55 protein-coding genes, 1 pseudogene and 1 riboswitch (2 of these 57 running past the window's edge) are annotated in these 57,671 nt (G+C 39.0%); of the genes and pseudogenes, 18 read left to right on the top strand and 38 right to left on the bottom strand.

Annotated features, from left to right (window positions below; genetic code table 11):
- From gltB to thpR, 4 genes are all read right to left on the bottom strand, one after another.
- On the bottom strand, window positions 1–1,178 hold the start of the coding sequence (gene gltB, locus QE450_RS02370; protein ID WP_273615259.1) for a glutamate synthase large subunit. 3,424 nt of this gene lie to the left of the window's left edge; the window shows 1,178 of its 4,602 coding nt (coding positions 1–1,178); it begins with the start codon at window positions 1,176–1,178; its stop codon lies beyond the left edge, outside the window.
- A gap of 589 nt (window positions 1,179–1,767) precedes the next feature.
- Window positions 1,768–2,454 carry a metal-dependent hydrolase gene (locus QE450_RS02365; protein ID WP_307296555.1) on the bottom strand — a complete coding sequence of 229 codons (687 nt, stop codon included), beginning with the start codon at window positions 2,452–2,454 and terminating at the stop codon, window positions 1,768–1,770.
- A gap of 133 nt (window positions 2,455–2,587) precedes the next feature.
- On the bottom strand, window positions 2,588–3,415 hold the full coding sequence (locus QE450_RS02360; protein WP_307296553.1) for a cell wall hydrolase: 828 nt from the start codon (window positions 3,413–3,415) through the stop codon (window positions 2,588–2,590).
- Between the two features lie 275 nt (window positions 3,416–3,690).
- A complete protein-coding gene (gene thpR / locus QE450_RS02355) occupies window positions 3,691–4,263 on the bottom strand; it encodes an RNA 2',3'-cyclic phosphodiesterase (RefSeq protein WP_307296552.1) in 573 nt (190 codons plus the stop codon).
- Between the two features lie 203 nt (window positions 4,264–4,466).
- On the opposite strand from thpR, the gene QE450_RS02350 reads away from it, so the two are divergent.
- Window positions 4,467–5,420, top strand: a complete 954-nt coding sequence (locus QE450_RS02350) for a D-2-hydroxyacid dehydrogenase (RefSeq protein ID WP_307296549.1) — start codon at window positions 4,467–4,469, stop codon at window positions 5,418–5,420.
- Between the two features lie 142 nt (window positions 5,421–5,562).
- Here the strand turns inward: QE450_RS02350 and QE450_RS02345 are convergent, their stop codons facing one another.
- From QE450_RS02345 to QE450_RS02325, 5 genes are all read right to left on the bottom strand, one after another.
- Window positions 5,563–6,510 (bottom strand): MsnO8 family LLM class oxidoreductase, encoded by a 948-nt coding sequence (locus QE450_RS02345; protein WP_307296545.1) that lies wholly within the window; start codon window positions 6,508–6,510, stop codon window positions 5,563–5,565.
- Between the two features lie 62 nt (window positions 6,511–6,572).
- Window positions 6,573–7,985, bottom strand: a complete 1,413-nt coding sequence (locus tag QE450_RS02340) for a deoxyguanosinetriphosphate triphosphohydrolase family protein (RefSeq protein WP_307296542.1) — start codon at window positions 7,983–7,985, stop codon at window positions 6,573–6,575.
- Between the two features lie 280 nt (window positions 7,986–8,265).
- The gene (locus QE450_RS02335) at window positions 8,266–9,159 is read right to left on the bottom strand and encodes an ABC transporter permease (protein WP_273615252.1); all 894 of its coding nucleotides are present in this window, start codon (window positions 9,157–9,159) and stop codon (window positions 8,266–8,268) included.
- 11 nt (window positions 9,160–9,170) lie between these two features.
- Window positions 9,171–10,175, bottom strand: a complete 1,005-nt coding sequence (locus QE450_RS02330; RefSeq protein WP_273615251.1) for an ABC transporter permease — start codon at window positions 10,173–10,175, stop codon at window positions 9,171–9,173.
- A 20-nt stretch (window positions 10,176–10,195) separates the two neighbouring features.
- Window positions 10,196–11,815 (bottom strand): ABC transporter substrate-binding protein, encoded by a 1,620-nt coding sequence (locus tag QE450_RS02325; protein ID WP_273616251.1) that lies wholly within the window; start codon window positions 11,813–11,815, stop codon window positions 10,196–10,198.
- 484 nt (window positions 11,816–12,299) lie between these two features.
- Here QE450_RS02325 and QE450_RS02320 point away from each other — a divergent pair.
- Window positions 12,300–14,211 (top strand): annotated as a pseudogene (locus tag QE450_RS02320) (5'-nucleotidase C-terminal domain-containing protein).
- A gap of 371 nt (window positions 14,212–14,582) precedes the next feature.
- On the opposite strand, the gene QE450_RS02315 reads toward QE450_RS02320, so the two are convergent.
- The 18 genes from QE450_RS02315 to QE450_RS02230 form a co-directional block, all read right to left on the bottom strand.
- Complete coding sequence (locus QE450_RS02315; protein WP_273615249.1) at window positions 14,583–14,858, bottom strand: holin; 276 nt, start codon at window positions 14,856–14,858, stop codon at window positions 14,583–14,585.
- Window positions 14,859–14,963: 105 nt separating this feature from the next.
- Window positions 14,964–15,929, bottom strand: a complete 966-nt coding sequence (locus QE450_RS02310) for a glycoside hydrolase family 25 protein (RefSeq protein WP_307296538.1) — start codon at window positions 15,927–15,929, stop codon at window positions 14,964–14,966.
- A 103-nt stretch (window positions 15,930–16,032) separates the two neighbouring features.
- Complete coding sequence (locus tag QE450_RS02305) at window positions 16,033–16,404, bottom strand: hypothetical protein (RefSeq protein ID WP_307296537.1); 372 nt, start codon at window positions 16,402–16,404, stop codon at window positions 16,033–16,035.
- 49 nt (window positions 16,405–16,453) lie between these two features.
- On the bottom strand, window positions 16,454–17,656 hold the full coding sequence (locus QE450_RS23615; protein WP_307296535.1) for a tail fiber protein: 1,203 nt from the start codon (window positions 17,654–17,656) through the stop codon (window positions 16,454–16,456).
- Window positions 17,656–18,243, bottom strand: a complete 588-nt coding sequence (locus QE450_RS02295) for a YmfQ family protein (RefSeq protein WP_307296532.1) — start codon at window positions 18,241–18,243, stop codon at window positions 17,656–17,658. Before QE450_RS02295 ends, QE450_RS23615 begins: the two co-directional genes overlap by 1 nt.
- On the bottom strand, window positions 18,236–19,375 hold the full coding sequence (locus tag QE450_RS02290; RefSeq protein ID WP_307296529.1) for a baseplate J/gp47 family protein: 1,140 nt from the start codon (window positions 19,373–19,375) through the stop codon (window positions 18,236–18,238). Before QE450_RS02290 ends, QE450_RS02295 begins: the two co-directional genes overlap by 8 nt.
- A 1-nt stretch (window position 19,376) precedes the next feature.
- Window positions 19,377–19,835, bottom strand: a complete 459-nt coding sequence (locus tag QE450_RS02285) for a DUF2634 domain-containing protein (protein ID WP_307296527.1) — start codon at window positions 19,833–19,835, stop codon at window positions 19,377–19,379.
- Entirely contained in the window at window positions 19,828–20,199 is a 372-nt protein-coding gene (locus QE450_RS02280; protein ID WP_307302559.1) for a hypothetical protein, read from the bottom strand. Before QE450_RS02280 ends, QE450_RS02285 begins: the two co-directional genes overlap by 8 nt.
- A 31-nt stretch (window positions 20,200–20,230) precedes the next feature.
- Window positions 20,231–21,214, bottom strand: coding sequence for an XkdQ/YqbQ family protein (locus QE450_RS02275; protein ID WP_307296525.1), 984 nt, complete (start codon window positions 21,212–21,214; stop codon window positions 20,231–20,233).
- Window positions 21,211–21,855, bottom strand: a complete 645-nt coding sequence (locus QE450_RS02270; RefSeq protein ID WP_273615242.1) for a LysM peptidoglycan-binding domain-containing protein — start codon at window positions 21,853–21,855, stop codon at window positions 21,211–21,213. The genes QE450_RS02275 and QE450_RS02270 overlap by 4 nt, the downstream gene beginning before the upstream one ends.
- Window positions 21,856–21,893: 38 nt before the next feature.
- Entirely contained in the window at window positions 21,894–23,804 is a 1,911-nt protein-coding gene (locus QE450_RS02265; protein WP_307296522.1) for a hypothetical protein, read from the bottom strand.
- 204 nt (window positions 23,805–24,008) lie between these two features.
- Window positions 24,009–24,443, bottom strand: a complete 435-nt coding sequence (locus QE450_RS02260; RefSeq protein WP_273615240.1) for a phage tail assembly chaperone — start codon at window positions 24,441–24,443, stop codon at window positions 24,009–24,011.
- 266 nt (window positions 24,444–24,709) lie between these two features.
- On the bottom strand, window positions 24,710–25,117 hold the full coding sequence (locus tag QE450_RS02255) for a phage tail tube protein (protein ID WP_273615239.1): 408 nt from the start codon (window positions 25,115–25,117) through the stop codon (window positions 24,710–24,712).
- Between the two features lie 94 nt (window positions 25,118–25,211).
- Window positions 25,212–26,690 (bottom strand): phage tail sheath family protein, encoded by a 1,479-nt coding sequence (locus QE450_RS02250; RefSeq protein WP_273615238.1) that lies wholly within the window; start codon window positions 26,688–26,690, stop codon window positions 25,212–25,214.
- Window position 26,691: 1 nt separating this feature from the next.
- A complete protein-coding gene (locus QE450_RS02245; RefSeq protein WP_307296516.1) occupies window positions 26,692–26,946 on the bottom strand; it encodes a YqzN/YkzM domain-containing protein in 255 nt (84 codons plus the stop codon).
- 69 nt (window positions 26,947–27,015) lie between these two features.
- On the bottom strand, window positions 27,016–27,924 hold the full coding sequence (locus QE450_RS02240; RefSeq protein ID WP_307296513.1) for a hypothetical protein: 909 nt from the start codon (window positions 27,922–27,924) through the stop codon (window positions 27,016–27,018).
- 516 nt (window positions 27,925–28,440) lie between these two features.
- Window positions 28,441–28,593 carry a hypothetical protein gene (locus tag QE450_RS02235; RefSeq protein WP_307296511.1) on the bottom strand — a complete coding sequence of 51 codons (153 nt, stop codon included), beginning with the start codon at window positions 28,591–28,593 and terminating at the stop codon, window positions 28,441–28,443.
- Window positions 28,594–28,721: 128 nt separating this feature from the next.
- Window positions 28,722–29,228: an ArpU family phage packaging/lysis transcriptional regulator gene (locus QE450_RS02230; protein WP_273615234.1), complete on the bottom strand. Its 507-nt coding sequence runs from the start codon at window positions 29,226–29,228 to the stop codon at window positions 28,722–28,724.
- 418 nt (window positions 29,229–29,646) lie between these two features.
- Here QE450_RS02230 and QE450_RS02225 point away from each other — a divergent pair, with 418 nt between their 5' ends.
- Complete coding sequence (locus QE450_RS02225; protein WP_307296507.1) at window positions 29,647–30,084, top strand: helix-turn-helix domain-containing protein; 438 nt, start codon at window positions 29,647–29,649, stop codon at window positions 30,082–30,084.
- Window positions 30,085–30,250: 166 nt separating this feature from the next.
- Entirely contained in the window at window positions 30,251–30,664 is a 414-nt protein-coding gene (locus QE450_RS02220) for an ImmA/IrrE family metallo-endopeptidase (RefSeq protein ID WP_307296504.1), read from the top strand.
- Between the two features lie 103 nt (window positions 30,665–30,767).
- On the opposite strand, the gene QE450_RS02215 is transcribed toward QE450_RS02220, so the two are convergent.
- Both QE450_RS02215 and QE450_RS02210 read right to left on the bottom strand, forming a co-directional pair.
- Window positions 30,768–32,195 (bottom strand): alpha-L-fucosidase, encoded by a 1,428-nt coding sequence (locus tag QE450_RS02215; RefSeq protein WP_273615233.1) that lies wholly within the window; start codon window positions 32,193–32,195, stop codon window positions 30,768–30,770.
- A 113-nt stretch (window positions 32,196–32,308) separates the two neighbouring features.
- Window positions 32,309–33,022 carry a metal-dependent hydrolase gene (locus tag QE450_RS02210; RefSeq protein WP_204825288.1) on the bottom strand — a complete coding sequence of 238 codons (714 nt, stop codon included), beginning with the start codon at window positions 33,020–33,022 and terminating at the stop codon, window positions 32,309–32,311.
- A 337-nt stretch (window positions 33,023–33,359) separates the two neighbouring features.
- On the opposite strand from QE450_RS02210, the gene QE450_RS02205 reads away from it, so the two are divergent.
- Window positions 33,360–34,292: a M23 family metallopeptidase gene (locus tag QE450_RS02205; RefSeq protein ID WP_307296500.1), complete on the top strand. Its 933-nt coding sequence runs from the start codon at window positions 33,360–33,362 to the stop codon at window positions 34,290–34,292.
- A gap of 136 nt (window positions 34,293–34,428) precedes the next feature.
- Here QE450_RS02205 and QE450_RS02200 read toward each other — a convergent pair whose 3' ends face one another.
- Complete coding sequence (locus QE450_RS02200) at window positions 34,429–35,277, bottom strand: EcsC family protein (protein WP_307296498.1); 849 nt, start codon at window positions 35,275–35,277, stop codon at window positions 34,429–34,431.
- 253 nt (window positions 35,278–35,530) lie between these two features.
- Window positions 35,531–35,698 carry a hypothetical protein gene (locus QE450_RS02195; RefSeq protein ID WP_273615229.1) on the bottom strand — a complete coding sequence of 56 codons (168 nt, stop codon included), beginning with the start codon at window positions 35,696–35,698 and terminating at the stop codon, window positions 35,531–35,533.
- Window positions 35,699–35,945: 247 nt separating this feature from the next.
- Between QE450_RS02195 and QE450_RS02190 the strand changes: the two genes are divergently transcribed.
- Window positions 35,946–36,359 carry a hypothetical protein gene (locus QE450_RS02190; RefSeq protein WP_273615228.1) on the top strand — a complete coding sequence of 138 codons (414 nt, stop codon included), beginning with the start codon at window positions 35,946–35,948 and terminating at the stop codon, window positions 36,357–36,359.
- Between the two features lie 93 nt (window positions 36,360–36,452).
- A complete protein-coding gene (locus QE450_RS02185) occupies window positions 36,453–37,130 on the top strand; it encodes an AIM24 family protein (RefSeq protein ID WP_273616249.1) in 678 nt (225 codons plus the stop codon).
- Between the two features lie 71 nt (window positions 37,131–37,201).
- Here QE450_RS02185 and QE450_RS02180 read toward each other — a convergent pair whose 3' ends face one another.
- From QE450_RS02180 to fosB, 4 genes are all read right to left on the bottom strand, one after another.
- Window positions 37,202–37,801, bottom strand: a complete 600-nt coding sequence (locus QE450_RS02180) for a hypothetical protein (RefSeq protein WP_307296495.1) — start codon at window positions 37,799–37,801, stop codon at window positions 37,202–37,204.
- A 263-nt stretch (window positions 37,802–38,064) separates the two neighbouring features.
- Window positions 38,065–38,361 (bottom strand): hypothetical protein, encoded by a 297-nt coding sequence (locus QE450_RS02175; protein WP_273615226.1) that lies wholly within the window; start codon window positions 38,359–38,361, stop codon window positions 38,065–38,067.
- A 39-nt stretch (window positions 38,362–38,400) separates the two neighbouring features.
- Window positions 38,401–38,658, bottom strand: coding sequence for a hypothetical protein (locus QE450_RS02170; protein ID WP_307296492.1), 258 nt, complete (start codon window positions 38,656–38,658; stop codon window positions 38,401–38,403).
- A gap of 69 nt (window positions 38,659–38,727) precedes the next feature.
- Complete coding sequence (fosB, locus tag QE450_RS02165; protein WP_373462035.1) at window positions 38,728–39,123, bottom strand: metallothiol transferase FosB; 396 nt, start codon at window positions 39,121–39,123, stop codon at window positions 38,728–38,730.
- A 462-nt stretch (window positions 39,124–39,585) separates the two neighbouring features.
- A riboswitch (PreQ1 riboswitch) is annotated at window positions 39,586–39,629 on the top strand.
- 228 nt (window positions 39,630–39,857) lie between these two features.
- Between fosB and queC the strand changes: the two genes are divergently transcribed.
- The 8 genes from queC to QE450_RS02125 all read left to right on the top strand — a co-directional run bounded on the left by queC (window position 39,858) and on the right by QE450_RS02125 (window position 48,652).
- Window positions 39,858–40,541: a 7-cyano-7-deazaguanine synthase QueC gene (queC, locus tag QE450_RS02160; protein ID WP_307296490.1), complete on the top strand. Its 684-nt coding sequence runs from the start codon at window positions 39,858–39,860 to the stop codon at window positions 40,539–40,541.
- Window positions 40,538–41,026: a 6-carboxytetrahydropterin synthase QueD gene (gene queD / locus QE450_RS02155; RefSeq protein WP_204825297.1), complete on the top strand. Its 489-nt coding sequence runs from the start codon at window positions 40,538–40,540 to the stop codon at window positions 41,024–41,026. Before queC ends, queD begins: the two co-directional genes overlap by 4 nt.
- Before the next feature lie 158 nt (window positions 41,027–41,184).
- Entirely contained in the window at window positions 41,185–41,916 is a 732-nt protein-coding gene (gene queE / locus QE450_RS02150) for a 7-carboxy-7-deazaguanine synthase QueE (RefSeq protein ID WP_301261962.1), read from the top strand.
- A gap of 87 nt (window positions 41,917–42,003) precedes the next feature.
- On the top strand, window positions 42,004–42,501 hold the full coding sequence (gene queF / locus QE450_RS02145) for a preQ(1) synthase (RefSeq protein ID WP_307296487.1): 498 nt from the start codon (window positions 42,004–42,006) through the stop codon (window positions 42,499–42,501).
- Between the two features lie 682 nt (window positions 42,502–43,183).
- A complete protein-coding gene (gene alsS, locus QE450_RS02140) occupies window positions 43,184–44,902 on the top strand; it encodes an acetolactate synthase AlsS (RefSeq protein ID WP_301261682.1) in 1,719 nt (572 codons plus the stop codon).
- An 83-nt stretch (window positions 44,903–44,985) separates the two neighbouring features.
- Window positions 44,986–45,702: an acetolactate decarboxylase gene (gene budA, locus QE450_RS02135; RefSeq protein WP_274170696.1), complete on the top strand. Its 717-nt coding sequence runs from the start codon at window positions 44,986–44,988 to the stop codon at window positions 45,700–45,702.
- A 343-nt stretch (window positions 45,703–46,045) separates the two neighbouring features.
- Window positions 46,046–47,008: a S8 family peptidase gene (locus QE450_RS02130; protein WP_307296484.1), complete on the top strand. Its 963-nt coding sequence runs from the start codon at window positions 46,046–46,048 to the stop codon at window positions 47,006–47,008.
- Window positions 47,009–47,395: 387 nt separating this feature from the next.
- Window positions 47,396–48,652 carry an MFS transporter gene (locus QE450_RS02125; protein WP_273615218.1) on the top strand — a complete coding sequence of 419 codons (1,257 nt, stop codon included), beginning with the start codon at window positions 47,396–47,398 and terminating at the stop codon, window positions 48,650–48,652.
- Between the two features lie 93 nt (window positions 48,653–48,745).
- Here QE450_RS02125 and QE450_RS02120 read toward each other — a convergent pair whose 3' ends face one another.
- Window positions 48,746–50,326 (bottom strand): TolC family protein, encoded by a 1,581-nt coding sequence (locus tag QE450_RS02120; RefSeq protein WP_307296479.1) that lies wholly within the window; start codon window positions 50,324–50,326, stop codon window positions 48,746–48,748.
- A 733-nt stretch (window positions 50,327–51,059) separates the two neighbouring features.
- Between QE450_RS02120 and QE450_RS02115 the strand changes: the two genes are divergently transcribed.
- The 3 genes from QE450_RS02115 (at window position 51,060) to QE450_RS02105 (ending at window position 56,660) form a co-directional block, all read left to right on the top strand.
- Window positions 51,060–52,538 carry an efflux RND transporter periplasmic adaptor subunit gene (locus QE450_RS02115; protein WP_273615215.1) on the top strand — a complete coding sequence of 493 codons (1,479 nt, stop codon included), beginning with the start codon at window positions 51,060–51,062 and terminating at the stop codon, window positions 52,536–52,538.
- Window positions 52,535–55,660: an efflux RND transporter permease subunit gene (locus QE450_RS02110; RefSeq protein WP_204825307.1), complete on the top strand. Its 3,126-nt coding sequence runs from the start codon at window positions 52,535–52,537 to the stop codon at window positions 55,658–55,660. The genes QE450_RS02115 and QE450_RS02110 overlap by 4 nt, the downstream gene beginning before the upstream one ends.
- Before the next feature lie 112 nt (window positions 55,661–55,772).
- Window positions 55,773–56,660, top strand: coding sequence for a TetR/AcrR family transcriptional regulator (locus QE450_RS02105; RefSeq protein WP_307296474.1), 888 nt, complete (start codon window positions 55,773–55,775; stop codon window positions 56,658–56,660).
- A gap of 75 nt (window positions 56,661–56,735) precedes the next feature.
- On the opposite strand, the gene QE450_RS02100 is transcribed toward QE450_RS02105, so the two are convergent.
- Entirely contained in the window at window positions 56,736–57,125 is a 390-nt protein-coding gene (locus QE450_RS02100; RefSeq protein WP_204825309.1) for a DivIVA domain-containing protein, read from the bottom strand.
- Between the two features lie 157 nt (window positions 57,126–57,282).
- A protein-coding gene (locus QE450_RS02095; protein WP_307296471.1) for an ABC transporter substrate-binding protein crosses the window boundary here: on the bottom strand, window positions 57,283–57,671 show its 3' end. Its footprint extends 1,186 nt past the window's final position; 389 of the gene's 1,575 nt are visible here — the last part of the coding sequence; the start codon falls outside the window, past its right edge; it ends in the stop codon at window positions 57,283–57,285.

Below are 57,671 nucleotides of genomic sequence, written 5' to 3'. Positions count from 1 at the left end.
GACAAAATAATACGGTCGTCTTTAGTAACATAATAACGTGCTGGACGTAGACCGTTACGGTCAAGTGTCGCTCCGATCTGAATTCCATCGGTAAATGCCATTGCTGCTGGGCCATCCCATGGTTCCATTAGACAACTATGATATTCATAAAATGCTTTTTTCTTCGCATCCATGCTGTCGTGGTTACTCCATGGTTCAGGAACCATCATCATAGCAACATGTGGCAATGAACGTCCATTCAAATACAAGAACTCTAACGTATTATCAAACATCGCTGTATCAGATCCATCTGGATTGATAACCGGACGAATTTTGTCAATATCATCACCGAATACTTCACTCTCAAAGAGCGATTGACGAGCATGCATCCAGTTTACATTTCCACGCATCGTGTTGATCTCACCGTTGTGAATCATAAAACGATAAGGGTGAGCACGATCCCAACTTGGAAATGTATTGGTACTAAAGCGAGAGTGAACCAATGCCATTACAGATTCAAACTCTTCATTGCGTAGATCCAAATAAAACTCGCCTACTTGAATCGTGGTTAACATTCCTTTGTAGACCACTTTGCGACAAGACAAACTTGGGATATAGAATGTTTCTCCACCCGGTTCACTTGCAAAGCGAATATGACGTTCTGCTAAGCGGCGAATCACATATAATTTACGTTCAAACGATAATTCATCTTGAGACTGTAACTCTGAGCTACGTCCAATAAAAAATTGGCGAACGACTGGCTTCGCATCTTTTGCCGATTTGCCAAGTGTACTGTCATCTGTAGGCACAGTACGTACACCAAGAAGAACTTGTCCTTCTTGCGCAATAATGTCTTTCAGCATGTCTTCATGACGGTTACGTAGTTCTTCATCACGGGAGAGGAACACCATCGCTACACCATACTGACCTTTTTCAGGCAATTCAAAATCAAGTGCTTTTGCTTCTTTAACAAAAAAACGATGAGGAATCTGCACCATAATACCGGCTCCGTCACCGGAATTTGGCTCGCTACCCTGACCGCCACGATGCTCCATATTTTCAAGCATTGTCAGCGCCTGGCTAACGATCTGGTGACTCGGTGTTCCTTTGATGTGTGCAGTAAAACCCATACCACAAGCATCTTTTTCAAATTGAGGATCATAAAGCCCCTGTTTTGGAGGCAAACCAGTAATGTTCATAATACGCAACCTTTCTATTATGAAGTGAGATGTCAAGAGAACAGCCAGTGGACGGCACTACGAGGACGACAGTGAATATCGCAATTTCAGAGATAGGGTATAACAAAACAGGCTGCTCTTCCAATCATCACGACCTGTATACGTAAATTGACGATACAGATGGTTGGAAGCAGCCTATCTGAATATGATATTAGAAATGAATAGTAGAAGTATAATTATCCGAATCTCTGTTAGTAGAGATTATACGTAGCATAAGCATGTTTGCTTTTACCCTGGATTAGTTATCTCATTTTAACACTGACCTGACATCGTGGCAATTCAAAATTTTTATAGTTCTGATAAAATATTATTTTGCGTCAAAGCATTAGTGCAATAACGTATCGCATTAGCTTTTTAACAATATAGTGTATTATTATACATTAAAATTAATAATTAATACATACTTTTTATCTATTATTTTATCGTTATTTTTGCAAACAAATAAAGCCTACCCTTTTATAGTAAAGGTAGGCTTTTGATTTGGATACTGCTTTATACTATTTATCTAAAGATTCATTCTTTTATTACAAAGTGAATCTGCTGGCACGAATTAGATCTCTACACTTTCAACGATCGCTAATGGCAAACCTTTCATGCCTTCACGCTCTAGCTCTTTTGCAAACGCATTAGCATCTTGTTCGATTGGCGGGAATGTATTGTAATGAATCGGAATCACTTGATCCGCTTTGATCCATTTCGCTGCGATCAATGCATCTTCTGGGCCCATCGTAAAGAAATCTCCGATTGGCAAAGCAGCTACATCAATCGTATTCAATTCACCGATTAATTTCATATCTCCAAACAGCGCAGTGTCTCCTGCATGATATAGCGTTTTACCACCCATCGTTAACAGAATACCGGCAGGCTCTCCAAGATAAATATTTTGACCATTTTCTTCAATCGATGAAGAATGGAATGCTAGCGTGTATTTTACTTTGAACCCGTCGAATTGTTTGCTACCGCCAAGGTTCATTCCTACTGTATTTTCAACACCTTTGCTTGCTGTGTATTGAGCCAATTCTACGACTGCAATCACAGGGCAATTGTTGTTATTAGCAATTTCGACTGTATCTCCAAAATGATCGCCATGACCATGAGTTAAAATAATAGCGTCTACTTTAATATCTTTTGGAGCAACATTTACATGTGGGTTTCCTGATAGAAAAGGGTCAATAATAACTGCTTTTCCATCTTGTTCAACCAGTAAGCAAGACTGACCATAATATGTGATTTTCATAAATAAATGCACCTCCGAAATAAATTAATATACCCGCATTGATTTTATCATTCTCGCCAATGAAAGTATAATTCCTCTACTTCTTATAAACTAGAAAACAGCAAACTAAAACAAACCAGCTTATTTCATGGTTTTATTTAAAGAAAGTATGATGTCCAATTTGTACTACTTTGGTACGGGTACGTTCAATCGTATCATCGGTCGCCAAAGACAATGATACAAAATAATACGTATTATCAGGCACTTCTTTATGACCGGATAGAGCTGCACTTACTGCTTGAACAGACTCAGCATTAGGTTTCACACGATCAAATCTACCGTTGTTTACAGGCGAAAACTGGTATCTTTGATAAATAACATCTTTGATAGTTTTGGGAAAATTAGCTGACCGTAGCCGGTTTAAGACAACGTTGGCAACTGCCACTTTGCCTTCGTACGGTTCGCCTTCAGCTTCTGCCATAACGATACGTTCTAACAGTAGCCGATCTTTACTAGACATTGCGTAGGTCCAGGTTGCTTCGGATTTCTCCTTCTGGTTAAGTAGCTCGGTCCGAGTAAAGTATAAGTGGGTTGGAGTTGAATTATTAATAGACGAACTTGCCGTTACAATGCCAGACGATGCTTTCGCTTTGGCTGAACGTGCGTTCGCTGCTTTCAATTTTGCTTGTTTCGCCAATTTTTTAGCTTTAAGAGCTTTGGTCTGTGCTGCTGTTGTTTCTGCTTTGACTTGCTTAATCACTTTTTTGGTATGTGTATTATTCCAGGTGACAAAGCTTAGACTTGTCCTTGCTTCAAGCGGAGATGCAGACGCCACTACAGGCTTAGTTCCCCATATCGGCAATTGAGTAAAAGATTCTTCTTTGGTTGTACGGTTATCCATCCAGAAAGGCATAGACATTACAAATATAAAAAGCACGCCTAGCAAAGGCGTAATCCATTGGTTGCGTTTAATAAACTCCATTTTTTTCCTCCAATATTGTTAGCTTACTCCATCCTCTATGTAACCTATCCGATTTCAATTGAATACACCAACATTCAAATTTTGAATCATTTTTTCAATTTATGATTCAGTCGAATATACGATTACAAGCCGAAGTTACTAATCTAATTTGAATTTTCTTATTCCCGAAAATTCGATTTCCATCCCGCCTTCAATTACAAAATTGCAGCAGAACGTATAGTAGTATAGTTACTTATCTTTTGTCAAATTGACAAAAAGCCAATATTAGGCATAGGTCACTCTTTCACTAAAGGAAATGTAGCAATATTCTCATATGAGGGTTGATGTCCTATTCGTATTTTGCACAATACAATCTCTGTGACTTGCCATCCTATAGGTGGCAACTGAAAGGTATGATCCAGCTCTGAAAAAGGAATTTCACCTTTATATTTGCGAGCTATTGTAATATGCGGTCGATATGGACGATCATCCATTACATATCCCAACTCTGTACAAGCTTGTCCAATCTGCTGCTGAAGAATATGCAATGATTGAAGATCACCTTCAGGATGTACCCACCACACTCTGGGTGCTTCGATCAGACCAAATGTATCTAATGATCCAATCTGTAATGCAAATGATTGGGTCTGTGCTGCTATTTGAGCAATAGCTTGTTGTAATGGGGGAATCTCTTCTACCCATACATCACCTAGAAACTGAATTGTGATATGTAAATCCTGTGCATGTGTCCATTTGCGAAAATTATATTTCTCATGTAATGAAGCACTCCAATCACTTAAAGATTCTGCTGCTTCTTGTCCGATCCGCAAAGCAACAAACATTCGCTCTTGTCCTGCTTGTGTACCCATGATCCATATAACCTCCTTCATACTAAAATCACTTTTAACGAACACACGTTCTATCATTACTTCCACTTAGTATACACCAAATGATATAAATCTGCAAAACACTACATTCCTTTACTGCTTCTAATTTGGTGTGCGGGTTATTATTTGATATCATTTAAAACAGAAATAAACATTCAAGCTTTACTACTCAAGGAGGGAATCACATGTCTACCATTGTCTTTCTACAAGAACTAGATGAAGCTCAAAAACAACAGATTCAAAAGGCAGCGCCCCATTATGAGTTGAAAGCTGTTCCTGCCAAACAAGCAGATGCTTCCCTTTTTCAAGATGCCGAAATTATTGTAGGATGGTCTAAAAAGCTGGCTGATTATATTCTTGCCGAAGACTGTCCGGTTAAATGGGTTCAAACCTGGTCAGCAGGTGTGGATAATATGCCTTTAGACAAGTTGAGTCATAAGCAAGTTCAATTGACCAGCGCTAACGGTGTACATACCGTTCCAATTTCAGAACAAATTTTTGGATATATGTTGTCATTCTCTCGTAACTTTCATCAAGCGATTCGCAATCAGAGTCAACAGACATGGGATACGAGTGGAACATTTACCGAACTTAAAGGAAAATCGATTGCTATTGTAGGTGTTGGTAATATTGGACAAGAAACGGCAAGACTTGCTCAAGCATTCGGTATGCATACAATCGGTGTTCGTCGTTCAGGTAAAGCAACAGAACATATCGAACAGATGTATACGATGGATCAATTAGACGATGCTTTGGCTGAAGCAGATTATGTCGTGAATATTTTGCCACTAACAGATGAGACGAAGCAGTTATTTAATCAAGAACGTTTTGCAGCGATGAAGAAAAATGCTATTTTTATAAATGTGGGACGTGGTTCTACAGTGGACACCGATGCATTGGTTCATGCTTTGGAAGATCACGTAATTGCTGGAGCAGGGCTTGATGTGTTTGACCCGGAACCTTTACCTGAAGATCATCCATTATGGAAAATGGATCAAGTGATTATTACCCCTCATATTGCAGGTAGTAATGAACATTATACAGAACGTGTATTAGATATTTTCCTAACCAATTTGAAAGCTTATCAGAACGATCAGACTCTTCCTATCAATCTAGTTGATTATGGTAAAAAATATTAATTAAAACAATAAAAAGACTCGTTCCCAATAAAAGGACGAGTCTTTTTTTGTAATGAAAAAGTATGATTTATTCAATAGTTCGTTTATTTATTCAATCGCATTTATCTTTGAATATAATTTATACGTTTTATTTTTTAGCATTTTATAACAACGAAACAGAAGATACCGATTGATTGGCTTCTGCAATTTTTTGATACACATGGATACGTTGATCGTACGTTTGCAATGGACAAATGAGTAGTAGTTCGTCCGCCTTATATTGAGTTTGCAATTGTTGTAACTGCTCTATAATATTTTCGGTGCTTGCTATAATCGGAGCTGGAATTTCGTCAGTACTTCCGCCCGGCGCTTGAGAATGACTTTTCCAATGCTCATATAACTGCTCCGCTTCTGTTTGCGTATCTGCGCAAATAACAGAGATTGCCATCATGACTTTAGGATGAGACTGTAACGATGTAGCTTGATATTGTTCAAGATAATGTTGGATGGCTTTCTGACCATCATTATCACTCATAAAGTAACCAAATACATATCCTGTTCCATATTCAGCGGCTAGACCTGCGCTCTTAATATTGGTGCCAAGTAACCAGCATTCCGGCTCTTGTGCAGGAATCGGTCTAGCAAAAACTTCTCCGCCTTCAATCTCATATTTATTTTGCAACAAATGAGTAAGGTCTTGCATCAACGTAGGCATCTGAGCAACATGTTCTAAATAATTGCCACTAAGTGCAATCGAAGCATGAGCAGATCCACCGGGTGCACGTCCTATACCAAGATCAATTCTGCCTGGATATAGCGCTGATAACATCCGAAACGTTTCTGCGATTTTGAGTGCACTATAATGAGGCAATAATACACCGCCAGAACCTAGACGAATGGTTGAGGTATGCGCTCCGATATAAGTGATTAATATTTCAGGTGCTGTACAAGCAAGTCCTGCCATATCGTGATGCTCTGATAACCAGAATCGCTCATATCCTTGTTCTTCTGCCATTTGTGCTAATCGTACAGATTGTTGTAATGCTTCTTCAACCGATACGCTTTCTAATACAGGTGACATATCCAGAATGCCAAGGGGTAATGCTTTCATGGTTTCACCTCTTCTATGATGTTTCTTCTATAATATAGTTTTTTGTAAGAACATAAATAATATTAATCGAGATCGTAAATAGACCCGACTTTGAGACCGTATAATTCATTATATATTTTCTCGGCAAATGCGTCGGTCATTCCAGCAATATAATCAATGACCATTCGCTCCCATGTCCATACAGGATTCGGGCTTAATTGATCACGTTCAAATCGTTGCAACCAATCCGAAGGAATAATAGACACAGATGATTCTTGATCGAGAAAAGCATCCCATAAGCGGCGAATAATCCACTCACTGCGTTTTTGCAATCGCTGCACGCGTAGATCACGAATCATCGTCACCCATGCAAAACTTTTGAGTACACTTACAGTTCGTAACAAATCTTCGTCTTCCGCTTGATCATTGATAAAAGTGACCTTTTTCCAATCACCATCATCAATCACACCCAGATGACTGACAAAATGACTCACCCAGTACGCTTTGACCTCGCGGCGAGTACGAGAGTAATCATGATCACAAACAGGCAACTTTTCACGCCAAATACGCAAGTATGCTGTTAAGACTTCATCTACTTTAGCTGCTATACTTTCACGACTCCATCCTAACCAGAAACGATCTTCAAGGGTCATAATTTTTTCAATAATTAATTTATGGGTATATGGATCATGCATAAAATGTTCATGAACTTCTATTTTACCTGCTTTGATCCCATCTTCTAAATCGTGAGCCGAATAAGCGATATCATCACACAAGTCCATCAATTGAGCTTCCAGTGTAATTTTACGATCTGGAATTTGCCACTGCTGACGAATCTGGTTAATATATTTCCACTCCCGATGGTACAGTCCTTTTTTATTAACGATTCCGGTATAAGGATATTTGTTAATACCGAGTAGAACAGCATCGCACAGATTGAGTCCATCCAAATTTTCACGTTTTTCCAAAAACATAATCAATCGAAAATTATGCGCATTGCCTTCAAAGTGTTCATATTTTTCTCGCATTTGTTGACGCACAGCTTCACGTTCAGCAGAAGTTACTTTTTTACCTTTTAATGCTTTTTGCGTTTTCTCGGTAATTAAATTCTCCAATATACTTTCCAGTACTTCTTCTCCCTTATGTCCAAACGGCGGATGCCCGAAATCATGAGCAATGGAAGCACATTCTACTACTTCAGGATGAATAATCAGCCCGGGATTACTAGCAGATGATTCATCAATTTCAGGATAACGACTGAGTAGACTTTTGGCTGCTTGTCTGGCGATCTGTGCCACTTCCAAAGAATGAGTCAATCGTGTACGGTAATAATCACCGGTTCCTGCTCCAAATACCTGTGATTTTCCTTGTAAACGACGAAACGTTGGAGAATGAATCAATCGCGAATAATCGCGTTCGTAAGCTTCGCGGGAAGCTTCATGTTTGTCCTCTGTGTATTGACGGTGTTCACGCATTGATTTTAAATTATTTTCCATATGGTTTCTCCTATATCTCTATATCTATTGGCTATACATGGTTGGAGTGATTATACACATTTTTGCACACTTCGCAAAGTAACGCATTTTCACAAATACATGCCTAACTAGATGGTAAACTATTTATACCCATTTTACACTGAAAAATATACGTTACAAAATGACTGTATATATAGAAGAAAAAATTTAGAATTCTTCTATTGGATATCAAAAAAGAAGATATACGAGCCTACAATCGGTTCGCATATCTTCTTTTCATTTGGTCATAATCATTTCTAGCTTAGCGCTTCATCCGCGGATCAAATGTATCTCGTAATCCATCGCCCATCAGATTGAATCCAAGCGACGTCAACAAAATCGATACTCCGGGAAAAATAACTGTCCATGGAGCGGTCTGAATAAACTGACGTGAATCAGATAACATCTTACCCCATTCAGGTTCAGGTGGTTGAGCACCCATTCCTAGAAAGCCTAGTCCTGCGGCTTCTATAATCGCTGTTGCTACTCCGAGTGTTCCTTGTACAATAATCGGCGTAAGACTGTTCGGCAAAATATGTCTAAACAGAATCCGTACATCTCGAACACCTGTTGCACGAGCAGCTGTAATAAATTCTTCTTGCCGTAGCGAAAGGACACGTGATCGCACCAATCGACCATAGGTTGGAATATTGACGATTGCAATCGCATACAGCGCATTTTGCAGAGAAGGCCCTAATATCGCTACAATCGCAATCGCTAACAGGATAGCTGGAAACGCTAGCAATATATCGAATACACGCGAGATTAACATATCTACCCAGCGACCATAAAATCCTGCCAGTATGCCTAAAAATGTACCGATAATAATAGAACCGATCACAGATACAAAGCCGACCCACAACGATATACGTGCTCCATATAATGTACGGGTCAAAATATCTCTACCAAGATCATCTGTGCCAAACCAGTGTTCAGCAGATGGCGCTTGCAGACGTTCTGATAATACTTGTGCTTTGTAATCATAAGGCGAAATCAGTGGTGCGAGTAAAGCCAGTATAATGAAAAATACGACAATTGCTAATCCGACCACAGCTGTTTTGTTACGCATAAATGAACGTATGCCATCACGCCACGGCCCAGACTTTACATGTTTGACGTTGCCACCTGATCCGGTATTCAGGGTTGCTTGTGTCATCAGATCACCTCTTACTTGTACTGGATACGTGGATCAAATAAAGCGTACAGCAGATCCACCAGCAGATTAATAACAACAAAAATGATAGCAATAATTAATATGCCTGATTGGATTACCGGATAATCACGATTGCTAATTGCTTCATAAATATATCTGCCTACACCTGGCCAAGCAAAAATCGTCTCGGTCAGTACAGCTCCACCTAGAAGTGCACCTGTTTGTAGACCAATAACAGTCAAGACTGGAATAAACGCATTTTTTAGTCCATGTCGATAGACTACATAAAATTGAGATAACCCTTTGGCTTTGGCTGTACGAATATAATCAGACTGCATGACTTCAAGCATACTGGAACGTGTCATTCTTGCGATAACAGCCATCGGAATTGTTCCTAGTGCTACAGAAGGCAAAATAAGATGTTTGATTACTGTCCATAACTGTGCTGTTTGCCCTGAAATAATCGCATCGATTACATAAAATCCAGTTACCGTTTCTAATGGTTCGCGTACATTCACACGCCCGATCGAAGGTAACCAATGCAATTTATTGGCAAAGATCCATTGCTCCATTAATCCTAACCAGAAAATAGGCATAGATACGCCAACCAACGCAATAATCATACAGATATAATCAAACCACGAATTGTGTCTCCATGCACTGATAATCCCTGCATTGACACCAATCACTATTGCAAATAGCATACTGGCTACAGTGAGTTCCATCGTTGCCGCCAGGTAAGGACCTATTTCTTGCGAAATAGGCTCCTTTGTGCGGATCGAACTTCCTAGATCACCTGTTAGCAAATCTCCTAAATAAGCAAAATATTGTTCTAACCACGGACGATCTAATCCTAACTGTTCACGCAAAGCTTGCTTTGACTGTTCTGTTGCTTTTTCCCCTAGAATCGTATCTGCCGGATCACCTGGAATCGCATGGATAATCGAAAATACAATAATAGTCATACCTAGCAATACGGGAATGAGTACAATCAGGCGTTTAAAAATGTAAGAGCCCATGCTGATCACCTACCATGCTTTTATTGTTCGATGTATACATTGGTGTATGCTTCTGAGCCGGTTGGTGAAGGTACATACCCTTTCAATTCAGCTTTGGCTGCAAGTAATGGCGTAGAATGTACCAATGGAACCCATGGCGCATCTTTTTTCACAATCACTTGAGCTTGTTCATACAATTTACTACGCTCTGCTTGATCGGTTTCTTGTTGAGCTTTGACAATTAGATCATGGAATTCTTCACTATCGTATTGACTATAGTTGTTGCCACCAATAGAATCTTTATCAAGTAATGGATAGAAGAAATTGTCAGGATCACCATTATCACCCGTCCAACCAATAATAAATAGATCGTCTTTTGTACCGTTTTTCAAATCTTCCAAATAAGTTGCCCACTCTGGAGATTCAATTTTTACTTTCACACCAATTTGTTCAAAGCTAGCTTGAATCACTTCAGCTACTTTACGTCCATCTGGCATGTAAGGACGTGGTACAGGCATAGCATAGAACGTTAATTCTTGATCAAGTCCATTCGGGTAACCTGCATCAGCTAGCAATTGCTTAGCTTTCGCTAAATCATACGGATAATCTTCAACCGATTTGTTATATCCCCATAAGGTTGGTGGAATTGGATTGACTGCTGGTTCTGCTTGTCCTGCGAAAAACGCATCAATCAGACCTTTTTTATCAACAGCATAATTTAGGGCTACACGTACTTTAGGATCATCAAATGGTTTTTTGGTTGTATTGAAACCGAGATAAGCGACGTTGAATGGTGGACGGTTGATTTTTTGTAGTGCTGGATTAGCTTCTAATGTAGCCAAATCATCTGGACTTAAATCTTCCATCATATCTATTTCGCCGTTTTGAAGGGCATTGTAACGAGCAGTGTTATCGGGAATAGAGCGGATAATGACTTGATCCATTTTTGGCAATCCTTCTTGCCAGTAGTTAGGATTTTTGTCGAGTGTGATCGAATCGCTACGTTTCCATTCTTTAAATACAAATGGACCTGTACCGACTGGATTGGATTTGAAGTTTGCTTTTTCATCTTCGATTGCTTTTGGACTAGCAATACCGAAGCAAGTCATCGCTAGATTTTGTAGAAATGGAGCTTGTGGTTTATTTAATTTGAAAACAACCGTTGTTGGATCAGTTGCAGTTACACTTGCAATCACGCGATCTTCTTCCGGTCCAAACATGGAATCATAATAATCGAAAGAGTCACCTTCAAATTTGTATTTACTTTTGGTATCGCCCCAGCGGTTGAAGTTAAATACAACTGCATCAGCGTTAAAATCAGTACCATCATGGAATTTGACACCTTCACGTAATTTGAAAGTATACGTTAATGCATCATCTGAAATCGTCCAACTTTCTGCGAGTGATGGCATAACTTCAGTTGTTCCTTCTTTGTAATCTAACAGTGTATCAAAAACCTGTTGTGCAATTTTGAGCGATTCCCCATCAGTAACGATTGCTGGATCGAGTGCGGCTGAATCTCCACCCCGTCCTACTATTAATGTTCCGCCTCCAGTAGCAGCGGTCTCCTCTGTTCCATTTGCTTCTGGTGCTGTTGTAGCTGATTTGTTTCCGGTACAACCTGCCAACAATAAAACAGACGTAAGCATCAACGTAAACATCAACAATAATCCCTTTTTCACAAGCAACAAACTCCCTTCTGAATTAGAAAATCATGGATACGTACTCAATCCTTTTTATCCAGCATATTCTCTTGTATATGTATTTTGAGAATGTTGGCTAAAATTGGAATTGACCACAGGTTGAACTTAATTTACATCATTGTTACTTGTTTGGCAATGTTTTTTCACATAAAACGTTTATTTGTTATAAAAGGCTACATCAAACGACAGTAATATTGAATTATTGCGTTTATATTATATTAAAATCCTTTTATATGCTGTTAAATTGACTTCTTATTATCAACATACTTTGATTTTAAAAATGAATGATATCAATGATTGTTCTAAGATAATGTATATAATGTCATATTAACTAACTTTTCTTAATATTTTTTACAAATAGTTTGCTCAAATCTAGTGACACCGTTAACAATTAACTGATAGAATAAGGAGAATACCAAATAAAAGGGGGCATTTCATTTCTATGTTTACAAAGAAAACGTTTTTATCATTTGCCGCGTCAGCATTGCTGACTCTAAGCTTTTCAAGTGTTCTATCTGCGGCTGCACCTTCCACATTAACGATAGAAGGTATTAATCAGCAGGCTCAACAAGATGCTGGTACTGGAACACATATCACTCTCTTACATACGAATGACGTTCATGCTCATGCTACAGAAGCTACGCCTTATATGGGCTATGCCAAACTTTCTGGAATCGCTAATTTGTATCGTGAAGCGAATCCGAATACGTTGTTGTTAGACGCTGGAGATCAGATTCATGGTACTTCTTTTGCTACATTGGTTAAAGGCGAAAGCGTCATCCAAACGATGAATCTAATGGGTTATGCAGCGATGGAACCCGGTAACCATGAATTTGATTATGGGTATGATCGCTTGCTAGAACTTTCCAAAATGGCTAATTTCCCGATTATTTCTTCTAACATTGTCGAAAAAAACGGAAAGGCTCCTTTTGAACCTTATATTATTCGTGAAGTAGATGGAGTCAAAATCGGTATTTTCGGATTGGAAACGCCTGAGACTGCATACAAAACAAATCCTAAAAATGTAACGAATATTGAATTTACCGATCCTGCGGTAGCTGCTAAAAAAATGGTTGCTGAATTGCAAGGTAAAGTGGATGTCATTGTTGCTCTAGGGCATTTGGGTCTGGATCAATCCAGCACAGATACAAGCTTGAAAGTGGTTAAAGAAGTTCCAGGCATCGATGTATTTATTGATGGTCACAGTCATACATTGCTTGAAAATGGACAGACTGAAAATGGAACACTGATCGCTAGTACAGGCGAATATGGTGAACATATGGGCGTTATCGATCTATGGGTAGACGGCGGTAAAGTAACGAAGAAACAAGCTTATGTATTAGACGAAAAAGCAGCAGCAAATGTTACTCCAGATCCGAAAGTTGCTGCACTGGTTGATTCTATTCAAGAATCGCAAAAATCGATCCTTGAAGAAACGGTTGCTGAATCTTCTGTCAAATTAGACGGTGAGCGTACTCAAGTTCGTGCAGGTGAAACGAATCTTGGGGATCTGTTAACAGATGCTATGCGCAAAACAGCAGGTACAGATGTAGCGATTACGAACGGCGGAGGTATTCGTGCTTCAATCGCTGCGGGTAAAGTAACCAAAGGTGATGTAATCACTGTTCTTCCTTTCGGTAATCTAATCGTTTCGATCAATGTAACAGGTGCTGAACTGTTAGCGGCATTGAACAACGGTGCTAGTGATTTCCCGAACGAAAAAGGAGCATTTACTCAAGTATCTGGAATCACGTACAAAATCGATACCGCTAAAGAAAAAGGCAAACGTGTCCACTCCGTAACAGTAGGTGGCAAACCACTTGATTTAAAAGCAACCTATAGGTCTTGCAACAAATGACTTTATGGCTGTTGGTGGCGACGAATATACAATGTTCAAAGGTAAAGCGCAAACGGGTATTTATGGTTCATTAGATGAAGCATTGATTGAATATATGCAGTCTCTGGGCAAAGTTAATATCAAAACAGATGGACGGATTGCAGAAGCAGCTACTCCTGCTTCAAGTACAGGTGAAGCGACTACACCTGCGACTCCAGTGAAGCCGGTTCCTGCCAAACCATCTACAACTAAGCCTGCAACACCAGCTAAACCTGTTCCTGCTAAGCCTTCTACAACCAAACCCGCTAAGCCTGCTAAACCAACACCTGCCAAACCGGTTCCAGCAGCAAGCGATGTATATGTAGTTAAAGCCGGGGATACACTGTATTCAATCGCTGTAGATCATGGTACAACATGGAAAGTACTACGCGATCTGAATGATCTTACGAATGCACACTGGATTTATCCAGGTCAAAAAATCAAACTACCTGCTATGACTGCAACAGCAGCATCTTAAGCTAAGCTCTTGGTAAAGATGCTATAAGAGCAATCAGGTATATGTAAAATAAAGAAGTTATACCATCCTGCATAATGGTAACTTTCAATGTAAAAAGTAAAAGGATCTGGATTCTTCCAGATCCTTTTTTTGTTGTCTACCGAGAATTTATTGGTTATCTATTTGAAAAATGAACAATAGTACATATAGCGGCAGTATTCAAGAATGAATCGAATGTTTTCAATCGTACTATTCTCTAAATAGCTCTAGATAATCCCTTTTTAGCATAGATTAGATAGGTATTACTAACTTACCCATATAGTGATATACAAATGATCGTTTTCCTATGCGTACACACATTTCTCAGATCATACAATCTGCATTGTTCACTATTACATACTTTTACTGGTGCCTGCTTTTGGATTAAAAGCTAATTCAAATAATCCTGTTGCAGACAACCCAGCAAGTCCACCTGCCCACAGACGAGGAACTAATCCCAATTCTGTAAATGGATAAGCTGCTGCTCCAATGCCTACACCAATAATAATCCCAATCACTGGAATCCAATTTTTCGGTGTAGCGACTGCGGTTTTGAGTGCTTGTACAAGTGCTAATACGATCAGCGACAAGGTAGAAGCAAATGCTAATACATTATTTAATTCTTCCATATCCTAACTCCTCTCTATTTCTCAAAAGTTTATTGGTATCTCTGTTATTTTGTTTATTTGTTATAGATATTTATTAGTAGATCTATTCGTATTATGAAGATGGTATTAAATGAGACCTTTACGATGTAATACAGTTAACAAACGATAAAAGTCGTAACTGCCACCTTCTGCATCTTGAATTAGACCAGTAGCTAATGCGCTATCCACCGCTTCTTTGGCCCAATTAGGAATATCCATTTTTTGAGTTTGCTCGATCCGTTGGATACGTGTATCTACTTTGGTAATACTGGTTTTGAGTAGATCACGACTGTCTGTTAATGCAGCAATACGATCTGCTTGTGCTTTGACAGTAGCTTCTAATGCTTGAAAAGCTTTTTTCTCTTCTGCGGTCATCGGTTGTTCTCCCTCCTCCACTGGTTCATGATCTTGCTTGTGACGATAAGTGGATATTAATTGTGCTAATGTGCCTTTATAAATATTGAGATCTACATTGCCACCGATTCCATTTACATATCCAGAATCTGAGTATTGCCAGAAATCCCATGATTTCCATGCGGTACAATCGTCAGGAATACGGGTATTACTGTATCTTGCGATCCATAATGAATACTTGCTGAGTGAAGTATCAAAATGAGCAGCAAACGCATTACCTGTGTAGATCATAGGCTGAATGGTAGTTAAGCGTTCTACTTCTTCTAGAAAAGCTTTAGCAATAGCATTAATCGAGCTTTTATTTAATCCACCCGGGTTATTTTCATAGTCCAGTACAGGTGGAAAATCTAATGCTTTCGCTCCGCCAATCTCTTGCAGTCTTTGGACAAAATGAGCAGCTTCTTGCTGTGCAATACTGGTACTGGTAGCATTTAGAAAATGATACGCACCTACTAACAATCCAGCAGCTTTCGCGCCTTTAATATTCGCAATAAATCTAACATCTTTATTACGCGTACCTTCAGTCGCTTTGATAAAAGCATACTGTTTGCCTGCGGCTTTGACTTTGTTCCAGTCGATATTTCCTTGCCAGTGCGACACATCAATGCCCTGTGCACCATCTGCTGTTTTGGCTTGCAATCGATTCACCTTCTCTCTGGTGTATTTACCAATTTATTTGCGCGTTAATTTAATAAAATTACTTATAAAAAAAGAGCAGCTATATAGCTGCTCTCTACAAATATTAAAATCTAAATGCAACTGCAAATGCTGTCCATATACCGCCAGCAGCTGCGGCAATAAAAACACCATAAAACGTACGTTTAAACCATTTTTGGCTTTCTGCTTGATCTGAAAGCTGTTTAAGTGCCTCGGTAGATTGTCGTAATGCTTCCTCAGCCGTTGTTTTAGTTGTCGTCAAAGTAGCTTTAATCTCAATAATATCTTGTGCAGCCTGAGTAGCTGCTTGTCGAGCATCTCGGGATGTGTCTTTAATTTCTGATACTGCAGGTGGTAACATTGCTAATGGTTTCAATGATTCTTCAATTCTTGCTAGAGACACTTGTACAGACATTAATTCTTGCATGTTAGCGTGGTCTCCTCCCAGTTGTGACAATTCTTTTTCCCTCCCCTCCATTCTATCTAAATTATCATATATACTTTTTTTAGCCACCATATGCTGTCATAGCGCCAGAAACCGATCCTAATGAAGCATTAACTGTTCCTGTTATTCTATAACGAAATCGAACCCCACCAGTCATATCAAATCCGCCAACAGAAGCATCAGACCATCGACCTACATTATCTCCGCTATTATATGTGGCAATACCTGCTCCCCCTTGAAAGGCTCGAAAACCTGTCACTGTTATCGATCTTTGTAGATTGAATGTCAATAAATCAACTTGTCTACCTGCAGAATCTAACGCATAAAAGGTAATAGAACTATTACTTCCTACTGAAAAATTACCTAAAGAAACTCTACTACTATCCATAAAGTCTGATCTTGCTGTAACTTTTTTGTAAAATCCAGATGGGAGAGTCACCCAGTCCGAGTTGCTATTAGGTATTCCATTATTACCTGTAGTTGATCCTTCCTTATATCTAGTGCGCGTAATATTGTTAAGATTGTTAATAAGTCCAGAAAAATCTTGATCATTCGATGCGCTACCGCCATTGGCGTTAATCGCATTAACCAATTCTTGCTTGCGACTAACGCCAGATTGCTTTAGATTTATAATATCTCTTGCTACATCATAAAAGTCATCACCGTCACCACGTACTACAAATCTCCCATCTTTCATATAGGCGACAGTTCTTCCATTCGAAATAAGATCCACGTATCCATCACTATTATGATTAAAACCAGTATCGTTATCACCTATACTTAAGCTCAAGCTAGGCTGCCCATTATTGTCGCCACTACCTACAAACAATCTATTGGTGAAATTAACTATACCATTTGCTCTAATACCACCAGTATTTTTGATATCTCCTAAACCATCCATTCCATTTCTAAAATCAATAGGACCGACTAATGTTGATTTACCTGAAATAGAGATATCACCAGAAACAGTACCGCCTGTTTTAGGCAACGAAGCATCTGCTACTGTCTTCACTGCTTTAGCTGTAGCAGCAAGAGTTTCACTTGCACTATTTGTAGCACTACTTAACTGCACAATACCTTTTTGTGTAGTGCTGGCATCTGGAATATCTGGATCAATATTGGCTACATCGTCTTGTACTTTTTTGACCGCTGTATCAATCTTGTCCCAGTTGTCATTCATCATGGTCTGGATATTAAATGTTTCATTACCATCGGTCAACGGGTCTTTTTTCAACAAATTTAAATTAGGCGTATTACTTGCCATTACACAGCACCTCCTGCAAATTTGGATAAAGGTAGATTATCCATTTCTTTTAATGTTTTCACGCCATGAATATCTCGTATTAATAAATAGCTAAATTCGTATTCTACAGATAGATGAGCAGGCTTAATCTCTTCGATCACAGCTTTAAGATCATCCAGATTCGGTGGAATACCGATTGTATCGATAAACTTAATAGTAAAATTCCATTGTTGTGGTTGGAAAGTAACTGCTACTTTTCCTCCGTCATAAGCTTCGGATACATTTTTGACCAGTTTACCTGAAAATTTACCGCCACCACGTAGCTTGGATTCAACAACTGCACGTCTTTGTTCTAATGGCTTGTTGAGGTTCGTCTCAATACCTAATTCAGCTTCCCAACGGGGTAATCCCCATGTTGCTGTACGGACAAAAAATTGCTGGAATGTTTCTTCCAGCGCTTGATAGAAATGATCCATTTCATGTCCTTTGGTATTCATATCTGCACGCATGACACGGGATGTCTCATAGTATGCAGGTAAATAAGAAAATAATTCAGCACCTTTTACACTGGAAAAAGAAAAAGGAGCACTACCAGACAGATTACTCATGAACGGTCACCGTCCCGAGTACTGCTACTTGATTAGCGCTCATTTCAATATTTTTGTCACTTGTACCATTCACTGTTAACTGTGCATAATCGATGATCGGTGGAATATCCAATAAAATAGCAGCAATGCGTGTATACCTCACAAGCGAATCTGTAAAAGCCAACTGCTTGAGGTAAGCTTTTACTCCTTGTTGAATTAAATTCTTAACTTCGGCGACTGAAGCAGTACTAGCAAGTGTTAATGTAACATCGATATTCATCGGTACTTCTTCAGCTGGCATCACTGTAATAATCGGACCTGCTGGCGCTGTTCCTTCTCCTTGTCCATCTTGCGTAGGATCAATATACTTTTGTACTGCTTTTACAATATCGGTATTGGCTGCACGCTTATCTGTATCCAATACATAAATACCTACCGTGCCCGGGCCTTTCCATAAGGGAATCACTCGTGCTCCGCCGACTCCAGCAATTTCACCAGCCCACTGCATATATTGTGCTTTGTTGCCACTAGTTCCTTGATTACGCACTTTCGCATAAAACCGTTCTAGCAAAGACATATCAGATTCGATATCGGCTCCACCTTTGATCTCTACGGTATTGGTCACACCCGTAACACCATTAAGTGAAGTAGATACAATTGTAACAATACCTGTAGGCACATTGCTTGCTTTGCCTGCAACGACTGCACGAACAGGCACGGTGGCTTTACCTGTACTATCCAAAATACCGGCTACAGTTGTCTCATATTCCAATGATGCTTCGCCTGAATTTTCATCTGCTGGCGTAGCAACTACAGTCCCAATAGGGATAGGTTTACCGACTTCACCTGTAAATACAACTGTGCCGGATGCTGTTACTGCTCCTCTACGAGTCACACCATGCTCTGCTGCACGTAAATCTAATTCATCGGAACGAAAATTCTCATCTGTACTGGCTACCGTACTAGCGAATCCACGTCGTAACAATTCTTGTGCCCAAATAGCTGCTTCAGATAACATAAAAGCAACCGGTGCTTCTGCATCCCAAATAAAAGAACCTTCCGACTTGTCTAGATCAGAAGGCACTCGTTCCAGCATACGCTGCATAATATTTTCTTCTGTTTGTTCCGTTAAATACTGAGGAAGTTCTGCCAAGTTAGATCACCTCACTTTCCAAAATTTGCGTATCTTCTTGCACACTTGTAATCTGGCAGGTAAATACACATTGATCGTCTACCCATTTAAAAGTAAACTGATCTACACTTTCTGTGCGCTCATCGGTCAATAATGTTTCGGTAACCATTCGAGTAATCTCACTCTCCATGATTGCATGCCCGTATCCTTGACCTACTAATTCTTCTAATTCACTTCCATAATCACGAGAGTAGATTACATGCCGATAACGAGGGGTCAAAATAGCTTTGTGGCACCACTGCACCCAGGCTTCTTTCTCATCAGCAATGGCTACTTTACCACTAGGAGTAAGCACAAAATCACCCGCATCATAGTCATAACGCCAACTTTTGCCGAATATGACTTCTGTGCTGTCTGTTGCAGTCGTCTCTTCTTCGTCTCCCCAAATAAAAGCATCCGTATCAGGAAAAAGGTTAGCCATTGCCACTCACCACCTTGCATACAATAACAACGTCATTACCACTATTTACACGCAGAGCAAGTACTCGGTCGCCAGCTTTGAGACCTTTGTTTAAATGCAGTACCGTTTCTTCTACTTCGACTTTATCGAACACAAAATCACTTTTCGTTGCGGTTCCACCATTCCTACCTTGACCTAAAGGATAGGTACGTCCTACATCAGTACGTTCTGGCATTTCGAACATCCCTGGCAATTCAGCGATCATATAATCTTGAATTTCATGTTTGAAATCATCTAACTTTACTCCTGAGCCAGTCATTGTTCCAAGTACTGCACCTAGACCACTCATCGCTTGTTGGGTATGCTTGGACATGGTAGAGCGCATCAGATCTGCGAAATGTCCATAAGGATCTTTTTTACTCAAGATAATACCTCCTTCTCACATAATCTGCTGTACCTAACTCTAATGTCATTGTTCCAGGATTGCCTAAATCATGACTAGCAGATGTAACCAATAGTTTCATACCGCTTAAAGTTACAGCATCTCCAGCACGAATCGTATTGATATCTGGTGCAGTAATAGTAAATGTCTGTTGAATGCCTGTTAAATAATTTTTAGCAGATTTTTTAGCTGCATCTGCTGTTTTAATCTGATCATCATTAATCATTTTTTGCAGAGTTCCTAATTCTTCAGTTCCTTTTTCCTCAACAGCTAAAACTTTAGAGGGCACTTCTTTATCTCCACTAGATTCTGAAGTTGCTAATATTTTCACTTTAGTTACAGCACCTTCTAGTGTACGCATTTGAGTTAAATCTATAAGACGATCTAGCTCAACAACTTCACTGTTACTTCCAATCTCAAATAAACTCAAACCTTTACTTGTCATTCGTGGATGATACATAGTACCTCCAGATTTAGCTGTTTCTTTAAGGTCTGCAAAAATCATTGAAAATATAGTCTGAGCACGATAAGCTGCTTTTCCCAATTTAACTTTTGTATCTGGTATATCACCTAATCTAATTTGCCAATCTTTTGCATATTTTTTTAAGCGTTGACTAGCTGTCTGATCTTTAGGTAAAAGGTATTCATCTTCCGATTTTTCTAAATAAATCATGCGATCATATACAGTCATAGATAACCTTTTTGTTCCACTATTGGAACTTTCAACTTCCCAGATCACACCTAAATCGAGTATCGGATGATATGCTTTTTGATTAAAAGGAATACCGCTAATCCGAATATCCATCCCTGGAGCAATAGTAGGTAAGCCTAATTTAGAAGATACTGCTAAGCGAACACTAGCTTGATAAGCTATTTGATCTAAAGAATCTTTCATACTTAGTGTTTCTACTAAAGAAGTGATATCATACTTGTCTTTGATAATAACTTTATAGCTCATGTTGGCATCACCAACTTTTGTCCAGGTTTGATTTGATTGGGATTGGCACCAATTAACTTAGTATTTAATTTGTAAATATCATTCCATTTGGAGCTATCACCAAGTTCAAGCTTAGCAATTTTAGAAAGAGAATCTCCAGATTTGACAGTATACGCTTTATTGCTAGTTTTAAGATCAGCACGAGAACCAGATTTGTTTGTAGTTTTACCATTCTTACTGGTTTTCTTTTGTTTTACTTTAGCATCACGCCATGTGCGGAAAGTGAGATCAAACGAAATATCACCTGGTTCTCCGCCTTTAAAAGAACTATTAAATGAAATTAGATAAATAGGGACATTTATTCCTGTCGTGGTGATCATTAATTGCATAGGATGATCTGAAATAAGAAGTTCATTTAATTTATTGATTGCTATATTCGGTGCAGGAATATTTTTATATTGGCAATATGAAGGATTATATTCTTTTGGAAAAAAAGAAGAAAAACTAATTTCTTTTACTTTATCTCCTTGAACAAAATCAAACTCTCCATATTGCAACATATTTACTGTTTCATATCCCTTTGATCGAGAGATACTTATTTCTTCTGGATTTACAGGAAAATGAAAAAAACGACGTTTACCATCAATCAGAAAAATATCCACAGTAATCCTCCTTTCTTATAAAAATTATAAAGTTTACACTACATAGGTAATGGGGTAGCTTTTGAAGGATTGGGCTTCATATTTTGCATAGATTTACGAAGCTCATTTGCAATACGATGACCAATCTGTAAAGCTAATCCTTCATAATCCAATTCGTTTTCTTTGACTGTTACTTGAACGGCTCCTGTTGGGACAGTAATGGATACTTTATTAACTACTTCAGACTTAAATTCTTTTAGCATGCCTGAAATAGCTCCCATTTGTGTTTCATTGATTTGAACGGCTTTCGTTGCATCTCCACCTGGACCTTTGCTTGCAGGTTTATCAGAATTAGTTGCTGCATTTTTAACTATTTGGGCAGCAGGAGTTGTCATTGCGGGATTAGCTACATTGGCATTGGTCGCAAGCATCGGGTTGTTAGGTTGTTGAGCTACTTGAGCTACTGCTGGAGTAGCGGCAGCTTCTTGTTTAGCCTTATCTCCACCACCAAACCAACTCATAATTCCATCTTTCAATCCACTAGCTTTGTCTGAAAGATAATCTTTGACACCTGTAATGCCATCACCTACTGCGCTAACAGCAGCTTTACCTAGATCACTACCACCAACCAATCCACCTAATTTCTCCCCAGCCCAACCACCGACCATAGAACCTGCCCAAGTACCAATACCTGGTAAGATAGCTGACCCAATTACAGCGCCCAGAGCTGTTCCTGCGGTACTACCTACAGCGGAACCAACTGCTTCTCCTCTATTTTCCTCTGAAGAAGTAGCGATATTGACCATGTCTGATATAAATCCTAGTGGTTTCAAGATCTTACCGCCACCGTCAGCTAGTCCGCCACCGACCATTTTCAAAAACTTATTATTACTTCCAGATAAATGTTCCGAAAGTTTACCCATGCCTTCTTCCATATTTGGTAATCCGGCTGGACCTGAACCATCCATACTAAAAAAGCCTGATAAAGCACTTTTAATTTTCCCTCTTCTACCACCCGTAGCATTATCGTTATCACCACCAGCAGCAGTATCATTTGGATTGGTTCTATGAAGAGTTCCATTCCTGATTGCATCAGAAGTTCTAGCATTTAATACGATTCTACGTTGTGCAGGATTAGTATTACCTGGTGGAGTAGGTGGGTCAGCTGGTGAAGGACCTCCTGTAGAAATTCTTTGATTTCCGAATCGTCCTCTCCTCACCTTTTTACCATTTGCTGCATTATCACGATTTGGATTAGTTGCTGCCGGATTAGGTTGATTGATGATACTAGAAGATCCACCAGATCCGCTTTTGTCTGAACAACAGCAGCAGCATTTGTCATTGCTTCCGTTTGCAGCAGTATCACTATTTGAATTACCGTTTGTATCCGTAGGATCTTTTTTATCACCTTTGAAAAAACCCCATATTGATTTTCCAGTTTCACCTACATTTTTTATCCCATCAAAAACTGTATTGATTTTTTCAACAACATCTATAGACTTTTCAACCCATCCTTTAGGTTCTTCTTTTTCTGCTGAGCTAGTCGATTTATTAGTCAGACTGTTATTAGAAACATTAATTAAACTAGGACTCATGTTAACTGTAGCAGGAGCTACTTTGGGAATGGGTAATGTGAGACCTTTGATTGTAGCATTAATTTGTTGTTGAACCGTAAAGTTACCTGACGCGCTAATCATTTGGCTTTTAACATTACTTAATTTTTTAAGCAATCGATCTAATGCTGGAGAAGCTTGATCATTCAAACTTACCTGTAGTGTAATTCGAGTACTAGCCAATTTTGAAGCTGCGCGAGAAATATTATCAAAGTAACGAGTAGTAGATTTTAATTCGTTATTCATTTTGATAATATTCTGATATCTTGCACGTCCCAATCGATCAGATGATCGCTGAATCTGATCAAAGTATCTGACTGTTGCTTTCAATTGACTATTATCTATGCTTTCTGCCATACATTCACCTCCCTATTTACTCAAAGGAATTACTAGTAAATATCTTTTATCTTCCCATTTGGCTACTGATCGATTGCAGTTCTTCTTGCGAAAAAGCTAACAATAGCGAACGTTCACCCTGGGACAAATTCCAAAACTCTCCGGGACGGAGGTTGTGCCGTACCCACATGTGATACAGCATCGTTGTGATCCCGCCGGAGTGGATTAGTTTTTTAGGTCATCAAGCTCCACACCGAAGCCAGATAATTCAAGGACTTTATCGCCGACTGCATCCAGTTCACCTGCTAGCAACATACGACGTACCGCTTGCTCGCCACCGGATAATTTCAAACGACTGGTAATACGTGGATCGCCCCAACCGTTTAACTTCAATCCTTTGACTTCCAATTGAACCGTCGCTTCTGAGATCAACAATGCGTTAAATGTTTCGCTATCTACTTTTTCTTCTGTGCGACCTTTGGTGGTTTTGCGAACCGTACAACGTTCACGAATACTGTCTACTTTGCTGGAAGTCAGTCCACGCAATGTCATTTGCAAGTCCAGACGTTGAATACCTACTGTTTCTTCTGGTAATTTGTCTGCTGCTTCAAATAGACTGTCCAAGATTTGTTCTTCTGATAAATTTTCGTTCAAACTCATGATTATGTCCTCCTCAGGATCGTCAATAATAGTGTTTTGCTACAAACAGAAAAATGATTTCATATTCAGTCCACGCCAAGTAGCGACAAAAGAAGAAATAGCTAATAAGTTCTTCTCTTGCCGCTTAGCCTATAGTGGAATAAGATATGAAAGCTTATAAATATCCAAAACAGTAATAGCAAAAAATAGCCTTTTTAACCTTACCTATTCACATACTAATTTACTCATACACTGTAAAGTTATTGAGTAGTTTATGAATAGTTGAATTAGTTCGCTACAATCGGATCGAGCAACTCATATCCTTCAAACGTAAACGCCGTTTCTTCTGGAACTTCTTCACCAGCTGTCCAGTTCGCCAGTTGAATTTTGTCTGGCATGCAACGGATCAAGCGAACACGCTCATGACCATACGATTCAGGATCGTCTAGTTTGGAGATAATATCGAATTTTTGGAAACCACGTACCAACATATCCGAAGTCACTTTATAACCTGTCATTGTACCTGTACCTTTTTTGGAACCATTTTTGTGTACTTTCCATTCGTTACCAACTAAATTCAGCTCACGTTTTTCAATTTCTACGCTTGCTTCCAGTTTGTTGATATGCGTTTGCCATACCCCATCGATGTGCAATTGTCCGTGTGTACCCAGAATAACTCTTGAAGCGTCTAACATATATATTTCCTCCTTCGATTTTCCGTTCTTATTTTTGTTTGTAAAGGGAATAAGCTATACCTAAATGAATAGATATAGCACTGACGACTACTATTTATTGCACGTAAAATGTGCCAAACAACTGCTCCATCACATCAGTCAATTTCACATTCCATTGCAAGAATACTTGGTCTGCTTCTGGACGTAAGATTGGAGCTGCGCCATAATAAGCAGGATCTAAGATTACATCGAAGCCAGATGCTTCAATAACACTACTTTGCGCCAAAAGATTCAGATATTCTTTCATTGCACCAATAAGAGCAAGGCGACCTTCTTCAGTGTTATTTACTTTACCGATATAAGAATCTTCTGCCGCACGTTGCAAGTCACCATTGATCGCATCCATAACACGAATCGAACGGATTTTTTTCCAAGCATTATTTTGTCCAGCAGCCGGAATCACAAGACTATTCACCCCGCGAAGAGCTTTCACTTGACGACCATCATGGAAGAAAATAAACACACCATTTTTTACAGCTTGTTCTTGCTCAGAACGTGTCCAACGACGAGTTACATCATCGAAAGGCGTAATATGGTACGTTGTCGATTCGTTTAAACGTTGACCTGCAATCAGACCTGCTACATAAGCACTTGTTTGTGCAGAAGTATAATCTGTTGTCCCAATGCGCACACCCGTACCTACATTGATAATACCTTCGTAGTTCAATGAAAGAGAACGTGTTGCTGCAATCGTAGCTGCTTTGGAAGATAGATCATCTGCTGCTGTACCACCGACTACTGCAACCGTATGTTTACCTTCACTACGTACACGTTTGATCCAAGCGGCAAAGCTTTTCAGTAAAGCAGGATCAGCAGCAAAGTCTAATGCCAACACATCGAATTCTTCGCTTTCAAGTGCTGCTTGTGCTTCAATATAGTCAGCATTAGCTAGACCAGCGTTACCACTTGCGCCCCCTGCAAATGCAGCGTTCGCTACGTTAGCTGGAATGCCACCATCTACTAAAGCTTTTGCTGTAATCCATAGATTATCTGTATCTTCGTTGATCGCTTTGGCAAAAGAAGACGCTTTTCCATCTTTGGCTACAAATGTGCGTACCAATTTGGTTCCTTCATATAGACGAATTTCTTGTTGAGTACTGTCTGTTAAGTTCGGCTGAACCGTTACAGTAAAGCCATTACCACGTGTACCGGTATATTTTGTATCCAATTGAAGCACGTTAGCGCCTGCTGTGCCTTCTGTAGCACCTGCTGCTTTCAATACTAGACTAGAAGATTTAGCTGTATCATCTGCCAAACGGTAAGCCAACAATTTTTTAGGGCCACCTAGCAATGCCAAATAGAGTGAATTATAAGCTGTTGCTCCATTTTCGCTGTCTCCAGAAAAATGTTGTGAGATCGCTGTTTCACTACCAATTTCAACAAACTCTCCTACAGGTCCCCAGTTTCCTTTGACCAAAACAACGACTGTACCACGATTACCTGCTTGAATTGCTGAAGCAGCTGCTGCCTCAAAATTCATATATAAACCCGGAAGTACCGGTTTGTTCGTGCTTTCCCATGTGCCACTTGCCATTTTACTTCACCTTCTCTTTCATAAATTGTTGGATTTTTTGTGTAGCTTCTTCTACTGAAAATAATTTTTCGGAATCATCGTAAAACACACCATGCAATACTTCAGCCTTTACTCCAAAAAGTTCATCTGCATGTTGCAGAAGTTCAGTCAGCGTATATTGAGGCTGACTTGCTTGGGAAGAGGACTGCTCCGTATCTTCATGTACTGGAGTGCTGCTTGTTTTAGCAGTTACACTCTTTTTGCTGACATTTGCCATCAGAACACCTCATTTTCTTAGCATGACTATGAAATGAGTAAGCTTGCACTTATTCGCTTCAGCATACATTTAGTAATCTAAAACAGGTTTGTTGGTCACTTCGCGAATTAACGGTGCATTAGGTAATTCTCGCTGGACACGACGCAACAACGTTAAACGAATCTGTCCATTCAAAAAAGCATCTGCTTGTAAATCTACAGATGCTTCACTTACCGTTAAATAACGTCGATCAGCCAGATCGAGTGGGATTCGTGTCTGTGAACTCAGACGTTCTACCAACCCGGTCGCTATTCGCTGTGTTTCTTGTGCATTTCGCCCATAGACATGCCCTATCCATTGCTTGCGCACATCAAAAGCAGAAGTTCCTGCCGCCGCAAAGTTACTTGCAGTCAATCGCCAGAGCACAGCAGGAGCAACATAACCAGCAGGCCACGCTTCCTTATAGATTGTCCACTCATTGCCTAGTTGTTCTTGTGTCCAATCGTGTAAGGCGGTGAGCCATGAATCAGGTTGTCCAGATTCAAGTGTTGCAGACGGATTGGCATCAGCAATGCTGGAAGTCAGAAGCGCATTATTGCTAGTAGATGTATCTAATGGTTCAGGAACATAGATACCAAATCGTATCGCTCGTGTAGCTAATCCACTGAGTGTATCGATTCGGTCACTGTCCGAAGCACCAAGATAGATACATGTAAATGCATGCCCTTCTTTATCTTCCAAACGCACATCATGTAATGCTTCAATCAATTGTTGTGTCCAAGCTTCTACTTGTTCAAAGCCGCCATTACTCACTCGGGCGTAAGGCCAGACTTTAACAATCCGGCGATAACCTGCCCAAGATGACTTCTGTACTTCTTCTGCAAAAGTAACGACTGCACAAGAACCTGGCAAAATCAAATCAAGTGGCGGAAGGTCGTAAACCTGACCTTTCCATTCTGGAATAATCTCTGCCAGCTTGGACTTGATCGTAGCTCGCATCTTAGGAATATTGTTCACCTCCTTTATCCAGAAATATAAGCAAAGGAATCATCTCACCGCATGAAAAAAAGACTGAATCTCTAGGATCAGTCTGTACATTAGCGTATGTGCTTTCGGTTGATTGTGTTCCTTTTGCTTCATTTCCGATAATACAATCTTACCTCGTTTTTCTCCTAATGGAGACGGTGTATCGGACGAAAAAAGGACGGTTAATAGATGACTTACGGCGGTAAAAAGAAGAGGTATTGGAACCCCTCTCGATAAGCTTGATTTTCGTTGATATAACAGGCTTTATAGCGCTTTTTCTGCCTGATTGAATTCTTTTCTTCTATATAAATGAAGGTTAAAACAATTTAGCCCTATTAGTGAATCAACCTATATTCGTTGTGTTATTCTCATTATTCCGCTCCATTTCGAATATGATACTGAAATCTATTATGAAAAGCTTCCATAATAAAAAAAAACGTCTGCTCGTAAGCAAACGTTTAGGACGACTTATATATGATTGAATATTACTTATTTTACTGGATGATTGCCTGTCGATGTATCTACAGCGTTGGGACACGATTGACTGGCTACTTTGCGAGAAAGTACAATATCGACTGCACATACTAGCACAGATGCTGTAGCAACTTTGATCCACCATGCAGGTTTTGCTTTTAGGCTCATGATTCTTCCTCATTTCTATTGAGATCTGTCTAAAGGTAACACAATCTATGAGTTATATTCCACTTTACCGTTGGACTCTCTATCTTCCTTACAATGATTGTATAGATCTGTGCTTTATCATGTAATTATTATGAACTATAAGGAACTTCTGTACTGCGACGGGTACGGTTTTTTTTCGGCATCAATTCATCTAATTTAATCATTCCTGTATCAGCAAGTGCTAACGCCATTTTGTAAAAAGCTTTGGTTCTGACTTTAACATACGTATCTTTGCTGATCGGCGGATCGAACAAATAACTGTACACTTTATAATCGAATACATCATCGTGTTTGAGATAACGCTCTTTAAGCAACAATTGCTCGCGTTCTCCCAAACGCTCTACAATCGCTTCTACTCGTTCACAATAAGCACGACGTGCGGCTGGTGTATCTACATTATAGATCGCAGCATTTGCTGTAGAATCGCTAGTTACATTTGTAGGGCCATGCATCCGTTCTTGATAAGAAGCAGTCATCGACGTTTCACGCATTTCAAATGTGATTGTTTTGTAAATCCGATATTTTTCAAATACCGCTTCGACAGCAGTACGAGTTTGGCGGCGATCTAATTCAGGTAGAGCAGTTAATAAATTCATGAGACAACACTCCTTTAGTAGGGTTAGTATAGTTATAAAGTAGAACGGAGCTAACAAAATACAACCACCTGGCAATATTCTTGCTATTTCATCCATTACCTTTTGGCAATATTTTAAACAATAATGACTTTCTCTCATTCTATAAACTGATCAAAAATTCCAATTTATTGATCTTGTTCGTATCTTGTTCGTATTTTATGATTTTACAATATCATACCGGAGAATATTGGTAAAATCGGAAATAAAGCGATTTTCACACAAAAAACATGTATTATCTCGCTTTTGCTCACAAACCCATACCTTTTGGCAAAGAAATAAAAGAGTGTGTTTACCTAATGGCAATACTAGGGTATATTATAAGTGTTCTTACTTTCATTGAATATTTCGCAAGTGTACCTATAGAAAGGGTGTATTGTCGGTGGATAATCTTTCATTTGGTCTATATTTGAAGCAAATACGTGAGCAAAAACACTGGAGTATTAATCAGTTGGCAGAGATCGCCGGCATCAGCACTTCACAAATTTCGCGGATCGAAAATGGTAGACGTGGTGTGCCTAAGCCACAAACGATCGAAAAACTAGCCAAAGCGCTAGCTATTTCTTATTCCGAAATGATGGATCAAGCAGGATATTTGCGCCCTGAAGAAACAGAACAAATTCCCGAGTGGGCTAGTTCGCGTGATAAAAGAGATTTTAAAAAAATGTTAGAGGAAGATGGTGAATTAATGTTTGATGGAGTGCCACTGGATGATGAAGATAAGCAACGGATCAAAGATGTATTAACCGGTTTGTTCTGGGAAGCCAAGCAAATGAACAAACGGAAACCTCTTTCTTCTGACGATTCTACATCCAAATAAACACTTTATCTTATGTATAGTAAGCAGTTACGTATTCTATAGAAGAAAGGCGCTTTTACTGCCAAGCGCTTGGACGAAAGAAGTTTTGCTTTGTAAAAATCACTTTCTTATCAGACTAGAAGAAGTCGCGCTTATTCGACTAAGCGCTCGGAGGTGGCTTGTAACGATGGAAGAGAACGCAGCTCATCTGGTCCGCAAATATAAAACCAATTGCCCTTTTGAAATTGCTGAAGCGCTCGGCATACATATTCGCTATATGGATCTTGGGAAATCAACCAAGGGATTGTATTACAAAAAATTGAGACAACGCTTTATTATTATTAATGAAGGGCTTTCGGATCAATGGCAGCGATTCGTATGTGCGCACGAACTGGGACATGACCGACTGCATAAAGGCATTAATCGCTTTTTTTTAGAAGAACATTCTTACTTCTGGCCAGGTAAATTAGAAAGACAAGCCAACTATTTTGCGATTACATTACTAACAGTTGGACAAGAACAACGAATAGGAGAAACGACCGAAGCTTTTGCTAAACGAACAGGCATCCCACCAGAGATGTATTATTTTTTTGATTATTAATCGAACATACGTTCTTTTCAGCGTTTTTAAGCTTATTATTACCTACACAAAAAGAGTGGTTTTAGATAACCACTCTTTTTGCTGTACAGATCTATATTATCTTTTAAGATTGTTGAATACGAAATACATGAGCAATTGGCGCACTTGTTACATCGGTTACAGATGCAGGCAATTTCACCACAATACCTTCTTCATTTTGTTCAAAGTCTAATCCTTCAATGACTTCTTCGCCTAATAAATCGATACTTGCGATCTGTTCCATATAAGGAATACTGATCGTAGACGGAACCACTATCGCTTCGTTCGCATATAAATACGAAGCATATACGGTCTGCTGAGCTGCTTTACCTGTAAATGCCCAACCTTGTGTATACACAGGTGCAACACTGCGTGTTCCATATACAGCTTCTCCGTATACATTGAGCCAAGCACCCAATCCTTTGATCCGATCGATAGCTCCTTCTGGCAAACGTCCATCTGGTTGTGGCCCTACATTCAGTGCTAGATTACCACCTTTGGCGACAATCTCCATTAACATATGCACTAATTCACGCACTGACTTGTAGTTGTCTTCATAGCGGAAAGAAAACGAAGTTCCCATCGTCACACAGCTTTCCCATGGAATCGACATCGCATGTTCTGGAACTGTCTGTTCAGGGGTTACTATATTTTCATAAGCTCCTCCTACAGTACGATCTGCTGACAATAACCACGGTTGCTGTTTACGCGCTTTTTCCACCACTTCACCCAGACGAATATCTTGATTGCCTTTACCCGGTCTAACCCATCCTGCATCTAACCACAGTACATCAATCCGTCCGTACTTCGTCAACAATTCCAAAATCTGCTCATGCGTAAATTCAACAAACTTTTCCCATAACCATGGATATTGAGCAGGATCATATGAAGGGCCACGCCATGAATTTTGTCCACGTTCCATGCCATCTGCCCAGTAATATGGAGTATGCCAATCCGCTTTGGAGAAATAAGCAGAGATCGCTAATCCTTTTTCCCGAAAAGCATTGAACACATTGCCTACAATATCGGCATATTTATGCTGATGAAAAGGAGTGTCTTTGCCTGTAATGCGATAATCGGTTGTGTGCGTATCCCACATACAAAATCCATCATGATGCTTGGTTGTAAAATTTAAATATTTGAATCCACCTTCTGCCGCAAGTTCTGCCCAGACTTCCGGTTGAAAGCGGATCGGATTAAATGTTTTGTTCAGATCAAAATACTCTCTTTTCAATTCTTCTTTGTCCTGTTGCCAATCGATCCCGTCTCTTGACCAATCGCCATCATCATCACTAAGCGCCCAGGATTCGACTACCCCTAGCTGTGAATAAGGCCCCCAATGCATCATCAGTCCTAGCTTCTGATCTTTGAACCATTCTAATCGTTCCAAAATGAACGGATCTTCTGGCTTAACCCAGGATTCCTCACTGCTGTAATTATGTACCCCACCCTGTACTTCCATCAGCTTTTCCATCATTTCACGTTCTTGTTCATTCATCGGTTGCTCACTCATTGCTTTTTCCCCCTGTCGCTTAGTTATAGATTGAAATGCTTACTATATCAATTGGCGATACAGAGGGAACTTCCTGCATGATTCTTTTATGATTGTGTATACTTTTTTTCGTTCTACCCTGATAACTTCGGTAAAAAGACGATCCCTAGCAAAATAAGTGTCAATACGATACATATATTTTCAAATTTATCGCCTTTTTTGGTTCCTGTGCTCATCAAATTAAAACGCAATCTCCATTTAAGCGGTGGCAACAATTTTACGCCTCGGTTGGTAAGAGAATCAGCTAATAAATGTAGAAAATAAGAAACTCCGCCCGCTATCCAGATACTTTTGCCTAGATGAGCAGTCGTTCCATACAATAACGCTGACCATGCCGCTGTACCATAGATTGTATGAGTTAATCCCCGGTGAGGTAAAAAGGTACAAATAATCAGCAAACTACCTGCCATATAATTCCATGGAGCTATATCTCGGCCATAAATAATCATACCGACTCCAATCATAAACATCACAAATTTGCGCAAAGAACGAACAGGCAAAAAAGCTATAAAGACAACAGCGACTGCGATCCCTATATCCCATGGCATTCCAAAAAGCCCTTTCCACAAAATCCATACAACCGATACCAGCATAATCGTCTGTAATACGCGCAATAGAGGTTCAGATAATGTTTTGGAGACAAGCAGTGAATTAGGCTCATCGATATCGGGTAATAAAGAACTAACAGCCGCTGCCACAACAGCTGCTGATGTGACCGGTATTCCTGCAAGTGTCATCAACGAAACGGTTACGCCGGTACTAATAATAAAATGCGATTTACCCATCATAATAAAAAAATCTTCCTTTCTGCCAAGCACATCCAGTTATTCATGTTGTTTTGTAAATGAAATGTTTGATTTGTTAGATGAATGTTAAATTTTTCCTATTCGCCTTTTTATCCTGATTATTCATAGTAAGATAGCTATAAAGACATCACAGAAGAATTGGATCACATTTTCTACCATCTTTTAAAGGAGCGTTCATATGGGAACATTATCAAAATTGCTCCGTATTACATTATATTGTTCACTATTGAGCCTGATGCTTACCAGTTGTAATACAGACCACCTAGCTTCTTCATCTGTAACTAGTAAATCATTCAAGATACAGTCAGGAGAACAAATTATGCATAAAACTTCACAATCTGTGCGTGTCACACCTAGCGATACATCAGAATATCCGATTCATCCCGATCATCTGGCAAATGAATTAGTCAAAGGAAATTATGAGCAAATTTATTCTCAGACTTCTCAAGCTTTCAAAGAAGAAGTATCATGGGATACGTTTCTCAAAGTTATTTCTTCGTTTGGCGATGATGCCAAAGGGTTCCAAGCTATATCTGAACTCAAACAAGACCATACGATTCGCAAAGTCTGGGTAAACGAACAACAACGTCGCGGAATCGTTGCTGTGTTTGCTGATCAGCTACCTGATTATCCAGATCATACAATTTTAGGCTTACGTGTAAACGAGCTAGAAAAGTATCCTGCTACAGATCATATACAGACTCAAACGATATTCAGTCCACCTGTTCAGCAAAACTGGCAAGTGGTCTGGGGTGGCTCTAATACATTGATCAATTACCATTATGAATATCCGAATCAACGTTATGCTTATGATCTTATCGTTACTCAAAATGGAACTTCTTACCGTGGTAATGCGAAAAAGAACAGTAGTTACTTTGCTTTTGGTCGACCGATCACTGCACCTGCTGATGGCAAAATCATTAAAGTCGTGAACGATATTGCAGATAATATTCCTGTAGGTCCAACCAATGAACAACAGCCTGCTGGTAATTACGTGATCATTCAACATGCTGATCGTGAATACAGTATGCTTGCTCATTTCCGTCAACATTCGATTACAGTACAAGTCGGTGATACGGTGAAGCGTGGACAAGTGATTGGACAATGTGGTAATTCTGGCAATTCCAGCGAACCTCATATTCATTTTCAAGTGATGGATCAAGCCAATTGGGCAGATTCTACTTCGTTACCTGTACAGTTTGTCAATAACATTTCACCTATTCAAGGCGAGGTTATGCATCCCTCATTATAGCACGTATGTTCGCTTTTGTATAAAAGAGAAAGACAAGCGTTATCTCCACGATTACGATGGAGAACGCTTGTCTTTGTTTACAATGATTAGCTATTCAAATATTTCGCATAGAACCTGCTCGATCAGCTCTATTCCATTACATTTTTTCTAATGAAGGAGAACTTGATTCGGCTTGTTGTAACTCTTGTAGACGTTCTTGAATACGACGTTTGCGGTACAACATTTTACCTGCTTCTGCGACACTTTCAAGTGCGGTATGGTTCGTAAATGCGCCAAAAGCAATCCCGGCAACAGGGATCAATTGAAATAATTTTTTGATCCCAAAATTATCACGATAGGTGGTGATGACTTCATGCCACCCTTTCATTTGCGAAAATACTTCTTTGGATGTATCTGCATGATCAAAATCAGATAATTCTGCTAAAATTGATTTTTTGCCTACTACATCAGAAGAAGCGAATTGCAGACATTTCATAATAAACAAACGCTCTTTCGGATCTTTTGGATCATAACCGTAACATAATGCAATCTCTTGTAGTATTTTGAGCGACATCCCAATCATTGCTGGAATATCTGCCGAAATAGTGAAAATACCGCCTATGCCTGTTGTTGCTCCTTGAAGCGCTGCCCAGTTGGAACGATTTTTGGATAAAGAGTCTGCTGTTTTGTTCATCACTTGCAAAGGCAATTGAGATGCTTGTGATATCGTTAGCTCTTGCTCAGCTTGACCTTGTTCTTTGGCTAGACGTTGCAGGACTGCTTTGGATGAAATTAGATATGTTCCTCCACTTTGAATAAAACGTCCTAACTCATTTAAGACTACTCCTAATTTGTTACGGATCATTTTAGGTGTCATTTTATCGAGGATCATAAAAGGAATACGTCCCAATCTGTCCCAAAACATAAGACCACCTTGATTTTTTTCCCACTTTTTAATCTGTTGTAATGCTTGTTCAAGTTCAGCCTGACTCTCCATAGTGTTCATCGTATTGGGCTCCTTCAATCCATAATTAATGCTCTATTTTACTTATTATAATAGATATTAAGCAGTTACTACACCTATGTTACCTATTTATTTATCAAAAAAAGCCCTATAACCATTTTCTCTATCTACAGAAAAAATAATTATACGGCTTATTGTCTTTGTAGATGCTCCGTACACATCATTTTAGATATAAAAAAGCCGCGGGTCGTGGATCTCCGCGTCTATCGGTGATACTCATTATATTAATGTTTATTTAGATAGAAGATATGGCTTGATGTTGATTCGCTTTATCTGCTTGATTGTCTTCTTCACGTAAAGGTGCATAAGTGACACGATCTAATACCAAACCGTCGCCTACTGGCTCGCCATTTACTGTAATTTGAATCTTTCTGTAATTATGATCAAAGTTAGAATTGTACATTTGTCTTTCACTCCTAGTATAGTTAATCTTCGTATTTGTATGTGGTGGAACTGGAAATTTTTCTTGGCCTGTCTTAGTATTACCCGTATTTAGAAGAAGTTAAACATCTTTCATATGTTTTTGCCGGAAATGTATCTGACTCATTATAGAACAAAATGTATTTTTTCCTATAAACCATGTAATATTAGGGTATATGTATTATGATACATCTTTACACTGAATCTATTGAAACGAAAGGGGGATCACAATGCCAAAAAGGACTCAACCGTTACGAATATTTTTGGTCGGCTTCATCGTATTATCAGGGCTATTTACAAGCCAGACGATGGCACATGCAGGTTGGTGGGAAGACTACAAAAATGGGATTGAGACTTTTACGAATTTGCCCCAGGAAGTGAATGAACTCAAACAAGGGTATGATCAAGCATTAAATAAACTTGATCAAGCTCAATCGAATATAGAAGCTTACCGTACAGAAAATGCACGTCTGGCTGAACAAAATGCTTTGCTCGCGCAAACAGTAGAACAACTCAAGCAATCGGAAGCTGATCGTGCACAAAGCGCTCGTTTTTGGAAAGGATTGGTCTTTACTGCTATAGGGATAGTTGTACTTTTCTTTATATCTACCCGTCTGATCCGTTTTGGCTTACGTCGTCGTTAATGATACGATTGATCGAAAAGAAAACAGTGACTATGTTAATTATAAATTTCAGGAGGAACCCTTTTGCACTTGGAATGGCAACAATCAACCAAAATGCCTTCGTCCGGACAAGCGGTAACGATTGTACTAGATGAAGCGGAAAAATTGCATATGCTCCATCCCGGTCAAGTGATAGCATATACCGGCCCTTCTGGAGGACGCAGTGATCGCTTTATGGATGTCAAAGGAATGTACCGCAAACGTAATCTGATTCGAGCTGACTTTACAGGTTCATGTCGATTTATCGCTTCTCTTCCCCCCGGTTTTAATTTGATGCCTATTCCTATTAGTGGTGGTAGTGATCTTCTTTATGATTTTCGGCACCTTTTTTATTATACAGATGGCATCAAAATGCAGACCCGACTCTTACAGTTCAAAAATATGCTAATTACTCGTGATGCGATCAAAGTAAAATTTAGCGGTGAAGGTGAAATCGGCATTTTGACCAAAGGTGCTGTTGTTGAAATGAAACTGCATCCTACCGAACCTTTATATGTAGATGCTCGTAGTCTGCTTGCTTATCCTGAAAATGCTCAATTGAAGTTAAGCGTCTATGGTAATCATCTGGCTAGCCAGCATATGCATTATCAATGGCAAATGACAGGTAATGGCTCGGTACTGATTCAAAGTGGACATGATAGCGGCGAACTGGAAAAGCATTTGCAAGGCGATGGATTGTTCAAGCGAGTGCTACGTGAAGTGATTCCTTTTGGTGGCATATTTATTAAATAATAAGTTGAATCCAAAAATGGATCGATTAGCACACCTTGTTATCTCAGGTAGCTATTCGATCCATTTTGCGATTAACGAGCTCCATTATCCCATAATTCAAACTCGGGTTTGATCCATTTGTTAAGCTGTTTGAACTGCTTCTGATCAATATACGCAATCAATAAATGATGATCTTGCGGGCTAGCGACAAATTGTCGTTCAGGATTACGTGTGCGATCCAGCGCAATCATATGATCAAAAAAGCTTTTATCGATCCATTCATTTTTATACTCCAAATTCCATTCTATCCGTTCTCCCTGATAGATAAACGAAAACAGTACATTGCGTTTCTCATGATCAACACAACTGCGAATATGTTTCATTTCAAGGGTGCCATCGGTCATTTGCACCATACGCTCCGCCAGTTGAGTATAAATATCGGTATCTTCTACCGCTTTGAGATCCACATACCAGATATTACTTGTATGATTTGCCCATTCTTCTTCGATCAATGTCTGCCCGCCCAATGCGATCAATAGATGCACATAAGGCTTCTCCTCAAACCAAGCTTTATCTTTACCACTCATTAAATGTTCAAGACTAATTCCTTCATTTACGGTAATACCTGCTTCTTTCAGACGTGTCCACTGATCAGCTAAAGGAACCGTTTTGTTACGAAAAAAACCAATCATCATACATCTCCCTTCCATATGTGTTGTCTATTATAAGCTACGATGTGTGCAATTATTGCTGCATCAAAATCATGCCGCCTGGAACTCCTACTTTCTCTCATTAGATATATGAATATGGAATAGCTCTTCTTTTGCATATTATCCTATAATAACCCTTTACGCCAAGTGTTATAACTCCATTGTATGTAAAAATAACAAAAAATAGCTAACATCCTGTCTAATGATGACGGATATTAGCTACTTCTTCTTAGGTTGGCTATGATTTATTCGGAAGCAGAGTTTTCTTCATTCGCTTCATAAAAATCCCAAACCGCATCAATAATGCGATCAAACGTATCATCATCTTCACTAATCAGCGTTTCCAGTGCCAGAATTTCTTCTTCTTTACCGGGTTCATTGAGAAAGTGCAAGCTATAATCCCACTCTTTGCCACGTTTGGTGAACAGTGTCACTTCATAAGGTTCTGCATGCCCTTCGACGACTAATTCTACTTTGCCAATATATCCTTTATCCGGTTCAGGCACTTGCTCCAATTGAGCATTACGTATCGTGATATTCATTGTATATTCTCCTTTGTTGATGAAAATCAGTTGTTTGTTTTATTGTAACATGGTTTGATCAATATATTTATACCAACCTATATCGACCACTTCCTGTTCACTCGCTTCTATAATAAATCCATATTTAAATCGAGTCCCTTCCTGATTAGTTAGAAAATCTTTAGGATGATCCCATTCTATTTCACATTCATCACAGTATACAAAGTATTTTTGACTGGAGATTTCTTTAACAACGATAATCCAACCTTGTGAGCATACACAACATTTTCCAACAGGTTGTTCTTTGATAGAACTCATATATAAACTCCTTATTGAATACTTCTAGGCTCTTTTGATATTAAAATTTTCTTTATTTTAGAATCTTAATTATTTGCGATAATAATCCAATCGTTGCTCTAACGTCCCTGTATGGAACTCTAGTAAATGTCCGTCCGGATCGCGGAAATAGATAGATTGTCCTTCTCCTTCTGGATTTCGCTGACGACCTTCTTCTATTGTTGCACCTGCTCTTTGAAGCCTAGCTTGTAAAGTTTCTAAATCTTCCTCTTTTACCGAAAAAGCAATATGAGTATATGATTGGTGAATCTCTTGTCTTGGTATATCTTCTTGTACATTCAATGCTAACCAAATACCTGCTATTTCAAAATAAACAGTCTTTGGTTTGACTAATACAGGCTGAACAGCAAATACATTAATATAAAAAGTCATTGCATGCTCGATATTAGCTACAGAAAATGTAATATGTCCTATCCCATGAATAATAGGCTCTTCCTTCTTGTCTGGATCAACATGTATATTTTTTAATTGCATTCTTGCATCCCAATGCTCAGGCTGATTTTGATATGATCCTCTCCATGGGCTTCCATTCTCTAACCAACGTTTGCGATATTCTTCGACACTAACAGGTTCACTGGCTCCATCATCATCAAATCCTGCTTGAAAAAAACAACAAGGACATATCTCATAACTTGGTGCATCACCTTTCCATTGCGGTTCATCTAATTGATCATATCCACATACAGCACATATGTATTTTTCCATCGATTGCTCCTTTAAAATCTTTATAAATTATTTAGTTCTAATCATGCATCATTGCTTGCAAATATGCTATACTAACGAAGCAGTTTTTTTAAGTTTTATCCTGAACAGAAGATAATCCGTGGTGTCCTGCAAAGAACTACTTTCTGCTGATAAAGTAGATAACGTGGTTCCGTACAGAGCAACGCGGGAGAGGTTCGCGAACTCCCTCTATAAAAAACTATCAATCCTGATTAATGCAGCGATTAAAAAAGATCATTTGTGTCTTTTTTAGCATTGATATGAGGTTTGTTTTTTGTTGGACAGGTTCATGGAACTCTCTTCTTCCCGAAGGACGACAAGATATAGTATGTAGAACACTTTGCTAATTAGAATGATGCAGATCATTTTCTTTTCTAAGCAAGTAATCTTCATTCTAGTGTCTTGATATCCCTTTAAGGAAATGGAGAGATTTTTTTATGCTTAAAAATGAAAAAGCGATCGTCGTTTTCAGTGGTGGCCAAGATAGTACAACCTGTTTGTTCTGGGCAAAAGAACAATTTGCTGAAGTAGAAGTGGTAACGTTCAACTATGGTCAACGTCATAGCGCAGAGATCGAAGTCGCTACTCAAATCGCTAATGAATTAGGTGTACAGCAAACGATTCTCGATATGAGTCTACTCAACCAGTTGGCTCCTAATGCGCTAACTCGTTCGGATATTGATATTACGCACGAAGAAGGCGAATTACCAAGCACATTTGTGGATGGACGTAATTTGTTGTTTTTGAGTTTTGCTTCGATTATGGCCAAACAAAAAGGCGCACGTCATATTATTACCGGTGTCTGTGAAACGGATTTTAGCGGATATCCCGATTGTCGTGATATTTTCGTCAAATCACTTAATGTAACGTTGAATCTATCCATGGATCATCAATTTGTGATTCATACTCCTTTGATGTGGCTTGATAAAGCTCAGACATGGGAAATGGCAGATCAATTAGGTGCTTTTGATTATGTACGTGAAAAAACGTTAACTTGCTACAACGGTATTGTTGGCTCCGGTTGCGGAGAATGCCCTGCTTGCAAATTGCGTCAAGCTGGACTGGATCGTTATCTGGCAGAACGTCAACAAAATAACTCTACTGAAGGTGCACGTCGATGAATCAACCGGGCCCTTTCCGTATCGTCGAAAAGTTGCAGCAGTATGGTACAGATATCCAACATGAACAGCTCCGCTACCATCGTAGACGGGTGCTTATCAATAAAGAATTTACATTTGATGCGGCGCATCATTTACATGCCTATGAAGGTAAATGTATGAATCTGCATGGTCATACGTACCGGGTGATTTTTGGAATTAGTGGTATTCCAAGTGATAATGGAATCGTTGTCGATTTTGGCGATATTAAAGACATCTGGAAAGCACATATCGAACCTTTTCTGGATCACCGTTATTTGAATGAGACACTACCTCCGATGAATACAACGGCTGAAAATATGGTCGTGTGGTTATATGAACAAATGGAATTAGCATTACAAAGTGAGCCTTATGCAGCTCAAGTCGAAGGCGGACGTGTAGAATTTGTACAATTGTATGAGACACCAACCAGTTACGCAGAAGCAAGACGGGAGTGGATGCAAGCATGAGTACAACCTTTAAAGTAAACGCCGAGCAAGTTGCCAAAGCGAACCAGTTAGCCAGTTCAGATGCTAACGACCATCATCATGCTGAACACACCACTCAAGCCAAAGTAGCTCCTATCCCTGTACTGGAGATTTTTGGACCTACTGTACAAGGTGAAGGAATGGTGATCGGGCAGAAAACGATGTTTGTCCGTACAGCTGGTTGCGATTATCGTTGTAGCTGGTGTGATTCTGCTTTTACATGGGATGGCAGTGCCAAAGATCAGATTATGCGTCTTAGCGCTGAAGAAGTGTATGCTCAATTGTTTGAAATTGGTGGCAATCGATTTAACCATGTGACAATCTCAGGCGGGAATCCGGCATTGCTTCCTCAATTAGGTGAGCTGGTGAAATTGCTTGCTGAAAAAGGAATCCGTACCGCTGTTGAGACTCAAGGTTCCAAATGGCAAGATTGGTTGACCGATATTAATGAAGTTACGATCTCTCCTAAGCCACCAAGTTCAGGAATGACAACGAATTTTGAGATGTTAGATGATATTATTCGTCGTCTGGAACACAATCAGATTAGTCGCTATACTGCCCAAGCGCAAGAAACGTCTTTATCTTATGCAGGAACATCACAGTTTGCCCATTCGTTTAGCCTCAAAGTTGTTATTTTTGATGAACATGATCTGGCTTATGCAGAGAAAGTACATTTGCGCTATCCGAATGTACTGCTTTATTTACAGACCGGTAATCCGGATGTGACCAGTGCAGACGATCAGATTGCTGCTTCTTTATTGAAGCGTTATGAGTGGCTGATTGATCAAGCGATGGAAATGCCTGCTTTTAATGATGCTCGTATTTTACCGCAACTGCATACACTGGTATGGGGCAATAAGCGCGGAGTGTAGCAGATCATAATATCCCTTATTTTTTCACGTAACATGCTAGAAGCAATAAATTGAAAGTCATTATATATTTAGAGGAGATTTGTTCTTATGTCAGGAAGACAACAAGATGAAATGCAAGATTTAACATTGCTCGGCAATCAAGGTACCAAATACAATTTTGAATACGATCCAAGTATTCTTGAAAATTTTGATAATAAACATCCTTATCGCGATTACTTCGTCAAATTTAACTGCCCTGAATTTACAAGCCTTTGCCCGATTACAGGACAGCCTGACTTTGCTACAATCTATATCAGTTATATCCCTGATCAAAAAATGGTTGAAAGTAAGTCACTCAAGCTTTACCTGTTCAGTTTCCGCAATCATGGTGATTTCCATGAAGACTGTATGAATATTATTTTGAATGATCTGGTTAAATTAATGGAACCTCGTTATATCGAAGTCTGGGGTAAATTTACGCCACGCGGCGGGATCTCTATCGATCCATATACGAACTATGGCAAGCCAGGTACGAAGTATGAGCAAATGGCAGAGCACCGTATGATGAATCATGATATGTATCCTGAAACGATCGATAATCGTTAATTGTAATATGAAAATGCTCCATAAATAGAATTTTGCTTGAAGCTAACGTGTTATTGCGTTAGCTTTTTTTGTTATTTTTCTATGATAAAGCATATATTATCTTGTCGATTTATGGTGTTCACAAAATATACTAAAAATATTTTATTTCCAAATTATCTTTAAATTCTTTACTTTCTCTACTTCATTTTAACTTCCATAATGATAGAAAAACCTATCCCTATAGTCGGAATAAGCGTATGAACAATCTGGCTAACACCTTATCATTATTCTCTTTTATATATAACAATTTGAATATAAAAGTCACTTATAATTCTTTTTAACAATCCCTCTGCGCTCAATGGTAGCCGTACATATGATCTTATAATGATATTAATTCCTTATTCATTTATTTCCATTAAAATAGACTATTTAAATTCATTTAAAAATCAACAATCTGGTATTTATGATATTTCATATTCAAAAACTATTGTTACGAAAGCGTTATTTTAAATTTCGCTATAATTATATTCTGTGATTTTCAACTATTTTTTATAGTATTTTCTGGTATCGCTTCCATCAAATATTTAAAATTTTAACAGTTGATTTTACTTTATTTGGGAATAAAATAGGTAATGTACTCTTTTCCATACTTACAAGAAAGTACAGAAAAGAAAATGATTATTTTCATAAACAGAAAAAGGAGATGGACAGATTGAGTACAGAAACCAAAATTAAAACAACGAATCCAACCGACGTAGCGAAAACAAAGGTGACAACAGGTGCTGATGTTGTTGTTGATAGCCTTATCGCTCAAGGAGTTGAATATATCTTCGGCATTCCAGGAGCTAAGATTGATGCAGTATTTGATGTTTTGCAAGATCGAGGTCCACAATTAATCGTATGTCGTCATGAACAAAATGCTGCTTTTATGGCGGCGGCAATCGGTCGTTTAACAGGGAAACCTGGCGTATGTCTTGTGACTTCAGGTCCAGGCGCATCTAATTTAGTCACAGGTCTTGCAACAGCCAATGCCGAAAGTGATCCAGTAGTTGCTCTTGCAGGTGCAGTCTCCAGAACAGATCGTCTTAAACGTACTCACCAATCGATGGATAATGCAGGATTGTTCGAACCGGTTACCAAATACAGCGTTGAAGTCGAACATCCTAACAATGTAGGCGAAGCAATTACGAATGCGTTCCGTGAAGCTTCTGCTTCTCAACCGGGAGCTGCTTTTGTTAGTTTGCCGATGGATGTACTGGTAAGTGAAGCTAAAAAATTCAATTTCCATACAATGCATACACCACAGCTTGGTACAGCACCTACTCATCTGATTGATGAAGTGGCTACAGCGATTCGCCAAGCCAAATTGCCTGTTATTTTATTAGGTATGAAAGCAAGTAGCCCTGAAGTAACACAAGCGATTCGTGAACTGATTCGTGATACTGATATTCCAGTAGTCGAAACATTCCAAGCTGCTGGCGCCATCTCGCGTGATCTCGAAAAACACTTTCTAGGTCGAGTCGGACTGTTCTGTAATCAACCTGGTGATCTACTACTCAAACAATCTGATCTAGTGCTCACTGTGGGTTATGATCCTATCGAGTATGATCCTCATTTATGGAATCAAGAAGGTCAACGACTTGTTTTTCATTTAGATAATCGCAAAGCGGATATTGATCATTATTATCAACCACAAAGCGAATTGATCGGTAATATTGCACTTAATATAGAAGCTTTGTCTACACAGTTGGAAGGTTTACGACTTTCTTCACAATCGCTTGAAGTGCTTGCACGTTTACATCATAAACTAGAACAAGATGGTCAAGGATTCCATTCTTCGCATCCAGATCTTGTTCATCCGATAGAATTTATGAAAACATTACGCGGTATGATCGGCGATACAGTCACTGTGGCTTGCGACGTTGGCTCCCATTACATCTGGATGGCACGGTACTTCCGTTCTTACGAACCTCGTCGTCTGTTGTTCAGTAACGGTATGCAGACGTTAGGTGTGGCAATGCCTTGGGCAATCGGCGCTTCATTAGTACGTCCGAATGAAAAAGTAATTTCGATTTCTGGTGATGGCGGCTTCTTATTCTCTTCGATGGAATTAGAAACGGCTGTCCGCTTAAATACACCACTGGTGCATATTGTATGGCGTGATGGTGCTTACGATATGGTTGCTTTTCAACAAGTGATGAAATATGGTCGTACCTCTGGTGTCGATTTTGGCAAAGTCGATATTGTAAAATATGCTGAAAGTTTTGGCGCATTAGGGCTACGTGTTAATCGTCCTGAAGAGTTAGAAGATGTACTTCGTCAAGCGATGGCACATCAAGGTCCTGTTGTTGTGGATGTACCTATTGATTATCAAGATAATATCAAATTAGGTGAAAAACTATTGCCTGATGCGATCAACTAATATAGATCTATTGATTTCAACAATCGTATAACTATTATTTATCGATAACATTGGATTTTATTTGAAAAAGGAGTTAGACAGAAATGGGAAATCACGTAATATATCAAGCTTCAACAATGATCGCTTTACTCAGCGGTATGTATGATGGTTCAGTCACATTTGGCGAACTCAAAAAACATGGTGATTTCGGCATTGGTACGTTTCATCAATTGGATGGTGAAATGATCGCTTTTGATGGTAAATTCTATCACCTGTATCCAGACGGTAGTGCTCAGCAAGTCGGTATGCAAGAAAGTACACCGTTCTCGACAGTGACTTTTTTTGAAGAGGAAAAAACATTCCAGATCAATCGCACACTGACTCGTCAACAATTGGAAAAAGTACTGGACGATCTACTGGATAGCCCTAATATTTTTCATGCAATACGTATCGATGGTCAGTTCCGTGAAGTGAATACACGAACTGTACCGCATCAACAAAAGCCGTACAAACCGTTTATCGAAGTAACCAAATCGCAGCCCTCTTTCCATTTCCCTAATACAGGCGGAGTGATTGCAGGCTTCTGGACACCAGCATTTGCTCAAGGAATTGGTGTAGCAGGTTATCACTTACACTTTATTAATGATGAGCGTAATGGTGGTGGTCATGTACTCGACTTTATTGTGGATCACTGCACGATTTCAATATGCAGTAGCGAAGATTTCCAATTGGCTCTTCCACATGATCAAGAGTATTTACATGCCAATCTTGAAGCTCCTAATCTGGAGCGCGATATTATGACTGCTGAAGGTGCTTATTAAGTCAACACACTTTATAGTGTTTGATGAATATTTTTGATGCTAGACCAGTTATACCCTCCCTATTACTTAACCTACCTTTCTTTTGACGAAGAAGAGGTAGGTTCTTTTTTGTATTGTTTTTCGTCAATTTTTAACAATTTTTGTATATATAAAAGCAAAAGAAGTTCAATATCTAAGGCTATAGCAACTGTGTTGGGCTCTTTATTATTGTTACACTGTACCTATATTCGAATATACACTTTTGTTGATACTTCCATCCTACCTTATCGTTCGTTCATGCAAGTAAGCTTTCAAGCTTTATTGTTGTTGATCTGATCAGATATGATTTAAAGGAGGGCAAAACATGGAACGTAATATGCGCATTATTCCTTACGAAGTGATTGCTCATGCAGAACAAGTTACTGAAACACCAACAGGTGTAGAAATGATTCAAGCTCCGCAAGTCTGGGACACTACCAAAGGTGCAGGTATTATCGTCGCTATACTTGATACAGGCTGTGATACAGATCATCCTGATCTACAAGGTCGTATTACCAAAGGACGTAATTTTACAGATGATGATCAAAGTAACCCTGATATCTATGAAGATTATAATGGTCATGGTACTCATGTAGCAGGTACGATTGCAGCGATCCAAAACAATACAGGTGTAGTCGGTGTAGCTCCAGAAGTGAATTTACTCATTGGTAAAGTTTTAAATAAAGATGGTTCCGGACAAATTGACTGGATTATTAAGGGAATCGAGTATGCTATCGAGCAAAAAGTAGATATTATTTCGATGTCTCTTGGTGGGCCTGATGATGTACCTGAATTACATGAAGCGATTCAAAAAGCAGTCAACAGCAATATTCTAGTGATCTGTGCCGCTGGAAATGAAGGCGACAACGATTCTAATACTGACGAATATGGATACCCTGGTTATTATAATGAAGTCATTAGTGTAGGCGCAATCAATCTTAATCGCCAATCTTCCGAATTTTCGAACTCCAATAATGAAGTTGATCTAGTGGCTCCGGGTGAAAATATATTATCGACATATTTGGATGGTAAATATGCCACACTGAGCGGAACCTCTATGGCTACCCCTCATGTATCCGGTGCGATGGCGTTAATCAAAGTAATCGCGAATCAAAGCTTTGAACGAGAGTTAACAGAGCCTGAACTTTATGCTCAATTGATCAAGCGTACGATTCCTCTCGGTGACTCTCCTCGTCTCGAAGGAAATGGAATGGTCTATCTGACTGCTCAAGAAGAGCTTGCCAAATTATTCAAACCACAGACTATTGCTAGACTGTTAAATATTTAAATGCATCAGATTCTTATTCTGCGTATTTATGTCTACTTTAGTGTAGATGTAGATACGTTTTATTTTTTTCTAGAATGAACCTGTATGTCATTTCTGATATACTGATAAAAAGACAATATTGGTAGATCCGAATTGTACTTTTAGCTTTACAAATAGCTATACAATACATATGTATGTTGGAGGTGTTAGGACTAAGCCAGTGAATGGGTGAATATCCATTTAAGCTGACTTTACATTGTTTTCTGCTCTGATCCTGCTTGGGACCGAGACGGAAAAGATGATCGCCATGTGATTCTTTTTTGGACTCAGTGCCTTTTTAGTGATGAACTAAAAGGTTTTTTTGTGTTACAGCGTGTATATCATACTGAAAAAAGGAGTATTATGAACATGTCGTTGCCATCACTCACCAAAAAGATAAACAATGCTTCTCCCGGTTCTACAGCGAATCAGACAATATTCGGAGTTTTACTTGCAATCTCCCTTGTTCATTTGTTTAACGATTCGATGCAATCGGTCATTCCAGCTATTTTTCCTATTTTAAAAGAAACGATGAATCTTAGTTATACACAAATCGGTTGGATTGCGTTTGCGATTAATTTTACCGCTTCTATTATGCAACCTGTTGTTGGTCTTTTTTCAGATAAGCGTCCTACCCCTTCTCTCCTGCCTATCGGAATGGGATTTACATTTACAGGCATGTTATTACTTGCTTATGCAAGTTCTTATTCAGCAGTGTTGCTAGCTGTAGTATTTGTCGGATTAGGGTCAGCAACTTTTCATCCTGAAGGTTCCAAAGTGTCTCATATGGCGGCCGGGAATCGAAGAGGATTGGCTCAGTCTATTTTTCAGGTGGGTGGTAATGCAGGACAATCACTAGCTCCCCTGCTCACTTCACTGATCTTTGTACCGTATGGCCAATTCGGAGCTATCGGATTCACCGGAGTTGCAGCCGCAGGAATTATTGTTCAAATCTTTATCGCACGCTGGTATGGACGAACAATTCGTAGTGAAAGTTTTGCTAAAAAGCATCGCAATGCTGGAAAAATTCGCCCTGAACTGAAAAATCGAATTGCATTTGCAATGATTATTTTAATTTCACTTGTTTTTGTGCGCTCCTGGTATTCGTCTTCGATTGCAAGTTATTATAGTTTTAATCTAATCGAGGGTTTTGGATTAAGTGTAGGCGATGCACAGATTTACATTTTTCTATTTTTAGCGGCTGGGGCTTTAGGTACTTTTTTCGGTGGTACACTAGCAGATCGTTTTGGAAAACGAAACCTTATTTTTGCATCGATGGCAGGTTCAGCACCTTTAGCTTTGATTTTACCGTATGCTAATTTATTTTGGAGCGGCGTATTGTTAACGATTATCGGATTTATTCTTATTTCTAGCTTTTCAGTCACTGTCGTCTATGCTCAAATGCTTATCCCTGGCAAAATAGGTACCGTATCTGGATTGATTACAGGATTAGCTTTTGGATTAGGTGGACTTGGAGCCTTAGTCGTAGGTAACTGGATTGATAAAATAGGGATCTCGCCTGTGATGCAGTTATGTAGCTTTTTGCCATTACTTGGAGTCATCACGTTCTTACTTCCTTCTGATCGCAAATTAAGCGAATGGACAGAAGGTGCTTCTGAAGCGTAATCGCTATATAATCGTGCTTTTAATAAAATAATATATAGAAAAAAGCCTACCCTTTATACAAAGGATAGGCTTTTTTGGTTGAATAGATAATACTTAACCTGCGCTAGAAGCAGATGAAGCACCGGAAGCAGCAGCACTAGAAGAAGCTGCAATATATCCATTTTCCATAGCTTGTACTTTAGCTTGTTGTACATAAAATTGTAGTTTAGCCAAGTCTTGTTTCACTTGATCTACATGCACTTGATATTGGAATTTATCAAAATCGTATTTTGTCACTACACCAGCGTTGTAACGAATCTGCATATTGGTATTATCCAGAGTCACATCACTTACTGTACGTTGCGCGGTTACAACACTTTTATATGCTGTATCTGCATCAGTGTAACTTGATTCGATAGATTTAGCCAAATCAATTTTACCTTGAGTCAATTGTTGTCTAGCAATTTCAGTATTTGCTTTGGTTGCTTGCTCATCAAAGCTGTTGGCTGCATTTTTATCTTGGTTATCTTCTTCCCATTGAGCTTGAACAATGCCATTAGCAAGCGTCTGTACTTGGTATGAAGAAGACAAGATTGTATCTACATTTTTCTTTGTAACCGGTTCTACAGTTACATCAATATCTGTTAATTGAATATTTGGATTGTATTCAATACCTAGATCAAATGAAATAGTAATCAATGCTTTTTGGTACGCATCTTCAAGATTAGTTAAGTTATCTTTTTCTGCTAACAAAGCACGATTTGCTTTATCGATATCTTCTTGTGTACCTGATCCTAGAGACTGTAATGTTTGAGCACGTTGTACATCACGAGTCAATACATCGATATAGTCTTTAGACAATTGAACTTGTTTTTGACTTGCCAACAGTTGTACATATTGACCTGTCATACCAAGTTTGATACCTTCTTTAGCTTCATTGATTTGAAGTTCTGTATTTTCTTTTTGAGTATCCAAGCTGTTAATATTTTTTTCTAGTGTTTTACGAGAAGTTTCAAGTTGTGTGTTTTGAGCGGCTGCGCTTTTATTTAGTCCATCCGAAATTTTACCTACAGCATCTTGAAGTTCTTTTAATTGTTGCTCGTAAGCATCACTTGGATCTGGCTTTGATGGTTCAGGAGTAGGTGCTGGTGTAGGATCAGCAGCATCTGTAGCACTAGCAGATCCAGAACCACTATTGTCTGTTGTTGCAGCTGGCGTAGCATCTTCTGCTTGAGCGCTCACTGTATTAGCAGCTTTTAGTGAAGGACTTACTGTAGTTACAGAACCACTTTGTGGATCATCACCATTAACACCTGAATCTGTACCACTACCATTATCAGATGGAACATGCAATACAGGAGAGCCATTACCTGTTTGAATATTAAACTGATTACTCAAGTCAACTAGATTTACACCTAGACTCGCATTTTGTTGATCTAACACTTTATATTTTAATTGAAGAAGTGCAAGGTTATAAGAATCATTTAGTGCTAGATTGATAACTGTATTTAGATCCAAAGTATCAAGCTTTTTCAATTCGCCTGCTCCAGAGATCGTTAATTGTGATGCTGGGGTAGCTGTTATGTCTGTTACAACTGGAGTCGGTATTGCATCCGCAGCATGAGCCATAGTTAGTGGTTGAGATGCTACAAGTACCATAGCCAGAAGAGAAGCGCCGACCATTCCTTTTTTCATATCCATATTACCTCTTTTCATATATTCAAAAAAATACTTTCACTCGCAAATGAATGCTTCTGCCAAAAACATTTAGTATAGCTAATAAAATTAATTTAGCATTACTAACAAAATAAATCAACTACAATTCAATAAATCATTTATAATTAAAAATAAGTTTGATTTAAAAAATCGTTTCTTCTACTTATATAAATGTATGAATACCCTACCTCTATATTATATACCTTAAATGACATATACGTAATCCTTGTTCAAACATTATTTTAAAATAAAATCATACCTTGAGATATCCCTTTCCTTAAGTCCACTCTAATAAAATGACCACCAGTGCTACTAAAATAGACGCAGCAAGTAAAAGATGTATTTTTTCTCGCACCATAGCAGGCTTTGTATTTATATAATGAAGTTTGTGATTTGGCGTATTATTGTTCCTCTGATCTGGATCATAATGATCTGTCGGTCTCACAATGAATCACCTTCTCTTCCATATATTGTATATATTATGATACTACAATCTTACCATTCGTCACACAATATTCACAATCTTATTCTGCATAAATGAAGCATCCACTTTTAGATTTAATTTATCTTATCCAAATCTACATCCAGAGGTTGAGGTCGGTTCAAATTTAGTTTGATACAATTGACAAGCACCGTAAAAACAATCTATAATTCAGCCATGAACTATAGAGTATAAATTAAACTGGTGAGTTCAGAGGAGGATACTGTAACTATGAAAAAAAGCTGGCCAACGGCCTTTACAGCGATTCTGTTAGCTGTTAGTTTGACAGCATGTTCAACAGAGAAAGCTGCAGTGGAGCCGGCAAGTAGTAGTGTCGAAGTCACAGCCGTCAAAGAAGTAACATTAGATGCGGTCTATGACTTATCAGGCACCCTACAAGCATATGATGAGACCCCTGTTTCTTTTAAAATCGGTGGAACAGTCACTTCAGTGAATGCCGATATTGGGGATCAGGTTACAAAAGGGAAAAGTTTAGCCCAACTAGATAGCGCAGATTTACAACTTGATCTCGACAATGCCAACCAAAGTGTTGCCGCAGCTCAAGCATCCCTCAGCAACGCACAAGCTTCTCTTACCAGCGCACAAGCTTCTCTTAGCAATGCGCAAGCCGCCAAACAAGCAGCTCAAGCAGGTATCGCATCTGCGGATGCACAAATTCAAAGTGCGAAAGTTCGTGAGCAAGGCGTAGCCGCTGGAGCTCGTACACAAGAAAAAGCACAATCACAAAATGCAGTAAACAAAGCACAAACTGCTTACAATCAAGCCAAAACAGCAGCCGATCGTGCCAAAACACTATTTCAAAATGGTCTATTAACGCAACAAGAAAATGAACAAGCTCAAACGACTCTTGCTACAGCGCAAGACAGTCTGAATGACGCCAAAGAACAACTTTCTCTTCTATTAGAAGGAGCAAGCGCATCAGATCGTGCAGCAGCTGCTTCTACTGTTAAAGAAGCTGAAGTTGGTCGTCAAAGTGCTGTTGCTAGTGTAGAACAAGCCAATTCAGGAATTGAGCAAGCAAATGCAGGTATCGAACAAGCGAATGCAGGTATTAGCCAGGCACAAGCAAGTTACGAACAAGCTGTTATTGCTAAAGAAACCGCTCAATTGAATTTATCTAGAGTAGGACTTGCTGCTCCTGTATCCGGTGTCGTATTAGAAAAAACGATTTCTAATGGACAAACGGTAACTGCGGGTACAGCTATGTTTACACTTGGTGAAATTAATAAACTTAAAGTGTTGCTTCCTATTGCAGATAGTGAAATCAGTAAGTGGAAAGTTGGACAACAAGTTAGCTTAAACCTTTATGATGAAGCACGTACAGGCAAAGTCACAAAGCTTTATCCTGCCACCAATGAAAATACAGGTTCTATCAATGCAGAAGTAACGATTGATAATCCTAAATTAGATTGGAAACCCGGTCAGGTTGTCAAAGCTTCTCGTCAAGCTGCTTCATTAAAAGGAATCGCGATTCCTGTAGAAGCGGTTGTAAGTACAGGCTCTGAACCGTATGTATTCAAAAATGTAAATGGTAAAGCTGTCCAAACCCCTGTTGAAATTGGTAATCTATACGACAATCGTTATCAGATTACTAAAGGCTTAAAAGTAGGCGATCAGGTGGTGACTCAAGGAGCCGACCGTTTATTTAATGGAGATGCCCTTACAGTAAGTGAGGCGACCACTAAATGATCAAATATATCGTCAAAAAGCGTAAAATTACGCTTGTCTTCTTTATCATGCTTATCCTTTTCGGTATCGTAAGTGCATTGCAGTTGCCTAAACAATTAATGCCAGATATCGTTGTAAAAACAGCAACAGTTACCACTACTTATCCTGGTGCAACTCCAGAGTTAATGGAACAAACGGTCACCAAAGTGTTAGAGCAGAAGATTAAAGAAGTTACCAATCTGGATACGATCTCTTCTACTTCCAGTAACGGAGTATCCAGTATCGTGATTCAAGCTCTTCCCTCAGCAAACGCTAAAGACACATGGAGTGAGTTACGCCGTAAAGTGCAAGATGCTGAAGGCGAACTTCCTTCTGATGCTAACACGCCTGTCGTTAATGACAATTTAACACAGACATTTGTTCAATCATTTGCTGTATATGGCAAAACCAAAGAAGATATTTATGCTTTAAGTGATCTTATGAATACATGGCGTGACCAACTTCGCTCTGTACCGGGTATTACCGATGTAGCGATTAAAGGTATCCCGGATCAGCAAGTTCGAGTAGACGCTGATATGGCGAAGTTAAAACAGTACAATATTTCGTGGGAATCGGTTATGCAAGCGATCCAGTCTGAAAATAACCGCGTACCTACAGGTGATATTGCCTACCAATCACGTACTTATCAATTAACGGTTGATGAATCTCATGATGTAGATTCCCTCAAAAATATTGTTGTTTTTCAAACAGAAGCCGGTATTCCTGTTTATGTTAAAGACATAGCTAATGTGCAATTGGTAACGGATAAAGAAACGTACTTAGGATATTACAACGGTGTACCTGCAATTTCACTCGATATCAGTAGTGAAACAGGTTCTGATGTACCTACAATGCATGAGCGTGTAGCAGAAAAAATGTCTTCACTTGAAAAAACATTGCCTGCTAACATCAAGATTACTTCCCTGTTTGCTCAAAAAAATGAAGTAGATCGTATTTTCAATGATTTGATTCGTGAAATGTTAATTGCGATTTTGGCAGTTATTATTATCTGTATGCTTGGATTGAACTGGTTAACAGCTTCTTTTGTAGCTTTGGCTATTCCAGTCTCAATCGCACTCGGTCTGATCCTTTTGCCTACTTTGGGAATATCGCTGAATCAGATTACGATTGTAGGATTGATTATCGTACTGGGGATACTGGTCGATGATGCGGTTGTTGTGAATGATAACATTGAACGACGATTAACCGTACTCAAAGAAAGCCCGACCGATGCAGCTATAAACGGTACCAAAGAAGTATCGATCTCTATTATTACTGCTACATTAGCAACAATCGCGGCTTTTGCTCCATTAATGTTGCTTGAAGGCGATATGGGATCATTTATTCGTCCGATTCCAACCATTATCTCGTTATGTATGTTAGCTTCGATGATTATGGCATTAACGATCATTCCTATTTTCCGTGAATGGTATGAAGAGCGTCGTAATGAACAAGGTAAAACACATGGCACAGAAAAACCTGCTGGACTATTAGGTAAACAAATCCAATCGTTAACGAATGGCTATGCTAAAAAATTAATGCCTAAAGTGTTAAAACGTCCATTAATTGTCGCTTTAACAGGACTTATTGTGAGTACACTTGCTTACGGATTAGCTGCTTTTACACCAATCGAGCTATTCCCAAGTTCATCTGATCCTCAGTTAACGATTAATGTATCGTTGCCTACAGGTACTTCTTTACAGAAAACAGATGAAGTCGTACAAGGCGTTGCGAAATGGGTCAAAAAACAGCCAGGTGTTGAAAATATAGCTTATGCTTCTGGTGGCGGTGCACCTCAGTTATTTACCAACCTTAGTCTAGGTGGCGGTGGTGTAACGACCGGACAGATTCTAGTCACCGGTGAAGAACATAAGCTCGATGTAGCTACAGCGTCAGAACAGTGGTCTGATCAACTTAAAAAAGATTATCCAGGTATCAGTATCTCTGTAAAAGCTACAGATTTGGGTGTCTCTGTAGGTAAAGCAGTATCGATCCGTATTCTAGGTGATGATCTAGAAGAAATTCGTAGTTTGACAGATAAAGTGAAACTGGCGATTGCTGATACACCAGGAACATATGGTATTACTGATAGTATCGGTGTCGAAAATTATGCTTTGAACTTTGTCGTTAATAAACAAGCGATGGATCAATATAAAGTGAGTTATGAGAACTTAACACGTACACTATTGATGATGGGTAGCGGTATTAGTGTAGGTGACTTTGATAACGGTGAAGACCTAATCGATATCAAGCTTTATATGAAAGATTCTACAAATGCTAGTCCAACAGCACTATTCCAACAAGTCAGTATTACTAACTCTGCTGGAACTCAGATTCCATTATCACAAGTGGTTGAAATGAAACCATCATTTGCGATTCAACAAATCGATCGTTACAACTTAACACGAGTGAATACGATTGAGGCAGATGCGAATGGACGTACAGCTACAGAAGTTATGCAGGAATTAGAGCCTAAAATAAAACAAATTAATTTCCCTGAAGGATACACATGGGATGTCGGTGGAGCAACGTCCAGTCAAACAGATACCTTTACTGATTTGGGGCAACTGTTTGTAGTCGTTATCTTCCTGATTATTATCTTAATTATGATTCAGTTCTACTCGCTTTCGATTCCGATGATTATTATGACTACAGTCTATCTAGCGGCTGCGGGCGGTATATTAGGATTATTTATTACTCGTACACCAATCGGATTTATGTCAGTCATGGGGATTATAGCACTCGCCGGAATTGTTGTAAGGAACGGTATCGTATTGATCGAATTTATAGAAGATGCAAGGCATGAAGGTATGGAACTAACCGATGCTATTATCTCTGCGGCATCTGCTCGTTTCCGCCCTATTCTTCTTACCTCGTTGACAGCGATTGTGGGTATGATTCCTATCGCTACTGTCGGTGAACTATTGTTCCGACCGCTTGGGGTTACTATTATTTTCGGTCTTGTGTTCTCGACGATTTTGACATTGTTTGTAGTGCCTTCCTTATACATGGTTGTTGCTAGACGGAAAGATAAAAAAGCAGCCCGTAAATTAGAACGCAAGCAACAACGTCGTGAAAAGTTGAATTTAAGTAAAAAAGTGTAATCGAATTATTCTGTAGATATGAATGTGTACTGGATAAGAACAGGCTTCTTTTCAAAGAGCCTGTTCTTATTTTATAATGACGTGATGACGTAGCGGTAAAGGAGATGTGCACTTGAAAAACAAAGAAGATGAAATTATTGAAGTAGCACTTCAACTCTTTTCCGTAAAAGGGTATACAGCTACTTCCGTAGATGAGATTGCGAAGGAAAGCGGAATAGCCAAAGCTTCTTTTTATAAATTTTTTCAAAGTAAAGAAGATGTGCTAGTGGCTACCGTAATGATGCATGGACGCAAAATCGATGAAGCGATTCGTATCATGTATTCTGATACTCAGCTAGCTTCCGAGCAAAAAATTGCTGAATTTGTCCGTATTTATTTACAAAATTCGTTAGATACCAAATTCCATACGATGATGATGTCGATGCATGATAAAAGTTTATTTCATAGCGAAAAGCTAATCGAAGCTTTTTTGATTGTAGAATTCAAACTAAGCAAATGGACTACCGATTGTCTGGTAGATATCTATGGTGAACAGGTTGAACCTTTTGCTTATGATGTTATTTTTATGATTCGCGGCATGATGATGCAGTACTTGATTTTACCGATGATGGGTCTCAAACCGAATACTACAGACGAAGAATTTGCTGCCCTTCTGGGGAATACAATCGATATATGGATCAAAGGCATGATAAAATATAATTATGTACCGATCTGGGATTGGAAGCAGCTTAAAGTAGATCCTGAACATATTAAAGAAAGCCCTGTTTTTAAAGGGATTATTATTCATGATGCCCTGCTAGACCTCAAAAGATTACTGCATCATCTGCAAGTCTCTGATGAGCAAAAAGAAGATTATCGTCAGGTTCTACACGAGCTAGAACAAGAAATATTAAGTACTCATCAACGAAAAGGAATGCTCAAAGCGATGTTCTCTTTTCTTTCGCAAGAATCTTCACTTGTAGAAAAATGTACGCTTTTGCAATCTGTACTGGATATCTAATCGTATTGATGCCAAAAAGCTGCTTCCTGTTATGATGACAGAAAGCAGCTTTTTGTTTTATATTTTAGTAATGTGTTAGATCATTTTTTTGTTATCACTATCACGCAAGCGAACTTTGAGCTGATCAATCGTTCTCTCCAGTGTTCCAATAGCATCGGTTACAATACTGCGATCTACTGAATCTTCAACCTCTTTCATACGTGCAGAAGCTCGCTCGCTTTCATATGTCTGACGACGTTGAAGTTCATTATATTTATCAAGCAAGTCTGTAATGACTTTGTAAAAACGCTCATAATCTAAAATAACATCATCTAGAAAAAAGTCGACTTCTTCTTGAGAATAGCCACGCATTTTGGTCGCAAAATCTTTTTCATGAATCGTAAGTGCATCGAACTTAATCCCCAACTGTTTAAATAAACGCTTTTGATCTTCTAGCTTACGCTGATAATTCTCATCTACAGCCATGATGATGATCCCCCTATTCCCGTAAGAACTTATACTCACATACAGTTCTTTTTTATAAATGTACCATAAACATAGCATAGGGGAAAACAATCTGCTCAAAGATATTTCACCTGAGGATACAGATGATATCGAACTTGTCAGAAGATACGTTATAACATCAAGGCATAGAAGATGTTAACGATTGTGCTGCTCTCCACAAATCCAGTTGTTTTTGCTCTTCTGCTATTAAACGTTCGACGCCTGCTGATTGTAATTTTTGCAAAAAAACAGGCAGTACTTTTTGCGGATTAACAGTTCCATTGATAAGTGGTCGATAATACTCTGCCAGTACATTATTGATTGCTGCTACTTCTGTAGATACGGGCGCAATATTCATATTAAATCCGAGTGCTGGTGCTGGGATATTGCCACTATTAAATGCTTCGTATTGTTCATACGTATCTTGAGGATACGATTTATCAAAATAAGAAATAAAAATATTGCCCCACATCCAACCATATCCATAATCATACTTGGGATTCAGCGGATCGATTCCAGGCGCAGGTT

The organism is Paenibacillus sp. SORGH_AS_0306, from assembly GCF_030819345.1.
In the GTDB taxonomy this organism is placed as follows: Bacteria; Bacillota; Bacilli; order Paenibacillales; family Paenibacillaceae; genus Saccharibacillus; species Saccharibacillus kyungheensis.
The sequence above is the reverse complement of the archived record's forward strand: the minus strand, read 5'-3'. Positions and strand labels throughout refer to the sequence as shown.

Coding starts and splice junctions, on each gene's coding strand:
- QE450_RS02215 (WP_273615233.1), bottom strand. CDS start 32,195: ATGAGTGAGCAACCGATGAATGAACAAGAACGTGAAATGATGGAAAAG.
- QE450_RS02295 (WP_307296532.1), bottom strand. CDS start 18,243: ATGAGTAATCTGTCTGGTAGTGCTCCTTTTTCTTTTTCCAGTGTAAAA.
- QE450_RS02330 (WP_273615251.1), bottom strand. CDS start 10,175: ATGGGCTCTTACATTTTTAAACGCCTGATTGTACTCATTCCCGTATTG.
- QE450_RS02335 (WP_273615252.1), bottom strand. CDS start 9,159: ATGACACAAGCAACCCTGAATACCGGATCAGGTGGCAACGTCAAACAT.
- QE450_RS02360 (WP_307296553.1), bottom strand. CDS start 3,415: ATGGAGTTTATTAAACGCAACCAATGGATTACGCCTTTGCTAGGCGTG.
- QE450_RS02175 (WP_273615226.1), bottom strand. CDS start 38,361: ATGAATATCACGATACGTAATGCTCAATTGGAGCAAGTGCCTGAACCG.
- QE450_RS02285 (WP_307296527.1), bottom strand. CDS start 19,835: ATGGCTAACCTTTTTCCTGATACGGATGCTTTTATTTGGGGAGACGAA.
- queF (WP_307296487.1), top strand. CDS start 42,004: ATGTCAGGAAGACAACAAGATGAAATGCAAGATTTAACATTGCTCGGC.
- QE450_RS02195 (WP_273615229.1), bottom strand. CDS start 35,698: ATGTACAATTCTAACTTTGATCATAATTACAGAAAGATTCAAATTACA.
- QE450_RS02315 (WP_273615249.1), bottom strand. CDS start 14,858: ATGGAAGAATTAAATAATGTATTAGCATTTGCTTCTACCTTGTCGCTG.
- QE450_RS02325 (WP_273616251.1), bottom strand. CDS start 11,815: ATGTTTACGTTGATGCTTACGTCTGTTTTATTGTTGGCAGGTTGTACC.
- QE450_RS02235 (WP_307296511.1), bottom strand. CDS start 28,593: ATGAGCCTAAAAGCAAAACCTGCATGGTGGATCAAAGTTGCTACAGCA.
- queD (WP_204825297.1), top strand. CDS start 40,538: ATGAATCAACCGGGCCCTTTCCGTATCGTCGAAAAGTTGCAGCAGTAT.
- QE450_RS02250 (WP_273615238.1), bottom strand. CDS start 26,690: ATGGCAAGTGGCACATGGGAAAGCACGAACAAACCGGTACTTCCGGGT.
- QE450_RS02180 (WP_307296495.1), bottom strand. CDS start 37,801: ATGATTGGTTTTTTTCGTAACAAAACGGTTCCTTTAGCTGATCAGTGG.
- QE450_RS02120 (WP_307296479.1), bottom strand. CDS start 50,326: ATGAAAAAAGGAATGGTCGGCGCTTCTCTTCTGGCTATGGTACTTGTA.
- QE450_RS02185 (WP_273616249.1), top strand. CDS start 36,453: ATGCCTTCGTCCGGACAAGCGGTAACGATTGTACTAGATGAAGCGGAA.
- QE450_RS02190 (WP_273615228.1), top strand. CDS start 35,946: ATGCCAAAAAGGACTCAACCGTTACGAATATTTTTGGTCGGCTTCATC.
- QE450_RS02205 (WP_307296500.1), top strand. CDS start 33,360: ATGCATAAAACTTCACAATCTGTGCGTGTCACACCTAGCGATACATCA.
- QE450_RS02365 (WP_307296555.1), bottom strand. CDS start 2,454: ATGAAAATCACATATTATGGTCAGTCTTGCTTACTGGTTGAACAAGAT.
- QE450_RS02350 (WP_307296549.1), top strand. CDS start 4,467: ATGTCTACCATTGTCTTTCTACAAGAACTAGATGAAGCTCAAAAACAA.
- QE450_RS02245 (WP_307296516.1), bottom strand. CDS start 26,946: ATGGCAAATGTCAGCAAAAAGAGTGTAACTGCTAAAACAAGCAGCACT.
- QE450_RS02130 (WP_307296484.1), top strand. CDS start 46,046: ATGGAACGTAATATGCGCATTATTCCTTACGAAGTGATTGCTCATGCA.
- QE450_RS02275 (WP_307296525.1), bottom strand. CDS start 21,214: ATGAGCTATAAAGTTATTATCAAAGACAAGTATGATATCACTTCTTTA.
- queE (WP_301261962.1), top strand. CDS start 41,185: ATGGTGATCGGGCAGAAAACGATGTTTGTCCGTACAGCTGGTTGCGAT.
- QE450_RS02340 (WP_307296542.1), bottom strand. CDS start 7,985: ATGGAAAATAATTTAAAATCAATGCGTGAACACCGTCAATACACAGAG.
- QE450_RS02210 (WP_204825288.1), bottom strand. CDS start 33,022: ATGATGGGTAAATCGCATTTTATTATTAGTACCGGCGTAACCGTTTCG.
- QE450_RS02115 (WP_273615215.1), top strand. CDS start 51,060: ATGAAAAAAAGCTGGCCAACGGCCTTTACAGCGATTCTGTTAGCTGTT.
- QE450_RS02220 (WP_307296504.1), top strand. CDS start 30,251: ATGGAAGAGAACGCAGCTCATCTGGTCCGCAAATATAAAACCAATTGC.
- QE450_RS02265 (WP_307296522.1), bottom strand. CDS start 23,804: ATGGCAGAAAGCATAGATAATAGTCAATTGAAAGCAACAGTCAGATAC.
- QE450_RS02125 (WP_273615218.1), top strand. CDS start 47,396: ATGTCGTTGCCATCACTCACCAAAAAGATAAACAATGCTTCTCCCGGT.
- QE450_RS02230 (WP_273615234.1), bottom strand. CDS start 29,228: ATGAATTTATTAACTGCTCTACCTGAATTAGATCGCCGCCAAACTCGT.
- QE450_RS02110 (WP_204825307.1), top strand. CDS start 52,535: ATGATCAAATATATCGTCAAAAAGCGTAAAATTACGCTTGTCTTCTTT.
- budA (WP_274170696.1), top strand. CDS start 44,986: ATGGGAAATCACGTAATATATCAAGCTTCAACAATGATCGCTTTACTC.
- QE450_RS02170 (WP_307296492.1), bottom strand. CDS start 38,658: ATGAGTTCTATCAAAGAACAACCTGTTGGAAAATGTTGTGTATGCTCA.
- thpR (WP_307296552.1), bottom strand. CDS start 4,263: ATGGGTACACAAGCAGGACAAGAGCGAATGTTTGTTGCTTTGCGGATC.
- QE450_RS02260 (WP_273615240.1), bottom strand. CDS start 24,443: ATGAGTTTGAACGAAAATTTATCAGAAGAACAAATCTTGGACAGTCTA.
- QE450_RS02240 (WP_307296513.1), bottom strand. CDS start 27,924: ATGCGAGCTACGATCAAGTCCAAGCTGGCAGAGATTATTCCAGAATGG.
- QE450_RS02345 (WP_307296545.1), bottom strand. CDS start 6,510: ATGAAAGCATTACCCCTTGGCATTCTGGATATGTCACCTGTATTAGAA.
- alsS (WP_301261682.1), top strand. CDS start 43,184: ATGGACAGATTGAGTACAGAAACCAAAATTAAAACAACGAATCCAACC.
- QE450_RS02200 (WP_307296498.1), bottom strand. CDS start 35,277: ATGAACACTATGGAGAGTCAGGCTGAACTTGAACAAGCATTACAACAG.
- queC (WP_307296490.1), top strand. CDS start 39,858: ATGCTTAAAAATGAAAAAGCGATCGTCGTTTTCAGTGGTGGCCAAGAT.
- QE450_RS02255 (WP_273615239.1), bottom strand. CDS start 25,117: ATGTTAGACGCTTCAAGAGTTATTCTGGGTACACACGGACAATTGCAC.
- QE450_RS02280 (WP_307302559.1), bottom strand. CDS start 20,199: ATGCGCTCTACCATGTCCAAGCATACCCAACAAGCGATGAGTGGTCTA.
- QE450_RS02100 (WP_204825309.1), bottom strand. CDS start 57,125: ATGGCTGTAGATGAGAATTATCAGCGTAAGCTAGAAGATCAAAAGCGT.
- QE450_RS23615 (WP_307296535.1), bottom strand. CDS start 17,656: ATGGCAAGTAATACGCCTAATTTAAATTTGTTGAAAAAAGACCCGTTG.